The organism is Marinobacterium sedimentorum (assembly GCF_024267675.1).
GTDB classification, from domain to species: domain Bacteria; phylum Pseudomonadota; class Gammaproteobacteria; order Pseudomonadales; family Balneatricaceae; genus Marinobacterium_A; species Marinobacterium_A sedimentorum.
In genome coordinates this window covers 1-54,033 of sequence record NZ_JALDYX010000032.1, presented here as the reverse complement: position 1 = coordinate 54,033, position 54,033 = coordinate 1, and the positions used below count along the sequence as shown (strand labels likewise).

Below are 54,033 nucleotides of genomic sequence, written 5' to 3'. Positions count from 1 at the left end.
TTCGGACTTGTAACTTGCACGCCTGGGCGTACTCGTTACCGTCGTCGCAAGCTCCAACGTTACTTCTTTTTCTCAACAGCACCGAGGGCTTTGCTTGCGCTCCGTAACGTTGAGGCCGCGTAATTTAATAGATAAGGTTATGAATTGCAAACTTTTTATCTAACTTTTTCAGAAAAAGCCAGGCACTGCGAACATGGGCGGCGCATCGGGTCTATTTCAGCTCCACCAGGCCCTGCTCGATCGCGAAACGGGTCAGGCCGGCGGCGGTCTGGATGTTGAGCTTGGTCTTGATATTCTGCCGGTGGGTTTCCACGGTACGCACCGAAATATCCAGCGTGCGGGCGATGTCCTTGTTGCTGCCACCTTCGGCCAGCAGGCGCAGTACGGTTTCCTCCCGCGGTGTCAGCGGCTGCGAGTCGGGGTCGGGCGTCGACGGGGTCATTGGAGCGGCAGAGGCCTCGTCCAGGCTGAACAGGGACTGAGACGCGCTGGCGCTGAAGTAGGTGCCGCCCTGGTGCACGGTTTCAATGGCCTTTATCAGCTCATCGGAGGACACATCCTTGAGGATATAGCCCGAGGCACCGGCGCGGATCAGCTGCAGAATGTACTCGCGGTTGTCGTGCATGCTGAGAATCAGCACCCGTACCGACGGGAAACGCTGCTGGAATATCTGGGTCGCTTCAAGCCCGTTCATCACCGGCATGGAGACATCCATCATCACCACATCCGGCCGCAGCTGTGCAGCCAGCTCCAGTGCCTCCTGGCCATTGTGCGCCAGCCCGACAACCTCCAGATGGGCTTCTGTGCCGAGCCTCGATGAAATGCCCTCCAGCACCAGCGGATGGTCGTCCGCCAGCAGCACACGAATAGGTACAGACTCTGTCATGCGGTAATACTCCACTGGGAGGCTGTCCGACAATACTCAACCTACTGCGAACCACCTGACTCCTTAACAATGAGAGGGGCTGTTTTTTGTGCTGTCTTGCGTTAAATAGAACCACTATTCGCCTTAAAACACCGCAAAAACCCGCTCAAATCAGCTGGCTCTCGCTACGATCAGCATTCTCGGACAGCCTCCTATGCGCCACAACTGTTCAGGATGGCAAGCCTATGCATAGCCGCGTCCCCTCCCCCGGTGCCGACTCAAGCGCAAGCTCGCCGCCAAGCAGCTCCAGCCGGTCACAGATATTGCGCAGCCCAATGCCGGCCTGGGGAGAAAGATCATCGGGGTCAAAGCCACAGCCGTTGTCTTTCAGCTCGAGCCACAGGAGCCCGTTGCTATACCAGCTGCGCACCAGCAGATGGCTGGCGTCGGCGTGTTTCTCGATATTGGTCAGGGCCTCCTGCACCACCCGATACAGGGTGGTTTCAATATCATCGTTCAGGCGTGCCGCCGGCAGCGAGAGTCGCAGATCCACCAGGATGCCGGTGCGCAGCTTGAATTCATCCAGCAGATTGCGCAGCGCAGGCTCCAGCCCCAGGTCATCGAGAATACTGGGGCGCAGATCGTGGGACACACGGCGCACTTCCTGTATCGCCTCGTTGAGCACCACCATGGCGTGGTGCAGATCGGCCTCGGCCATTGTGCTGTCATTGGCCTTGGCCAGCTTGCTCAGGGCCGATTCTATTCGAAACTTTACCGACACCATCAGCTGGTTGATGCCGTCATGCAGCTCTCTGGCAAAACCGCGGCGCTGGCTCACCTGCAGCTGGATTGACTTGTGGGCCAGGGAGCGCAGCCGCCCATCGGCGAGGCGACTTTCATGCAGATTCAGCGCAATGCCAATGACGATAATCAAAGCCACCGCCGCCGCCACTATCAGCAGTACGGTAAAGAAGGTATTGCGGATATTGCGCGTCACTTCACTGCGGATCTTTGCCACTTCCCCGGTGATGTCGTCTATGTAGAGCCCGGTACCCAGCATCCAGTCCCACTTGGGCAGGCTCACTACATAGCCGAGCTTTTCCTCGGATTCGCCGCGGGACGGTTTTTGCCACAGGTAGCGGTGAAAGCCACCGCCTTCACGGGCGCGCTGCAGCAGACTGCGAATCACATAGTCGCCCCGCGCATCCTGCATGTCGTACAGATCCTGCCCCACCAGCTCGGTAAGAATCGGGTGCACCAGCACCTTGCCGGTGCGGTCATAGACAAAAAAGTAGCCGTCGTCACCGAAGGTCAGGTCACTCAGAATGCGCATGACCTCGGCTTTCGCGGCCTCGTCGTGCACATCGGCATTGGCCACTATATGGTCAATGGAGGTCAGCGCCAGACTGACGTAATGCTGCAGCTCGCGCTGCTTTGCGCTCAGCAGATTGTCCTCGAAAATGCGGATTTCCTGCTCCGACAGGTTTCGTGCCTGCTGCAGGCTGACCATGGTCACCAGACTGCTCACCAGCAGCAGCGGCAGAATCGCCAGCAGCAACAGCTTGGCCTTTAAAGACATACCCGAGACACCCCTGGTGAAAAATCCGTATCGCCGCGCGACAGGGATCATGATAACAGCAAAAAACGGCGCCCCCGACAGAAGTCGACGCCGCCGTAGCTGGCGATAGCTGTATAAACCTGCGCCGGTATCACCGGCGTCAGGCGATACTGGCTCAGGTCAGGCCATAGAGGCCCGGGAACGCCAGAATGGTGACCAGCACCACCAGCTGCAACAGGATAAAGGGCACGACACCCTTATAGATGTGGGTGGTGCGTATCGAGTCCGGCGCCACCCCCTTGAGGTAAAAGAGTGCAAATCCAAAGGGCGGCGTGAGGAAGCTGGCCTGCAGGTTCATGGCGATCAGGATCGCAAACCAGATGGGCGCAATACCCAGCGCATCGGCCACCGGCGCCAGAATCGGCACTATGATAAAGCTGATCTCAACAAAGTCGATAAAGAAGCCCAGCACCAGTATGGCCAGCATCGACAGCAGCAGGAAGCCCATCTGGCCGCCGGGCAGCTGCGTCAGCACTTCCTCAACGATGTAATCGCCACCGGTATAGCTGAAGGCCATCGAAAAAGCGGTGGCGCCCAGCAGAATGGCAAACACCATGGCGGTGACTTTTACCGTTTCCAGCGATGCCTCATAGAGCATCTTAAAGCTGAACTGGCGATAGACCAGCGCCAGCACCAGGGCACCAACACCCCCCAGGGCCGAAGACTCGGTGGGCGTGGCGATACCGGCAAAGATAGAGCCCAGCACCACCAGAATCAGTGCCAGCGGCGGCAGAATCGCTTTCAGCGCCTGACCATAGTAGCTGCCACGACTGATGGTCGGATCCATAGGCAGGGCCGGTGCCGACTCCGGATTCCTGAAGGCGTAGATAAGGATATAAAGGATATAGGCGCCAATCAGAATCAGGCCAGGCCAGAGCGCCGCCTTGAACAGATCTCCCACCGGGATACCCAGCACATCACCCAGAATGATCAGGATAATGGAGGGCGGAATGATCTGCCCCAGGGTGCCGGATGCGCAGATAGTGCCGCAGGCCAGGGACTTGTCGTAGTTGTATTTCAGCATCACGGGCAGGGAAATCAGGCCCATGGCGACGACTGAGGCGCCCACTACACCGGTGGATGCCGCCAGCAGCGCGCCCACCAGCACGGTGGAAATCGCCAGGCCCCCACGCACGCCACCAAAGAGTTTTGCCATGGCTTCGAGCAACTGCTCGGCCAGACGGGTTTTCTGCAGCACCAGGCCCATAAAGATAAACAGCGGCACCGCCATCATGGTGGTACTTTCCATGATGCTCTGAATTCGAAACGGCATGAAGGCAAAAATATCCGGCCCTTCAGCAAAGACACCAAACAGCAGCGCTACGCCGCCAAAGATAAAGGCCACCGGGAAACCGCTGAGCAGCAGTGCCAGGGCGGCGAAAAACATTACAATCCCGATCATGTGCGATCACCTTGAATGTCAGCCACGGACTGTCCCCGCAGGGTATTGACTGATTTCAGCGCCAGCCCGAAACCACTCAGGGCGGTAGCAAAGAATGCGAAGGGTATGGCCGCCTTGATCAGCCAGCGATACGCCAGGCCACCCGGGTCACCCGAACTCTCACCCAGCAGGAAGGACTCATGCGCAAAGCCCACACCATACCAGCCCACCAGCAGACAGAACGGCAGTAGCAGACAGAGGGTGCCGGCCAGGTCGATCCAGGCGCGCTTGCGCAGACTCAGGCGGTCGTAAATGATATCCACGCGCACATGGGCATCGGCGCGCAGGGTAAAGGGCACCCCCAGCAGAAACATCAGCGCAAACAGGTGCCACTCCATCTCCTGCATGGCGATGGACACGTCGTTGAACGCATAGCGGCTCAGGACGTCGTAGAAAACGTTAAACAGCAGTAATACAAACAGCACGGCAGCGGCCTTGCCAAACAGGTCCGAAACCCGGTTGACCGCACGCTCCAGTTTCAATAGCAGCATGGAAACACCTCGGCATCTTTCTCGAAACGCGCGCCCGGTATGGAACCAGACCCCTGATACAGGAACGGGAGCCACAAGGGGCTCCCGTCAGGCAGCCTGTCGGACTTACCACTGATCTACTGCGGAAAAGCCGATTCTCTATAGTAAAGAGGGGGCATTCTTTGCACTCTTTTTTACTCGTCGCAGGCTCCTCGGTCTGCGACCCCGCTAAAGCGGTTCTTTCCACTTCGTTTCAAGTGTTAAATAGAACCACTATTCGCCGCAAAAGAGCTCAAAAACTGCCACAAATCGGTCTTTCCCTCGCTACGATCGACCAAGCCCGACAGGCTGCTAGCGCCAACGGATCAGTCGGACAGACTGTTCAGATAGGCGCGGTCGGAAATGTTGGTCCAGACCCGTACCTTTGCCTGATACGCCTGCTGCGATTCGATGATCTTCTTCGCCAGCGGATCGGCGGCGGAGGCCTCTTTCAGCAGTTCGTCATTGGCACCCTTGAGCGCGCTCATGACATCGCTCGGGAAGGTCTTGATCTGAATTTCCGGGAACTCGGTTTTCATTTCAGCCCAGGCGGTGGCGGACGCATCGTAGTTCTGGATATACATGTCGTAGGAGGCGGTACGCATGGAGACGCGCAGGATTTCCTGCAGATCCGCCGGCAGCTTTTCCCAGCTGCGCTTGTTGATCAGGAACTGCAGCTCGGTGGCAGGCTCGTGCCAGCCGGTGTAGTAGTAAGGCGCGATCTTGTGAAAGCCCATGCGCAGGTCAAGCCCTGGGCCTACCCACTCCAGCGCATCGATGGTACGACGCTCCAGTGCGGTGTAAAGCTCGCCCGGCGGGATATTGGTCGGGTTGGCACCCAGTTTCGCCAGCACTTCACCGGCAAAGCCAGGAATGCGCATTTTCAGACCCTGGATATCCTCCAGCGAGTTGATTTCCTTCTGGAACCAGCCGCCCATCTGGTTGCCGGTATTGCCACCGGGGAAGGACAGCAGGTTAAAAGGCTCGTACACCTCCTGCATCAGATCCATGCCTTCACCCTGGTAGAACCAGGCGTACTGCTCAGGGGTGGTCATGCCAAAGGGCATGGTAGTGAAGTACAGGGTATTGGGGACCTTGCCTTTCCAGTAGTAGGAGGCCGAGTGGCCCATGTCGTACTGGCCGGCGCGAACCATGTCGAACACACCCAGCGGCGCCTTGTGCTTGTTGGCGGAATCGATGGTGATCTTCAGGCGACCGTTGGACATCTTTTCGGCCATGGCGGCCATGTTGCGCGGTGCATCGCCAAAGATCGGGAAGTTGGTCTGCCAGGTTTCGGCCATTTTCAGGCGATACACCTTTTCGTCGGCCTGGGCCGGATTGAACAGCGTGGCCACGCAAGCCGCCGCCGCAATCAGAGTGCGTGCAACAGGGAGTTTAAACATTGTTATTGTCACCTTTTGACTGACTGCCCCCAGTAGGGGCTTCAAGTGCGCGCACAGCCTGTTTGGCCCTGCACACCCGCATCAGGCCCATGTCGGAGCCGTTGCGCTATGGTGACAATTCACTGCCGGTACCGCCATTCGCACTAATGCGCAGCAGGCCCGTAACCGCAGGGGGATTTCTACTGACTGATCTACGTAGTACTACCTAGCAGCAACGACGAAGCCGGGCCCAAAGCCAATGGCAACCACAAGAAGACAATAAGAACACTATAGGAAAGCTATAAGAAAAAAGGCCACCCCAGACGGGGCAGCCTCAAAAGATCAAGCAAGAAGGGTAGCGGCGCTATTGCACAAGCAAGACCGCAACTGGCAGCCGGATCAGTCGGCCTGGCGACGCAGGAACGCCGGAATATCCAGGAAATCCATATCGTCGGTGCCGGTACGCTGCAACGCCTGGGCCGGTGCTTCGGTCGCAGGCGCCGTGCGGGCGGCACGTTCCTCGGCCCGGTTGCGCAGCACGGTCGGCAGCTCCAGCTGACTATAGTCGGTGGTCGGTTTGCCGGGGCGTGATGGCACGCTGGCGGTGCCGCCATTTGCCACCCGCACTTCCTGCTGCTGAGCCTGTCCAAGCCCGGTCGCAACCACGGTGATGCGAATTTCGTCACTCATTTCCGGATCAATAACGGTACCCACCACTATGGTGGCGTTGTCAGACGCGTACTGCTCGACAATATTGCCGACTTCGGAGAACTCGCCGAGGCTCAGATCAAGCCCTGCGGTAATGTTCACCAGCACACCACGCGCGCCCTTGAGATCGACATCCTCCAGCAGCGGGCTGTTGATGGCCGCCTCCGTGGCTTCCTGTGCGCGGCCTTCGCCACGGGCACTGCCGGTACCCATCATCGCCATGCCCATTTCGGACATCACGGTGCGCACGTCAGCGAAATCGACGTTAATCATGCCGGGTCGGATAATCAGGTCGGCAATACCCTGCACAGCGCCCCTGAGTACATCATTGGCGGCATTGAAGGCATTGATCAGGCTGCAGTTTCTGCCCAGTACCGGCAACAGCTTTTCATTGGGAATAATAATCAGCGAATCAACACAGTCCTTCAGCTCGCGAATCCCCTCTTCCGCGATTTTGAGGCGTTTCTTGCCTTCAAACGGGAAAGGCCGCGTGACTACTGCCACGGTCAGGATACCCAGTTCGCGGGCCACTTCGGCGACTATGGGTGCAGCCCCGGTACCGGTACCGCCGCCCATGCCGGCGGTAATGAAGACCATATCGGCACCGCTGAGCATCTGCGCGATACGTTCGCGGTCTTCCAGCGCCGCCTGACGGCCGATCTCGGGATTAGCCCCGGCGCCCAGCCCCTTGGTCAGATCGCCACCGAGCTGAATGACACTGCGGGCAGCAAGCCCGGACAGCGCCTGTGCATCGGTATTGGCACAGATAAAATCGACACCCTCAACATCGGCGCTGACCATGTGCTGCACGGCATTACCGCCGCCGCCGCCCACGCCTATCACCTTGATGACGGCATTTTGCGCAATGCTATCAGCCAGTTCGAACATTTGGATCCCCTCCTTGCAAGGTGCCAGCTTCTTCGTCTGAACACCTGCCCTGTTTTACGTTATGGACTTCTGTGCAACGAACAAAAACTAAAAATTACCCTGAAACCAGGATTTCATGCGTTCCATCATGCCCGGCTGTTCGGTGACTGCAATCGGCTGTGGCTCGCGCCTTGACGCTTCACCCTGGCCTGAATAGGCACCGTTATAATTCTGTCTGGCATAAAGCAGCAATCCCTGGACGGTGGCATACACCGGGTTACCCAGAATGTCTTCCATGCCATGAACACCGGTGGGGCTGGCGAGCCGCACCGGAATATGGAAAATCTCCTCCGCCAGCTCAACCGCCCCTTCCATCTTGGCGGTACCACCGGTCAGCACTATGCCCGCGGCCACCAGATCCTCGAAACCGCATCGACGCAGCTCCGCCTGAATCAGTGAAAACAACTCTTCGTAGCGCGGCTCCACCACCTCGGCCAGAGACTGGCGAGACAGGCTGCGCGGCGGCCGCTCGCCGACACTGGGAACCTTGATGGTCTCATCGGCACCGGCCAGTTGCGCCAGGGCACAGGCATATTTGACCTTCAGCTCTTCCGCGTTCTGAGTCGGTGTGCGCAGCGCCATGGCGATATCATTGGTAACCTGATCACCGGCCACCGGAATCGACGCCGTATGCCGAATGGCACCGCCGGTAAAGACCGCAATGTCGGTCGTGCCGCCACCGATATCCACCAGGCAGACGCCCAGATCCTTTTCATCGTCGGTCAGCACCGAATAGCTCGATGCCAGCGGCTGCAGCACTATGCCGTCGACATCCAGGCCACAGCGGCGCACGCATTTTTCGATGTTCTGCACTGCATTGATCGAACCGGTCACCAGATGCACCTTGGCTTCCAGACGCACACCCGACATCCCGAGAGGCTCCTTGATGCCCTCCTGGTTATCGATCAGGTATTCCTGCGGCAATATATGAATGATTTTCTGATCAGCCGGAATGGCCACGGCCCGAGCGGCATCAATCACCCGCTCCAGGTCCTGCTCGGTCACTTCCCGGTCGCGCACAGCAACAATGCCGTGGGAGTTAAGACTGCGGATATGACTGCCGGCGATACCCACAGTCACGGAGTGAATCTTGCAGCCAGCCATCAGCTCGGCCTCTTCCACCGCCCGCTGAATGGAACTCACGGTGGACTCAATATTGACGACCACACCGCGTTTCAAACCACGCGAAGGCTGGGCCCCTATTCCGACCAGTTCAATACGCCCGTTCGGATCCATCTCGCCCACCATGCAGACTACCTTGGAGGTGCCGATGTCGAGTCCGACAATCATATTGTTAGGGGTTACCATCTTGCCATCATCCGCTGTAGATTAAGTGCGTATAGAAAGGCGTTTTGATTAAATATCGCAAGAACCACGCCAACTTCAATCGACCTTTTGCTAACTGCAGTCATAGCAAGAGATTGAAACAAAATGTACAAAAAAACAACAGTACTTACCACCTTTATATCGGCAATGTTTTACCGAGGTTTAGCAAAATTCTTTGTTTTTCAGTCGTCTAGTTTTTTTCAACGGCAAAGTTTTGCCGCCCCCGCGACTAATTAACTCACCAGTTTTTGAGGAATGATTAAAATAAAAATCAAGAATCAATATTGATAAATAAAATAAATATCAATACTGTGTTTTGATTAACCACAAATAAATCAAAATCAATTTTTGATTTATCGAGCAATGTATCAAAAACCGATTTTGATTATATAAGCCACAAGATTTGGCTAAAAACTTATTGAGCCGCGGCGCTCAGCGCGCCCGATAACTGTAAACGTCCCCGTTCCCCTGCCATTGCAGCGGTGGTTCAAGGGTACTCAGGTATTGGCGAATACTGGTGCAACCATCTGCCAGAAAACTGCAGTCCAAAAAGTTATCCAGCACCGCCTGCCCCTGGGTGGCTGCCGCCTCAAGACAGAAAACGAGGTAACGTGGAAAGGGCAGAATATCATCGCGCCACAGCGGGCCGCTGTAATACTGCCCCACGCGGCGATAATACTCCGCCGGCGTCACGCACTTGTTGAGGCGGTAATCGATGTCCGTGCTGCTGGTACAGATACGCCCCTGAACGGGCATACCGGCCTCATCCAGCGCCCTGACATCGGCCCAGCGATAACGGTGTTCGCGCTCGTAGAGGGCGGGGAAATCCGCCTCGGGCACGTCAAAGGCCGAACAGATAATCTCGCTACCCGGCATCATTTCGGTGGAGCAGGAGGCAATCTCCAGGCTTGCAGGATCAGCGCCGTGACGGCTGAAAAACACCACCCCGACCTTGTTGAAAATGCGCCTGTAACCGGGAAGACGCACCCGCCTGAAGCCGGTGAGACGCGGTACCGTTTCCAGCGCCGAGCGCTGCGACAGCAAGGAGCCGTATCCCAGTACCGTGATCAAGCCTTCGCTTCGCGCCACAATACCCATCGGTCACTACCAGTACATGTAGAGCGTTGCGATTGATGCCAGCACCAGCGGTGCCATCACAAAGAGTGTGCGCACATTGCCGAGCAGTGGCTGCAGCAGCACCAGATGCAGCACCGGGAAGGTCAGGAAAATGCACAGCAGCGGAATCCACCAGTCCAGCAGGCGAAAACCATAGGCCATGGCCCCCAGCAAGGTCAGCGCGGCGAAGTTACCGATCATCACCACCCATAGCGCGCCGTTGCGCTGCAGCGCGAACTGCGGTTTCTGCTCATCGGGCAGCTTGTTAATGGCCCCGGCACTGAGGGCCGCCGACATGGAAACAAAACCGCTGAGCAAGAATAATACGAGGGGTTCCAAAGGCTAGGCTCCTGTGAGGTCATGGACGGCCGCATTGTACGGGATTTGCCGCTTTATCCCCAGTCCTTGAGCTGCATGACACAAAGCCCGCTTTTGCACCCCAGGCGCCCTCCCGCGCCCTCCCCTGCCTCCCCCGGCATCGACCTCGCAAGCCTGGGTTGTTACCTGGCTGGCAAATAGAGCGCCTATCATTGGAGAAAGGGCATCATGGGCATGAAGGCACTGAACCTGAACGAACATATCCTGGTCATCGGCTGGGACCCGCACCTCGAGAACCCGTTGCCGGGTGAAATCGAATTCGTGCCCGTGTCGGCCTACAACGACCCCGCCGACAGGCAACGCTGCTGCATTGCCTATTTTCGCGACCAGTCCCTGAGCCAGTTGCTGCAGCACCACTGCCCCAATATAGAGTGCACCCCCTCGGTAGCGGTGGAGCTGATGCTCAAGGCCGACGGCGAGCCGGAGGTAAATCCGCCGCTGGAAATGGAGCTGCACCCCGGCGCGCTGATCTACTAGATTGCACCCCGGCGCATCCGCGACTTTAACTGGACGGCGCTGACACAGCCTTGAGTGAAAGGGAGGCAGCCCTGCGTGGGACAAGGGCCTTGAGCGGGAGGCAGCCCTGAGCCGCAACTACCTGCGCCCCCAGGCGCAGCATCGCTGTGCCGACATACCGGGAGCCCTGCAGGACGGCAAAAAACAAGCTAGAATAACGCCCCCTTGCAAATGACAGTGCGCGCCTTGCCATGACCGACTTTCTTGTCCACGAAGCCATTGAAGACTACGCCTTTATCAGCACAGGCGCAGAGCCTGCATTACTGCAGGAACTGATCGATGCCACCAACGAAAACATGGGCTGGCCGCAGAAACTGTCGGGCCGGCTGGTGGGACGCACGCTGAAAATGCTGGTGGCGCTGGCGCAACCCAAAGTTGCGCTGGAAATCGGCATGTTCACCGGCTATTCGGCACTGTCGATCGCAGAGGGCATGCCCGACGATGGCCGCCTGATCTGCTGTGAAACCAACCCGCGGGCCATTGAATTTGCCCAGGGCTTTTTTGATCGCAGCGAGCACGGCCACAAGATCGAGGTGATCTTCGGCCGTGCGCTCGATACTCTGGAAACCCTGGATCTGGAGCTGGATTTCAGCTTTATCGACGCCGACAAGCGCAGCTATCTTGAGTACTACGAACGCGTCAAGGCCATGACCCGCCCGGGCGGGCTCATCGTGCTGGACAACATGCTCTGGTCCGGCAAGGTCATTCAGCCGGAGTCCGATATCGACGATACCCTGGTGGAACTCAACCGCCGTATCGCCGCCGACCCCGATGTGGAAAACATCTTCCTGACGGTACGCGATGGCGTCAACGTGGTGCGCAAGCTGCGTTAATCAAAAACACCTGGCTGCGCCATCAATGCCGCGGCGCCAGATCCCCCTGCAGCGCGCGCTGCAGTCCGCGCTCAATCAGCTGGCCGGCAATGCTGCAGGCCGGATGATCGACACCGGCATGCAGCGCCCGGCCCCGCGTGGCGGCGCTACGCATCGCAGGCGTTAACTCGAAACGCAGAAAGTGCACACTGGAAGTCTTCTCGTCGTTGCTGCGCTCCATATCCTCATCGGCAATGGCAAATACCGGCTCCAGCGTGCCCACCTGTATCCAGACGCGGTGTTCGACACCCACCATCGCCTGCAGACGCCGACGCCGCTCCGGCACATCGGCAATTTCGATCATCAGCGTCGCCTTCCAGTTCGAGCCATCGGGAATCAGCGGATTATAGGCCTCGAGCTCATCCCGAATCTCGGCCTCCTCAAACAGTTTTTCGATGCGCAGCATTTCCTGAACCTGATACTGCACCGTGGTGCGATCCTCGAACAGCAGGCGCAGATGCTCACCGAGCTGCAGCTCACGATCGCGTTTGTGGGCCATCACCCGGGCGCGAAAATCACCGCGCATGCGGGCATAGGTTTCCAGTGGCCAGAGATCCTGCGGGGTCAGTTTGTCCATGGTGGGACTCCAGTCTGTACAAAGAGATAAAAGAGCAGCATCAGATGCCGTAGGCCTTGCGCAACAGGCTGATGGGGTGTTCGGCATGATCGACCCCGGCGCTCAGGTGGGCAATGTGGGTCGCGGCCATGGGACAGTCACTGGCAAAGTGATCCGCCTGCTGCTGCTCCACCTTGCGCACCACCGGGCGGGCAATTTTTACCGACTTGTCGCGGGTCTCGGTGCGCACGGCATAGGTGCCGTCATGGCCGGAACAGCGCTCAATCGCATGGACCTGGGTGCCCGGCACCAGACTCAGCACATCGCGGGTTTTAAGGCCGATATTCTGCACCCGCAGATGACAGGCCACCTGGTAGCTGATGTCTCCCAGCCCCTGGGTGAAGTCCAGCTTCAGCCCGCCCTCGCGGTGCCGCAGCCACAGATACTCAAACGGGTCAAAGAAGGCGGCCCGCACCTTCGCTACCTCCGCATCATCGGGAAACAGCAGTGGCAGCTCCTGCTTGAACATCAGTACACAGGAAGGAATGGGCGCGATCAGATCAAAGCCCTCGTCCACCAGCCGGGCCAGCAATGGAATATTGAAGTCCCGCGCCCGGGCAACCGACTCAAGATCGCCCAGTTCCATCTTCGGCATGCCGCAGCATTTTTCCCGCGGCACCATCTCGATATGGATATCGTTGTGCTGATACACCCGGAACAGATCCTCCCCCAGTTCAGGGCTATTGTAATTGCCATAACAAGTGGCAAAGAGTGCCACCTTGCCGGTTGTACCATTGATCTCCTGAGGGCTCAGCGTCTGCCGCAGCGGCGCAACGCGCTTGCGCAGGGTCTTGCTGTGATATTTGGGCAAGGGCGCTGCATGGTGTACGCCCAGAGATTTCTCCAGCAGGCTGCGAAAACCCGCGTTGGCGTTCATGGCATTGACGGTCACATCAAGCAGCGGAATCGACGCCAGCGCACCGACAGAGTCGGTACTGGTCAGCGTCAGATCCCGCCAGGACGCCCCCGCCTGCTGAAAATGCACCGCCTTGGCACGCAGCATCAGGTGCGGGAAATCCACATTCCATTCGTGGGGCGGTACATAGGGGCACTTGGTCATGTAGCACAGGTCACAGAGGTAGCACTGATCCGCCACCTTCATGTAATCCGCCTTGTCGACGCCGTCCACCTCCATGGTGTCGGACTCGTCCACCAGATCAAACAGGGTCGGGAAGGCATCACAGAGGCTGACGCAGCGCCTGCAGCCGTGGCAGATATCGAACACCCGCTCCAGCTCCTGGTTCAGCGCCGCGCTGTCGTAAAAAGCCGGCGACTGCCAGTCGATCGGGTGGCGGGTGGGCGCCTCCAGGCTGCCCTCGCGCGATTTCTTGCTCTGGCTCATGGCTCAGTTTCCTGAAAGTTAGCCGCGATCTGCTTATGCCAGCACTTGCTGGTGTGCCACTGATGGGAGCACTGATGGAGAGCACCCACAAAGAATGGCCGTCCTTCTCTCATGGACCGGGAGAGCACCCGACGGCACTCTTCCCTTCTGCGCTGCCCCGCTCAGCCATCCAGGCCGTCGAGGGCTTTCTGGAAGCGGTTGGCGTGGCTGCGTTCAGCCTTGGCCAGGGTTTCGAACCAGTCGGCGACTTCCTCGAAACCTTCCTCACGGGCGGTTTTGGCCATGCCCGGATACATGTCGGTATATTCGTGGGTTTCACCGGCAATGGCGGACTTGAGATTCAGCCCGGTGGCACCGATCGGCAAGCCGGTGGCAGGGTCCCCCACTTCTTCCAGATATTCCAGGTGACCATGGGCGTGGCCGGTTTCACCTTCTGCGGTGGAACGGAACACAGCGGAAACATCGTTGTAGCCTTCAACATCCGCCTTGGCGGCGAAATACAGATAGCGGCGGTTGGCCTGGGACTCACCGGCAAAGGCGTCCTTGAGGTTTTGTTCGGTCTGGGAACCTTTGAGCGACATGACGCACCTCCTGACAGGGATAGGAAAACGCTGACTCAGGGGACGCATGGCTCTTGCTGCCGCACGCCCTGGTTAAAAAGTAGGCGGCGAACTAGAATCTGTACAATAGATAAATTCTCATACAATGATCGAAAATTCCGATGGCCCACCCGCCGACCCTGAAGCAACTCAAATACCTCTGCGCCGTGGCCGAGCAGCTGCACTTTGGTCGCGCCGCCCGTGCCTGCCATGTGTCGCAATCCAGCCTCAGTGCCGGTATTGCCGAGCTGGAAGCGCACCTGGGCGTGGTGCTGCTGGAACGCAACAACAAGCGCGTGCTACTCACCGACGTGGGCGCGGCGGCGGTGGCCCGCAGCCATCAGGTCCTTAATGCCGTGGATGATCTGGCCGCCCTGTGCGAACAGGCGGTGCCGCCCCTGAGTGGCCGCATGCGTCTGGGGGTTATCCCCACCATCGCTCCCTTTCTGCTGCCCGGCCTGCTCAACCGCCTGCGCGCCGCGCATCCACAGTTTCAGCTCTATATCCGCGAGGACCTGAGTCAGCATCTGGTGGATGCGCTGCACCAGGGCGATCTGGATCTGTTGCTGCTGGCCATTCCCTTCCCGGCCGATGCGGTCCAGTGCATGCATCTGTTTTACGATGGCTTTGTGCTGGCCTGCCCGTCGCAGCATCCGCTGAACCGGGTTGAGCGGCTGTACACCCGGGATCTGGCCGGGCAGGATTTGCTGCTGCTGGAAGAAGGCCACTGCCTGCGCGGACACGCCCTCGCCGCCTGCCAGCTCACCAGCGCAACCCTGTCGGTGCCCTACCAGGCCACCAGCCTGAATACCCTGGTACAGATGGTGGCAAACGGCATCGGTATTACCCTGCTCCCCCGCATGGCACTGGAAACACCCATACTCGCCGGCACCGATGTGCAGACCCGTGAATTTGCAGAAGCAGGCGTGCAGCGCTCCATCGGCCTGATGTGGCGCCGCCAGGCTGCCCGGGCTGATGAATTCCGCCTGCTGGGTGAATTTATCCAGCAATATAGAGTCCCTGCTATCAGCCCCACCCTGCCCTGAGGGCACCCGACTTCGGAGATTCAATGCGCCCTGCAATCTGGCTTCTGACTCCCCTGCTGCTGCTCGCACTGCTGTACGCGCTGCTGCCCAGGCTCGCCAGTTACAGCATCGAGCGCTGGCTGCAGGCCCATGGCATAGAGCAATCGCATATCGAATTGGACTACCCGGGCTGGAACCAGCTGCAGGTTCGCAGCCTCAGCCTTAGCCAGCAGCAGAACGGCCAGCGCATCACGCTCGACTCAGGCCCCGTGCTGATCGACTACGACCCGCTGGATCTGATCGGCCAGCTGCACCTGAACAGCCTGCGCATCTCCAGCCTCAAGCTGCAGCTGCAAACGCAGCCTGGCACCACTCCTGACTCAGCCCCGCTGGATCTGCGCCCGCTGCTGCCCGCGGTCTGGCTCGCGTTGACACCGGCTGACCGGCTGCAGATCGGCCAGCTTGATTTCAGCCTGCAGGCCCAGGGCCAACCCAGTCGCGGCCTGCGCGGCAACATCGACCTGCACCAGGGCCAACTGCACAGCCGCATGCAACTATTTGAAAACGACAGTGCCCTGGGCTGGCTCGATCTGGCACTGGACCAGGACAACCGCTTTGAACTGCGCCTGCTGCAGCATAACGATGCCCTGTACCAGGCCCATGGCGAACTGCGACTCGGTGCCGGGCAACTGGAGATTCAGCTGCAGCAGTCGCTTGAACTGGCCGGAGCCCTGCGCTGGCTGCAACAGCTGCCCAGCCCCCTTTTACTGGGCGAGCAGTTCTCCGCGCAGCTGTTATCCGACGAGCTGCCCGCCATAGAGGGCCGTATCGAGTCCAAGGGGCTGCTGCGCCTGCCCCTGGTACTTGAAAGCGACCTCTGGCTGCAGCAGATAACGCTTGAGCAAAGCCTGGGCGGCGCACTGCTGCTTGACCTGAACCGGCCTGAAGTGCAGCGAGTGCAACTGCCACTGGACGCCAATCTGAGCCTCGCTGCAGGCACACTGAGTCTCGGCCTGGCCGCCGGCAGCCGCGCCGAACTCAGTGGTCTGAGCCTTCCCGGGTTCGCACCCGTGCGAGCCAGCGCGCAGCTGCAGGGCCCGCTGCAATTGTCCAGGCGCCTGGACGAGCCCGATCCTGCGCCACTGCAACTACCCGCCTTTGAGCTGCTACTGCAAAGCCCTGCGCTACAGCACGCCCGCGGCACACTCAAGCTCAGCCCGGCCAGGCTCGATATCAGCCAGCTAGACCTGCAAGAGTACAGCGCCGCTGGCCGACTGCGTATCGCCGAGATCAACTGGCAGATGCCAGGGCAGCCCCTCCCCTCGGTGGCACTGGACAGCCGCTTTGAACTGAAAGACTCGGTGCTCAGCAACCGCTTTACGCTGAACCTGGCCGACCCGGCACTGAGCCTGGAGGGCCACGCCAGCACCCATCTGTCACCCTTTGTCAGCGATATCCACTGGCAGGCCAGCCCGCTGGCACTGCGACAGGCCGAACGCCTGTGGAGCCGCTACTATCCCCCGGCGCCACCGGAACTCAGTGTCAGCGCAGGTATACTGCACCATAACGGCAGCGCCAATCTCAGCAGTCGCGGGCTCGCACTGCGCCTGGAACAGCACAGCGACCAGGTCGCCGCGCGCTGGGGCGCCATTGAACTGCAGGGCCTCAATTGGCAGTCCAGTACCGAGCTGCGCCACAACGGCCTGCTGCTCCACCGCGGGCAGGTGCAGGTCGAGCAGCTGGATACCGGCTTCCCGCTGCAGGCCATTGCGCTGGACTACAACTATCAGCAAACGCCGGCACAGACACCCGTGCTGCAGCTGAACAGCCTCACCGCGCAGCTGCTCGGCGGCGCCCTGGCGCTTGATTCAGTTGCGATAAATCCCCTGTCCCCCACACTGAGCACAGAACTGAGACTGCAGCACCTGCAACTGGCAAAGGTGCTTGAGCTGCAGCAGCAGAAAGGTCTCAGTGGCGAAGGTCTGCTGTCCGGTCAACTGCCGCTGACCTTTGATGCCAGCGGGTTGCAGGTACGGGATGGCCAGATCGCCAGCGAAGGCCCGGGACAGATTCGCTTTGCCCCCGATGCCAAGGTCGCCGCCCTGGGCCAGGCCCACCAGGGCATGGCCATGGCGCTAAAAGTGCTGAAAAACTTTCAGTACGAAGCGCTGTCGGTCAAGCTGCAATACGATGCCAGCGGCGCGGCCCTGATGAATACTCGGCTACAGGGCAGAAACCCGGACTGGAATAATGGCAGACCGGTTGATTTCAGCATCAATATCGAACAGAACCTGCTTAAACTGCTGCAGACGCTGCAATTTACGGACAAATTGACGGAATCGATCGAGAAGCGCTACCGTTGATAGCTGACTCGCAGTCACAGTATTGGCGAGCCCTGGAGGAGAGACGCACATGTACCTATACCGATTAATGCCCGGGGCCTCGCTGCTTACGGCCAGCCTTCTGCTCGGCGCATGCACGCCAACCGTGCAGGTCGCCTTGCCCACTGAGCCGATCACCATCAACCTGAACGTCAAGATTGAACATGAAATCCTGGTCAAGGTTGATAGGGAAATCGATTCCCTGCTCAAAGAAAACAGCAATCTCTTCTAAGGACGTTGCCATGAACAACACGCTTAAATCACTGCTGTCACTGATTGCTCTTACCGCCAGTCTGCTGGCGACATCTGCCTGGGCCCTGTCACTGGATGATGCCAAAAGTCAGGGGCTGGTGGGCGAGCGCAGCAACGGCTATCTGGGCATAGTCGTGAACAATCCGTCCGGTGACGTCAAGGCACTGGTGGCAGACATCAACAGCAAGCGCAAGCAGGCCTACCAGGAAAGCGCCAGCAGTGCGGGCGTTGAACTGCAGATCATTGAGCTGCGCATCGGCCAGCGTCTGCAGCAAAAAACCAGCGGCGGGCAGTATATTCAGACCGAGGGTGGCGCCTGGCAGCGCAAGTGAGCCGCACAACCGTTGAACTGAAACGAAAGGACAGCGCGTGATTCCCAAGTCTGACACCTCCGGCATGTCATATCGTCTGAGCAACTTTATCGGTTTAAGCATCTGCGCCGCTGCGCTGGTCTTTGCCCTGCTCTACCTGCAGCGGGAACTGGGGCTGGAGTCCTGCCCGCTGTGCACCCTGACAAGGTTCATTTTCCTCTGTCTGGCGCTGCTGTTTGGCATAGGCTGGATACTGAATCCCAGGCCCTGGCTGCAGCGTCTGCTGTCGGGGCTGAACCTGCTGCTGCTCATCGCAGGTCTGGCCACCAGCCTGAAACATGCCTGGATCAACGCCACCGCCACGCCGGACTGCACAGCAGACACCCCGCCTGATGCCCTCTCAGCACTGCAATCCATCACCCAGGCCCTGGGGGATACCTGCGCCAGCGGCACGGACTGGAGCCTGCTCGGCCTGCAGGTGCCGCACCTGTCCCTGTTGCTCTTCGTCGTTCTGCTGGTGCTGGTGTGGCAGCAACTGCGCAAGAAAAGCCGCCGCAGCTATTTTAACTGAGTCGACCCCATGCGAATCAAAGCCTTACTCGCAGGCCTGTTGTCATTACTGCTGCCTTGGTCCGTGCAGGCCGCAGACGATGATGCACCCTGGACCTACAACTTCTACCTGGAAAACGACCTGTTCGCTCAAACCGATCAGAACTACACCAACGGAATCCGCTTTTCCGCCGTTTCACCGGATATCGACAACTTCCTCTATGACCCGCGCCTGCCCAACTGGGTACGGGAGGTCAACGACTGGTTCGAGCCCTTCTATCCAGTACCGGAATCGCGCATTGACGAGGTTCGGCGCAATATTGTGCTGACGCTGGGTCAGCAGATTTTCACTCCCGAGGATAGTACTAGTACCGCCCTCGACCTCAACGACCGCCCCTATGCCGCCTGGCTCTACGGGGGCGTGGGTTATCACGCCAAGACCCGCAACAAGCTCAACTCGGTAGAACTGAACCTGGGGGTCGTAGGCCCGGCCGCATTAGGCCAGCAAGCGCAGGATTTTATCCACGACCTGCGCGGCTTCGACAAATTCCAGGGCTGGGACAACCAAATCAAGAATGAGCCCGGCCTGCAGCTGGTCTACGAACACAAGGAACGCAGCCAGACCAAAAAACACCCCTCGGGGCTCGGCCTCGATTTCATCTGGCACGGCGGCGCCAGCCTTGGCAACGTCGCCACTTATGCCAACGTCGGCGCAGAGCTGCGCGCCGGCTGGCATCTGCCCGATGACTTTGGCACGTCCGCACTGCGCCCCGGTGGCGACAACAGTGCACCGGGGCGCCGCGACCCGCGCCACTACGGTAGCTGGGGCCTGCACGGTTTTATTTCCGTCGATGGCCGCTGGGTACTGCGGGATATTTTTCTGGATGGCAACAGCTGGCGCAACAGCCATTCAGTCAGCAAGGAGCGGCTGGTGGGTGAAGCGGCCATCGGCGTATCCGCCATCTTCGAGCGCTGGAAACTATCCTTTGCGCGGGTACACCGCAGTCGCGAATTCGACGGCCAGCCCAGCGGCCACAGTTACGGATCCCTGTCAGCGTCCTATAACTACTGATAAAGCCCGGCGCCAACTCCTTTTTACTTGCCGGCCTAATAACAACAGGGAGTCGGATCATGAATATTCTGTTCTACGGCCAGGGACTTGCGAACGATGGCTGGCTAGAGGCGATGCGCACCACCTGGCCCGACTCTGATATTCAACTCTGGTCAGCGCAGCTGGATACACGCTGGCAGGCTGACTATGCCCTGCTGTGGCACCCACCGGTCGAACTCTTCGCCAGCCAGCACCAGCTGAAAGCCATTTTCAACCTGGGTGCCGGCGTCGATGCCCTGCTACGCCTGCCGGGGCGCCCCACCGAAGTACCCATAATAAAACTGCGCAATGCCGGAATGGATCCCTGGATGTTCGACTATATCCACTACGGCGTGCTGCATTTTGGCCGCAACTTCGACCACTACCGGCGCCAGCAGCAGCAAAAACTGTGGCAACCCCATGCCAGCCAGGCGCCCAACACCCGCTGCATAGGTGTGCTGGGGCTGGGTGCCCTGGGCCAGACAGTGGCACAGCGCTTTCGGCAGCTGGGTTATCGGGTGCAGGGCTGGAGCCGTGGCCCCAAGAGCATTGAGGGCATCGATACCTACTCGGGGCTCGAACATCTGGGTGCTTTTCTCGGGCGCTGCGATGTGCTGGTCAACCTGCTGCCGGGCACAGAGGAAACCTGCAACCTGCTCAACGCCAGCCGCCTGGCACAGTTACGCCAGGGGACTGTACTCATCAACGCAGGACGTGGCACGACGCTAGACCCAGACGCGCTGAATCATGCGCTGGACAGCGGGCACCTGCGTGGCGCCTTGCTGGATGTGTTTCACGCCGAACCACTGCCAAGCGATCATCCGCTCTGGGCAAGATCCGATGTCATCATCACACCCCATATAGCCGCACCGACGCTGATTGACGAGGCGCTGCAGCAGATCGCCACGGATATGCAATCGCTGGAGCAGGGCCTATTCGTACCCCATGTCGATAGCGCCCAGGGATATTGATCAGCCCCCTGCCCGCCGCGCACGCCACCGCACACCTGGGGGGGCGCCGGGCCAGATCCACATCAATCGGGTAAATTATCCCTAAAGCACCCGCCCGCGCCTAACGTTCTCGACTACAGTGTCTCAATAGGGATCTATAATGACCCGCCGAGGCAGCAGTGCTATGGAGTTTAAAGACTATTACAAGGTTCTCGGTGTCGCTGCAGACGCCGACAAGCCCACCATCAAGAACGCCTACCGCAAGCTGGCACGCAAATATCATCCCGATGTCAGCAGCGAATCCAATGCCGAAGCCCAGTTCAAGGAGGTCGCCGAGGCCTACGAGGTCCTGAAGGATGCCCAGAAACGGGCGGAATATGACGAACTGAAACGCTATGGCCGCCATGGCAAGACGTTCGAGCCTCCGCCAGACTGGCAACCATCAAGCGGATTCGGCGACAGCGGTCACACCACCTTTTCCGGCGACTTCTCGGACTTTTTTGAATCGATATTTGGTGGTGCGCAGCAACGTCAGCAGCCGTATAGCGGGACAGAACGCGGTTTTGAGCGCCGTGGCCATGACATAGAACTCGACCTGCCCGTCTTTCTTGAGGACACCCTCTCGGAAGAATCCATGCCCGTATCCTTCGAGGTGACCGAGCCCGGCGCCAATGGCCAGCTGACCCGGCGGAAAAAGCACCTGAACGTGAAAATTCCGGCCGGTGTCGGCGATGGCGAGCGCATTCGCCTCAAGGGTCAGGGAGCCCCCGGAACGGGCGGAGGACCCGGCGGTGATCTGTATCTGCGGATCCGTCTTGTACCTCACCCACTGTTCGATGTCGAGGGACACAACCTGGTTATCACAGTGCCGCTTGCCCCCTGGGAAGCCGCTCTGGGCGCCAAGATCGAGGTACCGACGCTCACCGGCAGAATCCACCTGACCATTCCCGCCCAGAGTCAGACCGGCCAGCGCCTGCGGGTCAAGGGAAAAGGCCTGGTTGGCAAGGGACACAAGGGCGATCTCTTTGCGGTGTTGAAAGTCATGATGCCGCCCGGCAGCGATGACAAGATTCGCCAGCAGTGGCAGCAACTGGCCGAATCGGCGTCCTTTGACCCCAGAGCCGAATGGAGCAAGCGATGACCCCGCAAATGATTGAAATGACCCTGGACGAGTTCATACACGCCTCTCACCTGCCCAGCGATACCCTGCGGCGAATGATTGAGGCCGGCATCCTTGACCCGCACGCGGATACAGCCGGTGACTGGCGTTTCGAATTTCAGATGGTGTTTACTGCCCGGCGGGCATTACGCCTGCACCGTGAGCTTGAGATTGACTGGTCCGGCATTGCACTGGCACTCGATCTGCTGGACGAACTTGAGCAGCTCAGGTACGAAAACCGCATGCTCAGGCAACGCCTGGGGCGGTTTACGGATGGCTGAAAATCGCACCTGAAAACGGGCTGATCCTGACACCACTGTTGCCGGCACGCTACGCAGCTTCAGTTCATGCCTCCGACTGTCCGCCAGCGCCCTCAGTGCATTCAGATGGTTCTGCGCTCCGGACACTAACGCCAGAGGCAGACTCCCAGCATCCAGCAGGCTTCGGTCTGTAACTCAAGCCTATGGCACCGCGGTGCCCACCTGCGCACTGCGAGCGACAGCCCTGAGGTTTTCCTTCATTTCGTACATGCGGCTATCCGCCAGCGCCATCAGCGCATCCAGGCTGTCGGCCTCGCGCGGATAGAGCGCCCAGCCCATGCTGGCCCCCACGACAATACTCTGACTTTTATAGCGCACCGGCACCCGCAGGGCGACCGATAGCTTTTGCAGTACCGCATCCACATTCGCTGCCAACTCGATGCCCGGCAGCAGCAATACGAACTCGTCGCCGCCGGTACGCGCCACCGTATCCACCGCTCGCAACGCCAGGCGCAAGCGCGAAGCGGTCTCCTGTAGCACCTGATCGCCGGCATGATGGCCATAATGATCATTCACCGGTTTGAAACCATTGAGGTCGACGTAGCAGAGGGCAAAACCACTGTCATTGCGCCTGGCCTGGGCGATCAGCTGATTGGCGCGTTCAAGCAAAATGCGCCGGTTGGGGAGCCCGGTGAGGGAATCGACCGAGGCCTGGTGACGGGCACGACAAAATACCCGAATAAGCTGCAGCAATAGCGCCACTATGGCCAGCAGCAGTCCGTACAGCAACCCCCTCACCCGCATGCTGGAATGACCCTGCCCGCTGTAGTCAGGCACAACCGCGATTTCCCACTGGCTGTGACGAAAATTAACGGGCTGCGTCAGCACCGCGGGATTTTGAAACACGCCCGCCGGGCCGAAAAACTGCTCACCCCCGGCCCCCTGACCATCGGTTCCGCGCAACGCGATACCTCTGGGGTTGTCATTCAGACCCGCGGCGCCCAGCAGGGAATCCATGTCGATTACAATCGACACCATTCCCCAATAACGGCTGTCCTTGCCTTCATCGATAAATATCGGGCTGCGCGCAATCAGGCCACTGCCGCCCTGAATAAGCGGCAGTGGCCCGCTCACCAGCATGTCACCGTGCTCCATCGCGCGTTGAATGGCCGGCCACTGTTTGGAATCCTGGGTGTAATCAAGTCCGAGGGCGGCTTCATTGCCGGTGAGCGGATAGACAAAGCGAATGATATTGTCCGGCGCCAAACCAATATTGCGAATATGATCACTGCCACGCACGATGTAGGGCGCTACCACGGCCAGCTCCGCCGGCGTCGCATTCGGGCGCGCCACCAAATAAGCCGTCAGGCCCCGGGTCAGATAGAGCACCGAATTGATTTCGCTTTCGAGCCAGGCACGCAGCTCCGACAACTGTATCTGGGTTTCCAGCTGCGCCGACTCACGATCACGCTCGGCGGCCAGACGCGCCACGTATTCTGTTCCCAGTATGCCGCTGAGCACCACCATCAGCACTCCTAGATACGGCAACAGCAACCCACCGAACGCCTCCCTGGCCTTGCGAATGATCATGCGTACTGGTGCTCCCTGTCACAACGATTTTGCCCGATCTAAACTGCTGCGAGCCGCACAGCGGCCCGCAGCAGTTCAGCCAGAGCACTTTTTTATTTCAGTATACCCAGCAAGAGTCGGAATAGTATTCAGAAAAATCAGCAATTAGCGTAACTCTAGTACAAGCTGCCACTGCGCGGCGCTGACCGGCTGCACCGAAAGCCGCCCCTGGCGCAAAAGCGTCATATCGGCCAGCGCCGCAGTCGCCTTGAGCTGGCGCAGCGGTATGACCCGGCTGAAGCTCTCACGCAACCGAATATCCACACAGAACCAGCGCGGTGATCCCGGGGCCGCTTTCACATCGAACAGGGCATGGGAGGGCTCAAACTGACTGGGGTCCGGATAGGCTGCGCGTACCACTTCGGCAACACCGGCAATACCGACCTGCTTGCAGCTGCTGTGGTAAATAAACACCTGATCACCGACACGCACCTCATCACGCAGAAAATTGCGCGCCTGATAGTTGCGTATTTCATCCCAGCGCGCCGTCTGATCAGGCGACTGGGCCAGATCATCAATGCCAAACACATCCGGTTCAGACTTGAACAACCAGTATTGCATCCCGCTCAGCTCCCGTTGTTACACCGGACAATAGTATACCGCAGCCATCCATCGACGGCCGCCATGAAGCACGGCATCACCCCAACTGGCGGCGACACCACTGAGCCGCACCTTAAAGAGCCCGTCACAGGAGGGCTTGACTTCGGCATTTAATCGATTAAACTCCAATTTAAACGATTAAACGGCGATTATAATGACGACAATAACCGACCCGAAAAAACGTGCGACCATCAAGGATGTTGCCCGTGTCTCTGGTACCTCTTCGGCAACCGTCTCGATGGCGCTGCGCAAAGATCCCCGTATCAGCGAAGAAACACGCAGGCGCGTCGAGACAGCCGCAGTTGAAGTCGGATATGTCTATAACCGCAGTGCCGCCAACCTGCGTAATCAATCTTCAGACATCATCGGCCTGGTGATCGGCGATATCGCCAACCCGTTCTTTGCCCAGTTGTCCGCCGGGGTCAATGAAGTGTTGACCGAAGCCGGCAAGATGCTGTTCCTGGCCAGTTATAACGAGGACCCGGAACGCCAGGCATCGTTACTTTCACGCCTGAGCGAACAGAGTGTCGATGGAATTCTGCTGTGCCCGGCCTTCGGTACTGACCCTGCCATGGTCAACACCCTGCAGCAGTGGCAGATTCCCTGTGTTCAGCTGCTGCGCACCCTGCCGGATTCGCCCTTTGACTATGTCAGCACCGATTACCGCAGCGGGATCGACCAGATCTGCGAGCACCTGATTGCCCTGGGTCACCGTCATATTGCCTTTGTCGGCGGTGACCGGCTGCACTCGGCAACCCTGGAACGACACCAGGGCTTTATTGATGCCCTGCAACGGCATGAGCAGGACGCCAGCCTGATTTTTCACATCGAGCCCAGTCGCCGCAGTGGCAGGAGTTTCGTCGAAACCTTGCGCCGCGAACATCCCGAGGTCAGCGCGGCGGTCTGTTTCAACGACGTTACCGCCTTTGGCATGATGGCCGGCCTGCGGCGCCTTGGACTGGTGCCCGGCAGGGATTTCGCGATCACCGGATTCGACAATGTGGAAGAAGCCGAAGATCGCATACCGGCCCTGACCACCATCGACTCCCATGCGTTTGAAATGGGTCGCAGGGCGGCGCACATGTTGCTGGCCCGCATGGAATTTCCAGATCAACCCAGGCAGCAGCATATTCTGCCGGCGGAACTGATCATACGCGGCTCCTGCGGCAATAGCGGCGCCCTCCCCAGCCCCGAGCTGCCTGGCGATAGGCGCTAACCCAGAGCGCTTCACCCAATAACCTGAATTGCCACACCCGATAAGCCGGCGCCAGCCGTTATCGGGGCAATACCCCTGTGCCTGAAACACTCTTGAACCAATGGAGAAGATAAAAATTATGAAAACCTTCATTAAAACACTCTCGGCCAGCCTGGTCGTCGGTGCGACCGCCCTTACACTGACAACCGCCGTCTCTGCAGCCTCCGTAACGCTGCGCTTTGGTCACCTTGGAGCCGAAGATACGGCCTATCAGGAGGGCGCGGTCAAATTCCAGCAACTGGTAAGACAGTTTTCCGATAACGACATAGACGTGCAGATATTTCCCAACGGCGTGCTTGGTGACGAGGGAGAGCTGTTCGAGCAGCAAATGGCCGGTGTACTGGATGTATCCATTATCAACCCCGGAAAAATCACCGATTTTTCCGAAACCGCCAACATCTTCAGCTTTCCGTTTCTGTACCGCGATGCCGCTCACTGGAACAACGTACTGAGCGGCGACCTAGGCCAGGAAATCAGTCAACGCATCCATGCGGAGTCCGGCGTGACGGTGATCGGTTACTTCGGCGGCGGCAAGCGGCAGATCGTCAGTAACAAGCCGCTGAACAGCCTGGATGACCTGCAGGGCATGAAGATTCGAGTGAACCCGACAGACCCGCTGATCGAAGCCTGGAGCGCACTGGGCGCACAACCGACCACCTTTGCCTGGAAGGAAATCTATACCGGTCTGCAACTGGGGGCCATCGACGGCCTGCTCAACGAGCCCGAATGGATTTACCGCATGCGTTTTCATGAGGTCGCTCCCCATATCGGCCTGTCTGAGCACGACATCACCGTGCGCCTGATGACGCTGTCCGGCAAGACCCTGGACAAGCTGTCAGCAACGCAGCAAACGGCTGTCAACCGGGCCGCCGCCGAGGCTTCGGCCTATGCCCGCCAGATACAGCTGAAACTGGATGCCAAATCCGAGGCGGACCTGGTTGCCGAAGGCGCCATTCTGTATCCACTGGATCGGGTCGAGATGAAACGCCGGGTACAGGCGCCGCTGCTGGCCGTGGCGAAGAAAATGGAGCTGGACGATCTGTATCTGCGTATTCAGCAGGCCGAATAAGCCGCTGCCGGGGCGGCAGCTTGCGTTGTGGCCCCGTTTCCAGTCTCACAGACTCACAAGGTAACTGGCATGATTTTTACTGATAACCTGAACGTCAGACGCGCAGGTTCGTTACGCCCTGCGCTGATCACACTGGAAGGCGTCAACCGGCACCTCGAACACGGACTGGAGCGGCTGCTGCAGGTGCTGCTGTTCGCCTTTGTCGGCCTGATCGCCTACCAGATCCTGAGCCGCAACCTGCCGGCCCTGCCGGTGATTTACTGGAGCGAAGAACTGGCACGCTTCAGCTTTCAATGGTCTATCGCCTTTGGCACGGCGCTGGGTGTACTGCACGCGGATCATTTTGTGCTGCACGCTTTCAAGCCCGGCCGGCGCGCCGACCGGGCCTGCCGCCTGATCGCCGAACTGGCCATGCTGGCACTGGCGCTCTACCTGATGATCTACGGCTACGAATTTGCGGACTCCGGCTGGCATCGCAAATCCACCGCAGCGCGCCTGCCCATGTTCTGGATGTACATCACCTTCACCACCTGCGGCAGCATCATGCTGCTGTTCTCGCTGCAGCGCCTGCTGGGACTCTGGCTGTACGGCTTTGCCTACCTGGAACGCCTTGGCGACACCAGCGCACTGAATCCGGACGGCGCCAGCGACTTCGACAACAAAAACCATAACGACGCCCGCAGAGACAGCTTACAGGAGCCAAAATCATGATCGAAGCCGACTTCTTCTGGCTCTTGCCCTGGGCCCTGTTCCTGCTGCTGGGACTCTTCATCACCATCGGCATCCCCATCGCCTTTGCGCTGATCGCCAGCGCCGTTGCCATCACCGTGCTGGACCCGCGCCTGACAAACTGGATCGTCTTCCAGCGCATGTACAACGGCATGGATTCCTTCGTGCTTCTGGCAGTCCCTATCTTTCTGCTGGCCGGCAACCTGATCAACCAGGCGGAGGTCACCGACAAGCTGATCCGTTTCGCCATGAACCTGCTGGGTCGCTTCAAGGGCGCCCTGGCCCATGTCAATGTGGCGGTAAGCATGATGTTCGCCGGTGTGTCGGGCTCATCCACCGCCGACAGCGCCGGGGTGGGGTCCATCCTGATACCCTCAATGAAACGCGAGGGCTATCCCACGGAGTTCGCCGTAGCCGTTACGGCAGCCTCGTCGGTAATCGGCATCATCATTCCGCCCAGCATCAACATGATCGTCTGGGGCGCGCTCACCAATACGTCCATCGGCGGCATGTTTCTGGCCGGGATTGTACCCGGCATCATGATCGGTCTGTCACAGCTGCTCACCAACACCTGGTTCGTGCGCAAACTGAAGATCCCGGTACAGGCGCCGGCCAGTCGCCGGGCACTGTTGATCTCCTCCAAGGATGGGCTCCTGGCAGCCGCTATTCCGGTACTGATTATCGGTGGCATTCGCTTTGGCTGGTTTACGCCCACGGAAGCTGCGGTCATTGCCGTGATCTATGCCCTTTTTCTGGGCTTTGTTATCTACCGCACCCTGAACCTGAGCAAGGTCATGCAGGCCAGCACCTCAACCATTCGCCTGTCTGCGCTTTCACTATTCAGTCTGGTGGCGGCATCCATCTTCGGCTATCTGATCTCGTTCTATGAGGTGCCCAACACCCTGATGGGCGGTATCACCCTGACCGATCCGGTCACCCTGATGCTGGTCATGACCCTGGTGATGCTGCTGATTGGCACCTTTATGGACTCACTGCCGGCCATGGCCATCATAGCGCCGCTGTTCCTGCCATTGGCGCTGCAGGCCGGCATACACCCGGTGCAATTCGGCATCGTCGGCGTCATGGCGCTGGGCTTTGGCCTGATCACTCCGCCCTACGGCCTGTGCCTGATGATCGCCTCCAAGATTGGCGGCATCAACCTGCTCAAATGCCTGGTACCGACCCTGATTTATCTCGGCGCCATGACCGCCGTCCTGCTGCTGATCATTGTTTTCCCGGAGTTGACCCTGGGACTGCCAGAACTGATGGCACCCGAACTCATTGGCATTCGTTCCTGACAGGAGAAACAGACCGTGAAACCTAGCATCGTAACACTCGCACAGCTGGCGCCCGCCGCCATCATGGAAGAACTGCAGGCCCGCTACGAAGTGCGGCACTTTGGGCCCGGCGGCGACCCGGCCGACCTCAGCGCGCTTGCCGGCGACTGCGAAATACTGGTCACTAATGGCGCCATCGGTGCCAGCACCGAGCTCATGGCGGCCATGCCGGCGTTGAAGCTGATCACTATCTATGGCGTTGGTCTGGACGCGATTGATCTGGAGTACTGCCGCTCACGGGGCATCGCCGTCACCTCGACACCGGGTGTGCTGACCGAAAGCGTGGCGGATCTGGCACTGGGACTGCTGCTCAGTGCCAGCCGTCGCATCGCCGAAGGCGACCGCTTTGTGCGCGCAGGCTGCTGGTCAGACGGCAAGCTTGGACTCGGCTGGAGCCTGCGCCACCGCAAGCTCGGTATTCTGGGCTACGGTCAGATTGGCCAGGAGATCGCCCGCCTAGCCCGGGCGTTTTCCATGGATATTTACTACAGCGACCGCGCTCCCAGGCCGGACCTGCCGGGTACCTTCATCGCCGATCCGGTCGAACTGGCGCAGACCGTGGATGCGCTGGTGGTCGCCTGTGCCGGCGGCCCGTCCACCGCCGGCCTGGTGAGTCGGGATGTCATGCGGGCACTGGGGCCAAACGGCCTTCTGGTCAATGTTGCCCGCGGCACTGTGGTGGATGAAAGTGCCCTGCTGCAGGCACTGCAGGCCCAAGAGCTGGGCGCCGCCGCCCTGGATGTGTTCGCCGATGAGCCCCGCGTGCCGCGAGCGCTGCTGGAGCATCCACAGTTGGTATTAACGCCCCACATCGCCAGTGCCACCGATCAGGCCCGCATGGCCATGGGGCGTCTGGTGCTGGACAACATCGCGGCCCATGTGGCGAATCACCCCCTCCCTACCCCGGTTCCAGGAGTCTGAGCATGTTACGTATAGCTTCAATCGGCGAATGCATGATCGAAATTCAGGACATGGCCGATGGCACTACCCGCCGCACCTTTGGTGGCGACACTCTTAACGTCGCCGTCTATGCCAAACGTGCACTGGGTGATCAGGCCGCTTGTGTCAGTTATGTCTCCGCCCTGGGCGATGACCCCTTCAGCCTCGAAATGCGCGACTTTATCGCCACTGAAGCCATCGATACCTCCACCGTGCTCAGCCTGCCCGGGCAACTGCCAGGGCTCTATGCCATTACGCTGGAGAACGGCGAGCGCAAACCCTGGTTCTGGCGCTCACAAGCCGCCGCAAGGCAGCTGGTGCAGGCACCGGCTTTCACCGAGCTCTGTGCGCGGCTGGAGGACTACGATGCGCTCTACTTCTCAGGCATTACCCTGGGCATCCTGGATCCGGACAGCCGTACCCGCTTGCTGACCTTTTTGGGACGCATGCGCCACGCGGGAAAAACCATCATTTTTGATACCAACTACCGCCCGCGACTGTGGCAGAGCCTGGCGGAGGCACAGCAGGCGGTGACCGATGCGCTGCAGGTATGCACCCTGGCACTGCCAACATTCGAGGATGAACAGGCGTTGTTCGGCGATGCCTGCGCCAGCGACACCATTGTCCGCATTCAGCGCAGTGGCGTTGGGGAAGTCGTCGTCAAACAGGGTGCCGAGCCATGCCTGGGCCGCTGGGCAGAATCCGACTTCGAGGTTGCACCCATGCAGGTATCACAGCCGGTGGATACCACGGCGGCGGGCGATTCCTTCAATGGAGCTTATATAGCTGCGCGCTTGAACGGCAAGAGCGCGGAACAGGCTGCCGCAGACGGGCATCGCATGGCGAGTCATGTTATTGGCTATCGCGGTGCCATAGTGCCAAAACTGCAACACTGATTCCGCCCGTAAAACCCAATAGGGTGAGGCCGACTTCTCACCCCGTCGATACAAGGACACACCATGTCTCTGACTGCACAACAAATTGAACAGGCCGCCGCACCGCTGCTTTCTGCGAGGCTGGAGCATACCCAGCTGAGCGAGCTGCCCTCTGGCTGCACGCCCGACTCCTATCAGGACGCCTATGCGATACAGGATGCGGTCTGTCACGCACTCTGGCTAAACCGCGGCCTGCGAATAAACGCCTGGAAAGCCGGGGCTGCCAATGCCAGCGTCACGCCCTTTGTGGCGCCCATCCCCCCCGATCGGGTATTCGACAACCACAGTACCCTGGCGGCTGCGGATTTCCATGAAATCGGCGCCGAGGCAGAGCTGGCCTATCGACTGGGGCGGGACCTGCCCGCACGAGATGCGCCCTACAGCGAAGCCGAGGTCCGCAGTGCCATCGACGGCATACAGGTCACCATCGAGATTATCGACAGTCGCATGCGACACTGGCGGGAACAGACGGCGTTCTGGCAGCTGGCCGACAGCCAGATGAACGGTGCCCTGATTGTGGGAGATCTGTATGCCGACTGGCAGAACATTGACCACAGCCAGCAGCAGGCTCTGTTACTGGTCGACGGCTCTGAGCACGTCAGCGCCACCGCCAGCAATACGGTGGGAGATCCGTTCAACATCATGACAGCGGCCATCAACGCCACGGTACAGCGTTTTGGCGGGCTCAGAGCCGGCGATCTGTTCAGTGCCGGCAGCTGGACCGGTACCTGTTTCGTTGAACCCGGTTGTGAAATCATCGCCCGCTTCCCGGGGATCGGGGATGCCAGGGTCAGCATCAGCTGATGCTGCTCAAACCCCGGCAGAGTCGATTAAGCCCGGTTCACGACCTGTTCAGATGAAAGTGGCAAGATGAGTGTATAGCGCTTGTTAACTGGTCAGGGAGATATGAATGAGCACGACACAGCGTAGCAGCGCACTGCTGCTGGGACTCTGCATTCTGCTGGGGCTTGCTGCCCTGGGGTATCTGCTGGGCGAGAGCGCACTGCGGGTGAAGGCACTCGAACGCTCGGTCACCGTAAAGGGCCTGTCGGAGCGGGAGTACCCGGCCGATATAGTGCTCTGGCCGATCCAGTTCAGTGTCGTGGATAACGACCTGACCGCCCTCTACGCCCGCCAGCAGCGCCATGCTGAACAGATTCGCGCCTTTCTGCTGCTACGCGGCATTGAACCCGCTGAAATCAGCCTGTCGCCACCGGCGGTGATCGACAAGCAGGTACAGCAGTATGGCGAGGGCAACTACAGCCAGCGCTACAGCGGCACTCAAACCGTTACTCTGTATTCCACCCGCGTTGATCAGGTGCGCCTGGTCATGCAGGATCTGGCGGAACTGGGGCAAAGTGGCATAGCCCTGACAGGTGATCAGTACGGCAACAGTACCGAGTACCTGTTCAATCGCCTGAACGACGTCAAGCCCGCCATGGTCGAGGAGGCGACTCGCGAGGCGCGTGCGGTGGCAGAAAAATTCGCCGCCGATTCCGACAGCCGGCTCGGCAAGATTCGCTCGGCACAGCAGGGCCAGTTCTCGATCTCGGATCGAGACCGCAACAACCCTCACATCAAAAAGCTGCGGGTGGTAACCACCGTCGAGTATTACCTGTCGGACTGACTCGCAGAGCCCCCCGCAGGACCCTCCGGCGAATCAGGGCTGTTGCCCCCTTTTAGCCGGCTCATCTGCAACCAGGGCATCCAGATCCATCATCCGGATCGCGCTGATCGCCGCCTCCCAGGCGCCTTCGTGACAGAGCCCGCTGATGGCCGCGTTTTCATAGCCCTGCAGCGCCGCAACGATAGCGGCATCCTGTACCGCCAGGGCCAGTTCAAGTGCATTCTTGTGGGGCATGTTCGCCTCCGCTGTCTGGATGACTCAACCACAAGGATAGCCCGCCGGCACCGCCAGGCGCGGCCAGCTAAAAAACTCTGCCGGCACGCTAAAAAAACATTGGTTTTTTAATGTGAATTGTTCATATTCGGCATTCAAATCAGGCGCTTTTGTGCACCGGCGCCGATTGCTGGCGCCAGCCGTTCCGCCAGCCATTCTCACTTTACACCCGGGGAACCGACTGGATGAAAAGCACAACCTGTATACTCAAGACGCTAGTCACCGGCCTGGTGTTCGGAGCCTCGCTGCAGGCCTTTGCGCAGCAGGAACTGCACATTTACAACTGGTCGGACTATATCGCCGAGGACACCATCGAGCGCTTCCAGCAGGAAAGCGGCATCAAGGTACTATACGACGTTTATGACTCCAACGAGGTGCTGGAAGCCAAGCTACTGGCCGGCCACAGCGGCTACGATCTGGTATTCCCCACCGCCAGACCCTTTGCCGACCGCCAGATCAAGGCTGGTATTTTCCAGCCGCTGGATAAGGCCAAGCTGAGCAATTACGCCAACCTGGATCCGGTTATTCTGAACTCGCTGTCAGATATCGACACCGACAGCGCGCACCTGGCGCCCTACATGTGGGGCACCACCGGGCTTGGCATCAACCTGACCCGCGTGCGCGAAGTGCTGGGGGCTGATATGCCGCTGGACAGCTGGAGTCTGGTGTTTGACCCCGCCGTCACCGCCAAGCTCGCCAGCTGCGGTATCTCGCTGATGGATGACCCCACCGAAGTACTGGTGGCTGCCAGGGCCTATATCGGGAAGGCACCGAACGACTACAGCAGCGCCGCCCTGGATGAGGCCGCCGTGGTGCTGAACGCGGTACGGCCGAATATCCGCTACTACCACAGCTCGCAGTACATCAACGATCTGGCCAACGGTGACCTCTGTGTTGCCCACGGCTACAGCGGCGATGTACTCCAGGCCAAGGCCCGCGCCGAAGAATCGGGCAATGGCGTCGAGATCGCATACCTGGTGCCGCGCGAAGGCGCCGTAGTCTGGACCGATGTCATGGCGATTCCGGCGGACGCCCCCAACAGTGATGCCGCACACCGCTTTATCGACTTTATACTGCGCCCGGATGTCATTGCACCGATCAGCAACTATGTCGCCTACGCCAACGCCAATGCGGCGGCCACTGATCTGGTGGATGAAGCGGTGCGTCAGGACCCCGGCATTTACCCGCCCCAGGCCACCCGCGAGCGCTTCATCACGCTGAAAACACCCAGCAACCGCGAAACCAAGGCGATCAACCGCCTCTGGACACGGATAAAAACCGGCCAGTAAGGCCAATCTCCAGCCTCAACAATGCCCCCTCGGGGGCATTTCTGATTCAGGAACCAGATAGCAGCAATGACACAAACCCCGATTTCACCGGCGCCCGCCGCTGCAGCCACCGCATCCATGACAGCGTCGGTGCGGCTGGAGGGCATCACCAAATCCTTCGGCACCACCTATGCGGTAAACAATGTCAGCCTGGACATCCAGCAGGGTGAATTCTTTTCGCTGCTGGGTCCTTCAGGCTGCGGCAAGACCACGCTGCTGCGCATGCTGGCCGGTTTTGAAACGCCCGATCGCGGCCGCGTTCTGATTGATGGCCAGGACATGACCCGGGTGCCGCCCTATGAACGGCCGGTCAACATGATGTTTCAGTCATATGCCCTGTTCCCCCACATGAGCGTGGCGGACAACATCGCCTTTGGCCTGAAGCAGACGCCCATGGCCCGCCAGCAGCGCACTGAGCGGGTACAGGATATGATGGACCTGGTGCAGATAAGCCCGCTGGCAAAACGCAAGCCCCACCAGCTCTCGGGCGGGCAGCGCCAGCGCGTCGCCCTGGCCCGCGCCCTGGCACGGCATCCGCGCATTCTGCTGCTGGACGAACCCCTGGGCGCGCTGGACAAAAAGCTGCGCGAGAAAACCCAGTTCGAGCTGGTCAATATTCAGGAACGCCTGGGCACCACCTTTATCGTCGTCACCCATGATCAGGAAGAGGCCATGACCATGTCCTCACGCATCGCCCTGATGCGTGACGGCCAGATCGAGCAGCTGGACGCACCCAGGCGCCTGTACGAGTTCCCCGCCACCCGCTATGCCGCCTCCTTTATCGGGTCTATCAACCTGTTCGAGGCCCGCGTACTGCAGCACAGCGGCGACGAAATCCGCCTGGCCTGCGACGAGGCCGGCGCCGAGCTGCGGGTACGCAGCAGCGAAAAAATGCTGCCCGGCATGGCGCTGACCCTGGCCGTGCGGCCGGAAAAGGTGCGCCTGCTGGCCCCCGGCGAACAGAGCCTCAACCAGGTGCGCGGGCGCATCAAGGAAATCGCCTACCTGGGCGGCAATTCGATCTATCATGCCGAACTGCCCAGCGGCAAGCGGGTACAGTTTACCCAGTCCAACGTACAGGCACTGGCCGAGCAGCCCCTGACCTGGGAGCAGGACGTCAGCCTCGGCTGGCAGCCCGACAGCTGTTCGGTACTGACCGAATGAGCGCCAACCTATCCCGAGCGCTGACAGGCCGGCGCCTCATCATAGGTCTGCCCTGGCTGTGGCTCGGGCTGTTCTTTGCGCTGCCCTTCCTGTTCGTGCTCAAGCTCAGCCTGTCTGAGTCGGTACTGGCACAGCCGCCCTATCTCGACCTGCTGCGCGAATTCCAGGACGGCGTGCTGGTGCTCGCCATTAACCTGGGCAACTATCAGCTGCTGCTGGAAGACAGCCTGTATCTCAAGGCCCTGATCAGTTCGCTGCAGATCGCCGCCCTCTCGACCCTGCTGACGCTGTTGCTGGGCTACCCGATGGCCTACGCCATCGCCCGGGCGCCGCGCCACTGGCGCCTGCCGCTGATGATGCTGATCATCCTGCCGTTCTGGACCTCGTTCCTGATACGGGTATACGCCTGGATCGGCATTCTGAAAAACAACGGCCTGATCAATCAGCTGCTGCTGGGGCTGGGCATCATCGACAGTCCGCTGGAAATGCTGCACACCCCGGTGGCTGTTTATATCGGCATCGTCTACAGCTACCTGCCCTTCATGGTGCTGCCGCTTTATGCCACCCTGGTGCGACTGGATATAACGCTGCTGGAGGCCGCGGCTGACCTGGGCTGCCGGCCCTGGAAACAGTTCCTGCGCATCACCCTGCCACTGTCCATGCCCGGTGTACTGGCCGGTGCCATGCTGGTGTTTATCCCCGTAATGGGTGAATTCGTTATCCCGGACCTGCTCGGCGGCCCCGATACCCTGATGCTCGGCAAGCTGATGTGGACCGAATTTTTCAGCAACAAGGACTGGCCACTGGCCTCGGCACTGGCCGCGGTACTGCTGGTGGTGCTGATCATCCCGTTCATGTTGCTGCGCCATTACGAACAGCGTAATCAGGAGGCGGCTGCATGACAAAGCGCTCACCCCTGTTGCTCACGGTGCTGCTGTTCGGCTACGCCTTCCTCTACGGTCCCATTCTCAGCCTGATCGTCTACTCATTTAACGAAAGCCGCCTGGTCACTGTCTGGGGTGGCTTCAGCACAAAATGGTACGGCGAACTGCTGCACAACCAGCAGATACTCGGCGCCGCCTGGCTCAGCATCAAGATCGCCGCCATCAACGCCAGCGCCGCCGTGGTGCTGGGCACCCTGGCGGCAATGGCACTGGTGCGCTACCGACGCTTTCGCTGTCGCACCAGCCTGGAAATCATGGTGACGGCCCCGATGGTAATGCCGGACGTCATTATCGGGCTCTCGCTGCTGCTGCTGTTTGTCTCCATGCAAAACCTGATCGGCTGGCCCGCCGGCCGTGGCCAGACCACCATCACCCTGGCCCACATTACCTGTTCGATGGCCTACGTCACTGTAGTAGTACGCAGCCGCCTGGCACATATGGACATGTCGCTGGAGGAAGCGGCGCTCGATCTGGGCGCCCGGCCGCTGAAGGTGTTTTCCGCCATCACCCTCCCCATCATTGCGCCGGCCCTGGTGGCAGGCTGGCTGCTGGCCTTTACGCTGTCAATGGATGACCTTGTGATTGCCAGTTTCGTATCCGGTCCCGGCGCCACGACCCTGCCCATGGTGGTGTATTCCAGTGTGCGCCTTGGCGTCAGCCCGCAGATCAATGCATTGGCAACGCTGATAGTGGTCATCGTCAGTATTGCCGTGATGATCGCCGGGGTGCTGCTGTACCGGCAGGAGAAAAACAGCGCCAGGCGCGATGAATAGAATCGCAGGGGTATTCGGAACCCGGGCGATCCTGGCGCCCCTGTACGCCGATAAATAGAGTTATACTGCTGGGCGGACTTTCAATATAGCGCCGACAGGACAGCATTAAGGATGATGGACGCGACCCAGCACACACGTGGCCTGCAACTGGTCAAGCGTATCTACCCTCCCCGCAGCGTTGGATTTTTTCTGGGTGCCATCAGCGTCGCCTCGGTGCTGTACGAACAGCATGCCAGCCCAGGCAGCTGGTTAATGATCGCCTTCAGTGGCCTTGTCTGGCCTCACCTGGCGTACTGGCGAGCCTGTCGCAGCAGCAATCCCTACGCCGCCGAGAAACAAAACCAGCATCTGGATGCCGCCCAGTGCGGTTTCTGGATCGTCATGATAGGTTTCAATCTGCTGCCGGCGACCATGGGTATTGCCATGCTGGGCATGGTGCTGCTGTCCCTGGGTGGTAAAGACCGCTGCCTGATAGGCATGCTGACCTATACGCTGACCGCTGTCGTCACCTGGCTGCTGAGCGACATTCCGCTGCAACTGCAATCCTCCCTCGAGACCCAGCTCGCCAGTGTCCCGGTGCTGCTGTTCTATCCACTGCTCATCGGCTACAGCGCCTATCGCTTTGCCCTTGCCTCCAATGAGCAGCGCAAGCAGCTTGAAGTGGTCAGTCGAACCGATGGCTTGTCAGGGCTTTATAATCGCCAGCACTGGGAGCAGCACGTCGCCGAAGCCTATACCCGAGGTCAAGGCGAGCAGCATGCATACAGCCTGATTATGCTGGATATTGATTATTTCAAGCAGGTAAACGACCGCTTTGGCCACAGTGCCGGCGATGATGTGATTCGCCAGGTGGCCCGCCTGCTGGAAGAATGTTTTCAGCCCGACGCTTGTCTGGGCCGCTATGGCGGTGATGAATTCGGCATACTGTTACCGAACTGCAACGCGGCCGAGGCGCTGATGCGCGCCGAGGCAGCACGCCAGCATGTATTTACCCACTTTCACTCCCAAAGCCCTGCGACAATCAGCTTAGGCATTGCCGAGCTCGATACAGACACCACTAGCGAGGACCACTCCGACTGGATTCTGCATGCCGATCTTGCGCTCTATCAGGCCAAGCGCCAGGGTCGCAACTGCGCGGTATGCTACTCCCAGATGGCCGATGCCCCCTTGCCGCCGGGGCCTGAGATAAGGCTGCAAAACACCCGTCCGGCGCCCAGAGGACAGATAGCTGGGTAGAGTCCACGCAAAAGGGTCAGTCAAATACGTTTTTCACCGCAATGGGCAAACTGAAGGTGACACGCCCCTGGGCCATATCCCCGCGCATGCGCAGGTGACCACCATGACGCTCAATCACGGCACAGGCATCCGGACTGTGCATGACAGGCGCGCGCCAGACTGTATCGGCGCTCAGTCGAGTCATGCGTGGCAACTGCAGATCGCCAATATCCTGCACGGTAATCAGCAGTTCGCTTTCGATCTGATGCAAACGCGCCAGCAGGCGACTGCTACGATGCTGACTGACCAACTCCACCACCAGTGAACGCAAAGCCGACGCCAGCAACTCAGTCTCGCCGCAGATGGTTCCAAGTGCGCTGGGTGCCTGCACAAAGAACTCATCAACGCCTTCCAGAGCCGGGCCGAACGCCCGCTCAATCAGAACCAATGGATCCACCGCAGAGCCCTTGAGATCCGCCGCCAGCACCTCAGACTCGTCAGGCTCGACGTCCTGTTGCAGCAGTCGCTGCAACTGTTTTAGCTGCTGTGGTTCAAGACACGCCTGCACGGCCGGGCTGGAACAGAACTCGATCAACCCCCGCTGGGAATCGGGCAGCGCTGTCGCTTGCACATCCAGGGCCGCATCGGGCTGATGCTGAAATAGCAGGAACTCCAGCTTGAGCCAGCGAATGGCCTGAGCTGAATGAAGTTGCTGGGTAATCGGTTGGCGTATCAGGACGCGGTCACCCTCACGGTGCAGTACGTCAACCTGCAGACCGGCCGTGAGGGCAAACTGACGTTCAGCCAGTTCGCTTACCAGCAACAGGGTACCGGCCTGATTAATGATGGCGACCCTGCTGTGGAGCTGATCGAGCAGGCGCTGGAAAAAGTTCAATCGCATGACGCATGAATCCGGAAAAATCAGAATATTAGCATATTACTATATTTTCCGAATTTGTCGTTCAATAACCTGACCCTTATACACAAAGTCATCCACAAAAGCAGGCCATGCGCGTCCAGACCAACTTTACACTTACACAAAAAAAACCGGGGTACTGGAACAGGGGGGTACACAGAACAGAAGCAGAGGTATCACAGACGACCCGCCGGGGCAAAGCTGACAGGATCCAGCGCCTGCTTTAGCGGGCAAAGACTATTCAGGCAGGACGAAAAAAGTGGCTCAATCAGACGATTGAGCCTGAGACTAACGGCTGCGCTGGCGTTCAAGTATCTGTTCAACACGCCGCTTTATTTCTTCAAACGGTATGGGTTTTGGCAGCACCTGGCAGTCGACCCCGACTGGCATGCGCGCAAGCACCTCATCAGGTTCCAGTGCAGAAATAACCATCAGCTCCATGCGCTCCAGCAATCCGCTGTGCTTGAGCGCAGCAATGATACTGAAACCATCAATATTCGGCAGATTCAGATCAAGCACCAGCAGTTGCGGTTCAACCTGCCCCACACTCAGCAAGCCACTATAGCCATTGTCCGACAGATGCAGCTCCAGCGGCAGCTGCCAGCTTTTCAGCGTCAGCTCATAGAGTCGCAACAGCACCTTTTCATCATCGATCACCAGCACCCGCACCGGAGCCGTGCTGGATGCGTCCGCCCCAGCCTGCGCCTCAGACAAAATCGGCCCCTTGCCGTCCTGCAGCTCGCGCACCAGCTTTTCCACCTGCAGCAGACTGAAACGACGGTGCCCGCCGGGCGTTTTCCAGCTTTCAATAACTTCGGCATCCGCCCACAGCTGCACCGTGCGCGCAGATACGCCCAACATTTCAGCCGCCTTGCGACTGGTACAAATATCATCCGGTTTGAATTTCATGGGCATTCTTTGCTATGTGATCCTTGACGGCGGCATTCTACACCTTTTTAAGTACCCCGCGATTATGCACGGGAATTCCCCGATTCAGCTTAACAGCCTGCGGGTAAGATTGCGCTACAACTTATCCCCCGACAGGGCTTTCCTTCCCCACAGGCGCCTGTCGCCAGGCATCACATAACGGCAGGAAAATAGCCACAGTTGCCTAATGGTTTTCGCCAGAGCATTCAATTCTGCTTAACAAACCGTACAATACGTCTAGATGCTATTTAAAGCAGCAAGTCATTAGCATCTATTGCTCTTTTCGCCCGCTTTGTTGAGATCCGATTGATGTTTAATGCCTTCAGAATCGCCACCCGCCAGGTGCCGACCCCCTTGGCCGGACTCGCCCTGGCGATTGCCGCACTCGGCGCCTGCTGGGAACTGTACAACCCGCATCAGGGGCAGGCCCAACTGACGGGAGCCCTGCTGGCGAGCGTCCTGCTGCTGGCCATTCTGTGCAAGTTTGTGCTCAATCCGCTCTTGCTGTGGCGCGACCTGGCCCATCCGGTCGTTGGCGGCGTGGTACCCACCTTCAGCATGGCCACCATGGTCATCAGCGATGCGCTGCACCCCCTGGTGCCGACATTTGCCGGCGGCATCTGGTTGCTGGCCGTAGCATTGCACCTAACCTTTCTGCTGCTTTTCGCACTGCACCGCATTCGCAAATTCGAACTGCACCATATGGCACCAAGCTGGTTTGTACCGCCCGTCGGCATCGTCAGCGCGGCCCTGACCTGCCCGCCTGAAGCCGTCGAACTGGCCCGTAATCTGATGTGGTTTGGCCTGATCAGCTACAGTCTGCTACTGCCATTAATGCTATACCGGCTGATTTTCGCCAAGCGCCTGCCGCGGGCGGCCCGCCCCATCCTCGCCATCCTGGCGGCACCTGCCAACCTCTGCCTGGCAGGCTATATCAGCATTATCGATGAACCGTCCATTCTGCTGATTGCCGTGCTGGGTACTGTGGCCCAGCTGATGACGCTGATCATATACATGGCATTTTTTCAGCTTGTGCGACTGCCGTTCAGCGCCTCCCACGCCGCCTTTGCGTTTCCGGTCGTGGTCAGCGCACTGGCAATGCTGGAGCTGACCCATGTGCTGCAGACACTGGGGGCCCCTGCAGATGTGGTGGGTCAGATAGACGCGCTGGCAAAAGCACAACTGGGCCTTGCCAGCCTGATGGTGCTCTATGTGTCAGGGCGCCTGCTACTGCAGTACGCCACCAGCATTCGTGCAACCGCGGCCCAGCCCACCGGTACCGACTGACAGCCCTAGTGTACTGTTGCACGCTATATGAAGATTATAACGGCCCCTTTTTCCGCCATCCTGCGTTGTTCGTTGTCGCCGTAGCCCCACTATGACTCCGCCTCACGCCTTGACTGGCGAAAAAATGAGCGCGTTCTAAAGCACCATCAAGAGTGCACCAGTACACTAGCAGCCTGTCGGGCTTGGCCGGTCGTAGCGAGGGAAAGTCCGTTTTGAGGCAGTTTTTGAGCTCTTTTGAGGCGAAAAATCGGCAGGATAGCCGATTTACACAGCGCTAGCTGCCCGCAGGGCAAGCTACAGGGATGTAGCTTGTGCATAGTGGCTCTATAAAGAGTAAACAAAAATGACCCCTCTTTACCGAAAAGAGTCGGCTTTCCCGCAGTAGATCAGTGTTAAGTCCGACAGGCTGCTAGAGTACGGCCAGACTTAGCTCTGCGGACTCTCGTCGACGCCGTGGTGTACCTTCATCAGGGTGTGGTTGCGCCCTTCCACCAGTTCGTCACCGAACCAGGACAGGCTTTCATGCATTTTCACCACCTCGCCCACAATCACCAGCGCAGGTGCCGCAAGCTTCGCCTTGCGCTGCAGTTCGGCGATGCTATCCAGGGTGCCGGTGAGTACCTTCTGATCAGCAGAAGTGCCTTTTGAAATGATGGCAACCGGCGTACTACCGGGCTTGCCGTGGGCCACCAGCTTGGCGCTCAGCTCAGGCAGCGTATGCAGCCCCATGTAAAACACGATGGTCTGATTGGGGTGCACCAGTTCTGAAAAATTGAGGTCCGTGGTGCGGTTTTTAAGCTGTCCGGTGACAAACTTCACCGACTGCGCATGCTCCCGGTGCGTCAGCGGTATGCCCGCGTAGGTGGCACAGGCACTGGCGGCGGTAATTCCCGGCACCACCTGAAACGGGATACCGTGGGGTTTGAGCGACTGCAGCTCCTCGGCCCCACGGCCGAAAATAAACGGATCACCGCCCTTAAGGCGGCATACGCGCTTGCCCTCCAGGGCGTACTTCACCAGCAGCTCGTTGATGCCCTCCTGCGGCACGGCGTGATTGTCCCGCTGCTTGCCGACATACACCATATCCGCATCACGCCGGCACAGATCCAGCACGGCCTCTGAAACCAGTGCATCGTAGAGCACCACATCGGCCTGCTGCATCAGGCGCAGCGCCTTGAAAGTCAGCAGCTCAGGGTCGCCAGGGCCGGCCCCCACCAGATAGACCTCGCCCACCTGGTGTTCGGGATCACCTTCATCGAGTTTGGATTGCAGCAGCTTTTCCGCCGCCTGCATGCGTCCGGCGAAAGCCTGCTCGGCAACCTGCCCCTGCAACACGGACTCCCAGAATTTGCGGCGCTGATTGACACCGCCAAAGCGTGCCTTGACCTGATCGCGGAAACGCCCGGCCAGGGCCCCGAGCTGGCTATAGCCATTGGGAATAAGGGTCTCGAGCCGGGCCCGCAACATGCGCGCCAGCACCGGCGAAGCGCCGCCGGATGAAATGCCAATAACGATGGGCGAACGATCAACGATGGCTGGAAAGACGAAGGTACAGAGCGCCGGGCAGTCCACCACGTTAATCGGCAAGCGGCGCTGAACCGCATCGTAGTGAATACGCTGGTGCAGCCCCTCGTCATCCGTCGCTGCCACCACCAGAACACAGCCATCCAGCAGAGCGGCATGATATTCGCCAATCACCTGCTGACCGCCCTGCACCTCGACCATTTCGGCCAGCTGCGTACAGATTTCCCGTGCCACCACCGTCAAACGGGCACCGGCACGCAACAGCAGCTTGGCCTTGCGCATGGCAATCTGCCCACCGCCCACCAGCAACACCGGCTGGTCCTTTAGACGGAAAAAAAGAGGAAGGTACTCCACGATCCGAACTCCTGCTGCCTGATGACAATCTGTAGTGTATCTCAATTCGCCGCGCTCTCGGCGCACGCACTCATACGCCTGTAGCAAGATCGTTGCCAAGACGTGAAAACGCGTCACAGTGGCAATTTGGGGCCTATTGGGCAAACAGCCTGTGATTCAAGCCGATTCAGCAGCGAGCCGCGCACCACTGCAGCTCTAGCGCCCCATTAAAGGGCAGGCTGGCGCACCAAAAACAGGCATTCAGCCATATTCCCGAATGCAGAAACAAAAACGCCGCGGCGGTAATCCGCAGCGGCGCCTGAGCACAATATCCGACCTTACTTGAATTTCAGCGGTGTCGCCGGGTGCAGACCGCACTCGCGGTTGTCCGGATTTTCCCACCACCAGCGGCCTGAACGCACATCCTCACCCACGGAAATGGCACGGGTACAGGGCGCACAGCCGATGCTCGGATAGTGCTGATCGTGCAGCGCGTTGTAGGGCACATCCAGCGCACGAATATAGGCCCAGACATCCTTCTCGCTCCAGTCGGCCAGCGGGTTCAGCTTCTGCAGGCCGTTGCCCTTATCCCACTCGCTGAAGGCGATTTCATCGCGGGTAACCGACTGTTCACGACGCAGCCCGGTTATCCAGGCTTTCTGACCGGACAGCGCACGCTTGAGCGGCTTGATCTTGCGCACGAAGCAGCAGCCCTTGCGCAGGTCCTGTGACTCATAGAAGGCATTGATGCCATGATCAGCGACAAAGGCCTCCACATCAGCGGCTTCCGGGTAATACACTTTGAAGCTCACCTGCGAATAGCGGGCTTTGGCATCAGCCAGCAGCTTCAGGGTTTCCTCCGGCAGACGCCCGGTATCGAGCACGAAAATGCCGATACCTGGGGCGTGCCTGCTGATCAGATCGGTTAGCACCATGTCTTCGGCGCCAAGGCTGTTGGCAAAGACGATGCCGGCGCTATAGTCGTCAGCCGCCTGCTTCAACAGGCCTGCTACATGCTCAACCCGGGCATTCAGCTCGGCGCTCAACTGCTCACTCATGCAAAGTATCCTCTATAAAAAACGGCTGTCAGCCGTGCCGCCGTATGCCCGACGAGCACGGCAACAGCCGTTCTGGCGACAAGATGTCTAACCCTGGGCTAGCGGCCCCACTTAACCCTGACGGTAGATCGGGCGCGGATCGTCGGCACCGGCCTGGTAGTGCACGCTCACTTCGCCGAAGGCATTCAGCACTTCAGGCTTGAAGCGATCTTCCGGCACGGCCAGGGCATCAAACCCGCAGCGCTGCATATGATCCAGCCGATCACGGGTGACATCGCCCACGGCGCGCAGCTGACCTGCAAAACCGGCACGACGCACCAACCGCGCCTGGCTGAAACCGCGACCGTCGCGGAATACCGGGAACTCGATGGCAACCAGTGCCAGCGATGACAGATCGGCCAGCAGCGGCTCTATATTGTCATCACCGTTGAACTGCACACCCAGACGACCGGCACGGCCATTCAGGCTGTCACGGTTTTCCAGATAAAGCGCCAGCGGCACAACGATATCACCGTCCTGGGGGACCTGCTCCAGAGTCGCTTCCACATCCAGAAACTGCCAGCTGTCCTGGGCTACAACTTCGCGATTAATGAGCAGGGGCATAGACTTTCTCCTTGAACGGGGCAACACCGATGCGACGCACCGTATCGATAAACAATTCACCTTCCTCACGGGATTCGACGTAGGTCAGCAGCAGCTTTTCAAGCGTGCCGGCAACCTCATCAGCCTCCACAGAGCGACCCAGCACCTTGCCCAGAGACGCATCTTCCTTGTCGGAACCGCCGATGGTGATCTGATACCAGTCCTCACCGCCCTTGTCGACACCGAGGATGCCGATATGGCCGACGTGGTGGTGACCACAGGCGTTGATGCAGCCAGACATGTTGAGGCGAATCTCACCCAGCTCGTACTGATAATCCAGATCTTCAAACTTCTGATTGATCTGATCAGCAATCCCCAGGGTCTTGGCGTTGGCCAGGGCACAGAAATCGCCACCCGGGCACACGATCATGTCGCTCAGCATGTTGATGTTCGGCCGCGCCATGTTGTGCTCGGCCAGAACCTTCCAGAGTGCATACAGATCGGCATTCTTCACATCCGCCAGCACCAGGTTCTGGGTGTGCGTCACGCGGATTTCGCCGCCACAGTACTGATCGGCCAGATCAGCCACGACATCCATCTGCAGATCGGTGGCATCGCCCGCCGGTGCCAGCATGGGCTTGAGCGAAACGACCACGGCACGGTAGCCGTTCACCTTGTGCACAACGGTGTTTCTCTCGTACCAGACACGGAAATCCGTATCGGCTTCGAGCTGTGCGTTCAGGCTGACATCTTCAGCCGCCGCCGCGTCATATTCGAAGGTGTTGAAGAAGTTTTCCACACGGGTGAATTCTTCGGCGGTGATTTCGAGTTCAGGCTGCTCGGCCTTGATCAGCTCCCATTCGGCCTCAACCAGACGGGCAAACTCTTCAGCACCCAGCGCCTGCACCAAAATCTTGATACGGGCCTTGTACTTGTTGTCGCGACGACCATTAAGGTTGTACACGCGCAGGATAGCTTCAAGGTAGGACAGCAGATCGGCCTTGGGCAGGAAGCTGCGGATCGACTTGCCGATCATGGGTGTACGGCCAAGGCCACCACCGACCAGCACTTCAAAGCCGACTTCACCGGCGGCGTTCTGTACCAGGTGCAGGCCAATATCATGTACCTGGGATGCGGCGCGGTCTTGCGGACCACCGGTCACGGCGATCTTGAACTTGCGCGGCAGGTAGGCAAATTCCGGGTGCAGCGTGGACCACTGGCGAATCAGCTCGCAGTACGGCCGCGGATCTTCGATCTCGTTGGCGTTCACGCCGGCGAAATGGTCCGTGGTGGTATTGCGGATACAGTTGCCGGAAGTCTGAATGGCGTGCATCTGTACCTGTGCCAGTTCCGCCAGTATATCAGGCACTTCTTCCAGCTTGGGCCAGTTGAACTGCACGTTGGTACGGGTGGTGAAATGCGCATAGTTCTTGTCGTACGTGCGGGCGATGTGCCCGAGCTTGCGCATCTGCACGGACGACAGCAGACCGTAGGGAATCGCGACACGCAGCATCGGAGCCTGACGCTGAATGTAGAGACCATTCATCAGTCGCAGCGGCAAAAACTCTTCGTCCGGCAGTTCACCCGCCAGGAAGCGTCGGGTCTGGTCACGGAACTGCGCCACACGCGCATCCACCAGTCTCTGGTCTACTTCAGTATATTGATACATGCTAACTACACCTTGCCTGACGGGGAGGCCCGCCACTCATCTCAAAGCCCGTGGAAAGATTCAATCAGCCTGCCAGCACAAAGCGCAGACCAATCGCGAATAGAATCGACCCCATGATCGGCTGCATCACCCGCGGCGACAGCCGGACGCCTACATGACTGCCCAGAAACACGCCGGGCAGGGAACCGATCAGCAAGTATACCAGCAATGTCAAATCGACATTACCCATCGAATAGTGCCCGGCACCGGCGACGCTGGTCAGCACCACGGCGTGAACCAGATCGGTACCCACGATGGCCGGCATGCTCAGGCGCGGATACAACAGAATCAGCATGGCCGTCCCCAGAGCTCCGGCGCCGACCGACGACAGCGTGACCAGCGCCCCCAGCAGCAGACCCATCAGGGTGGTTACCAGCGGACGCCAGCGCCGTGCATGGGCGGCCAGGGGATGCCCCTCAAGGCGCATGGCACGCTCGCGAATCTGGTTGCGCAGGAATACGGCGATCGAGGTCAGTACCAGCGATACACCGAGGGTCATGTTCATCAGGCCCTCAATGCTTTCCAGCGCATCGAGCCCTTTCAGGTAATGCAGCGTCAGCAGGCTGCCCGGTACGCTGCCCAGCAACAGCAGCCCGACCACCTTCCAGTGCACCATCTTGCGCCGCGCATAGGACCACATGCCACCGAACTTGGTGACCGCTGCATAGAGCAGATCGGTGCTCACGGCCACGACCGGCGCTATGCCAAACACCACAATCAAAATCGGGGTCATCAGGGCACCACCACCGATACCGGTCAGCCCGACGATAAAACCGACCACAAGGCCTGCAAAACTGTATGCGAATTCCATGCTGCCCAACCACTCATGCAGGCGAACTGCTGCTATTAATTGCGGCCATCATACTGGCCGCCACTTATAACTCTAAATACTTATTTGAAATTTTGTTATAACCAAAACTGCGCAGACTATCCAGCACTATAACAATGCCACTTATTCCATTGAGATCTAAATGAAGTCGAATATATTCTTTTTGATTGTATGCGTAATGCTGCAATAATGCGCCGCATCATCGGTTAATAGTCGTTTGGTGCCCATCGGGCAGCAAACAGTCTACTCATTACAGGTAAGGAAGGGCTCGATCCATGAATCAGTTGCCGGAACACCGTCTGACACATCTAAGACAGCTGGAAGCCGAGAGCATCCACATCATCCGGGAAGTGGCCGCGAGCTTTGACAACCCCGTCATGCTGTACTCCGTCGGCAAGGACTCCTCCGTCATGCTGCACCTGGCACGCAAGGCGTTCTACCCGGGCAAACCGCCCTTCCCGCTGATGCACGTGGACACCACGTGGAAATTCCGCGAAATGATCGCCTTTCGCGACAAGATGGCGGAACAGGCCGGCATGGATCTGATCGTGCACATCAACCCCGAGGGTGTTGAGATGAACATCAGTCCCTTCGTGCACGGCTCCAAAACCCATACGGATATCATGAAAACCCAGGGCCTGAAGCAGGCACTGGACAAGTACAAGTTCGATGCAGCCTTCGGCGGCGCCCGTCGCGATGAAGAAAAGTCCCGCGCCAAGGAGCGTGTCTTCTCGTTCCGCGACAAGCATCACCGCTGGGATCCGAAGAACCAGCGCCCGGAACTCTGGAACACCTTCAACACCCGTATCGACAAGGGTGAGAGCATCCGCGTATTCCCGCTGTCCAACTGGACGGAACTGGATATCTGGCAGTACATCTACCTCGAGCAGATCGAGATAGTGCCGCTGTACTACTCCGCACTGCGCCCGGTTGTCGAACGTGACGGCATGCAGATCATGGTGGATGACGACCGCCTGCCGCTGCAGCCCGGCGAAGAGCCGATGATGAAAAAGGTACGCTTCCGCACCCTGGGCTGCTACCCGCTGACCGGTGCCGTTGAGTCTGAAGCAGACACCCTGCCTGAAATCATCCAGGAAATGCTGCTGACCACGACGTCCGAGCGCCAGGGGCGAGCCATCGACCACGACGGCGCAGGCTCCATGGAACAGAAGAAGATCGAAGGCTACTTCTGATCAGCGTCCGGGCCCCTGCCACCACTTGCCTATAAGGCAGGCCGGTTCCGGACAAAACATCCCACACGATTAAAAGACGCTGGTGCCGCGGCCCCGCCGCCGGCAGCGTCAAGCCTGGAGCTTACACATGAGTCACCAAAGCGACCTGATCGCCACTGATATCCAGCAATACCTGTCCCAGCACGAAAACAAGGAACTGTTGCGCTTCCTGACCTGCGGCAGTGTGGACGACGGCAAATCCACCCTGATTGGCCGCCTGCTGCACGACTCCAAGATGATCTACGAAGATCAGCTGGCCGCCATCACCGCCGACAGCAAGAAATCCGGCACCACCGGGGACGAAATCGACCTGGCGCTGCTGGTCGACGGCCTGCAGGCCGAGCGCGAACAGGGCATCACCATTGATGTGGCCTACCGCTATTTTTCAACCTCCAGGCGCAAGTTCATCATCGCCGACACCCCGGGACATGAGCAGTACACCCGCAACATGGCCACCGGCGCCTCCACCTGCGACCTGGCCATTATCCTGGTCGATGCCCGCCACGGTGTGCAGGTTCAGACCAAGCGCCACAGCTTTATCGTGTCCCTGCTGGGCATCAAGCACACCATCGTCGCCATCAACAAGATGGACCTGGTGGGCTTTAGCGAAGAGCGCTTTGAAGAGATCAAGGCAGAGTACCTGGCATTCGCCAAAGAACTGGATCTGCCGGATCTGCAGTTCATACCGCTGTCAGCCCTCAAGGGTGACAATGTGGTCACCGCCTCGGAGCGGTCCCCCTGGTACAAGGGCGAGCCGCTGATGGGCCTGCTGGAATCGGTTGAGCTTGCCAACGACGCCAACTTCGACGACCTGCGCTTCCCGGTGCAGTACGTCAACCGCCCGCATCTGGATTTCCGCGGCTATTGCGGCACCCTCAGCTCCGGCATAGTGCGCCCCGGCGATGCCGTCACCGTGCTGCCGTCCGGCAAGTCGAGCCGGGTCAAATCCATCGTCACCTTCGATGGCGAGCTGGCCGAGGCCTACCCGCCGATGTCCGTTACCCTGACGCTGGAAGATGAGATCGACATCTCCCGCGGCGACATCCTGGTACACAGCGACAAACTGCCCGACGTCACCAGCCGTTTCGACGCCATGGTGGTATGGATGGCCGAAGCCGAACTGGTGCCGGGCCGCACTTACGACGTCAAGCTCGCGACCCAGACCGTGGCCGGCAGCATCAGCCATATCCGTCACCGCATCGACGTCAACACCCACGAACAGATTCCGGCCTCCAGCCTGAGCCTGAACGAAATCGCCCGTTGCGAACTCAATATCGAGCGCTCCATCATCGCCGATGACTACCGCGACCACCGCGGCACTGGCTCCTTCATCATTGTCGATCGCCTGAGCAACGCCACCGTGGCCGCCGGCATGATCATCAATGAAGGCGACCAGGCCCAGCAGGACGATATCGACACCATCAGCGCCGAGTCCCGGGTGAGCCGCAGCGACAAGGAACGCCGTTATGGCCAGCGTGCCGGCATTATCAGCGTAACTGGCGGCACTGAAGCGGCCCGCGACCAGCTGCTGTACAGCACCGAGAAGCGCCTGTTTGACGCCGGACGCGCCGTGGCCGTACTGACGCCCCGCAACCTGCCGACAGCATTGCAGGCCAATCTTGCCGCCACCGCAGCGGTACTGGCCGACAATGGCCTGGTGGTACTGGTTGAAAGCGACAGTGCCCTGCCCGGCACCCTGAGTGTCAATCTGGATGGCCAGGCCGGTGATCTGCGCCTGAACGGCGAAGCCCAGAGCCCGCAGGAACAGGTCAAGGCATTGCTGGCGCTGCTCAAGGCCCACGCCCTGGCGTAACTTCCGCCAGCGCCGACCTGCCGTAATGGTACCCTCGGGCCCGGCACAGATCTCTGTGACCGGGCCCGATACGTTATTGATCCGACGAATGGGTATAGCAAGCACGGGCAATAACGGTGCAATAACGGCCACAGACCTGAGCTGCGGCTTAATAAGACCCGTTAAAGCTGACGCAAGCCTGTACCGAGGCGGGGTCAATCCGGTAAAATCCTGCGCTCGATTTCCAGCGGACCCGGGCTATCCGCATAAACCCCGGTAGATTTTTGGCGGGTGCGCAGCGACAATCGCACCCCTTGAGCGGTGAAAATACCGCGCCCCCTGCAACTTGGGCATCGCGATGACGGAATTTCTGCTTATTCTGATCAGCACCGTGCTGGTGAATAACTTTGTACTGGTGCAGTTTCTTGGCCTGTGCCCCTTCATGGGTGTTTCCAACAAACTGGAAACAGCCATGGGCATGTCCCTGGCGACCACCTTTGTACTGACGCTGTCATCCCTGTGCAGCTATCTGGTCTACACCTACCTGCTGGCACCGCTGGAGATGGCTTTCCTGAAAACCATCGCCTTCATTCTGGTGATTGCCGTGGTGGTGCAGTTCACCGAAATGGTGGTGCGCAAGACCAGCCCCCTGCTGTACCGGGTGCTGGGCATCTTCCTGCCCCTGATCACCACTAACTGTGCTGTCCTCGGCGTAGCGCTGCTGAACATCAAAAAGATGAACGGCTTCATGGAGTCCATTGTCTACGGCTTTGGTGCCGCGGTGGGCTTTTCCCTGGCCCTGATTCTGTTTTCAGCGATTCGCGAGCGTGTCGCCGTCGCTGATGTGCCGACACCCTTTCGCGGTGCGGCCATTGGCATGGTCACCGCCGGATTGATGTCACTGGCTTTCATGGGCTTCACCGGCCTGGTGTCATTCTGAGCGGAGACTCCCCATGAGCGCAGTAATCATCGCCATCCTGGTCCTGCTCGGACTCGCCATCGTATTCGGTATAGTGCTGGGGTTTGCCTCGGTGCGCTTCAAGGTTGAAGGCAATCCCATCGTCGACCAGATCGACGCCCTGCTGCCCCAGACGCAGTGCGGCCAGTGCGGCTACCCTGGCTGTCGCCCCTATGCCGAGGCCATCGCCGGCGGCGACACCATCAACAAGTGCCCACCCGGCGGCCAGTCCACCATCGAGGCGCTGGCCGATCTGCTGGACGTCGAAGCCATTCCGCTGGACGACGAGCACGGTGAGGAAAAACCCCGTTCTATCGCCTATATCCGCGAAGACGAATGCATCGGCTGCACCAAGTGCATCCAGGCCTGCCCGGTTGACGCCATTCTCGGCGCCGCCAAGCAGATGCATACCGTGATCATATCCGAGTGCACCGGCTGCGATCTCTGTGTTGAACCCTGCCCGGTTGACTGTATCGACATGATCCCGATCGAAACCACTCTCAATACCTGGAAATGGCCGGCCCCAAAACCCGGTATCGAACTGATCGCCACCGACGCCGGACGCGGCAGCGTCCAGCAGGGAGGCCTCGCCTGATGGGTCATGTATTTGCCTTCCACGGTGGCGTCCACCCGCCGGAAAACAAGCGCCAGTCGACCCGCACGCCGATTCGCAAGGCGCCGCTGCCCGATCAGCTGATACTGCCGCTGTCGCAGCACATAGGGGCCCCGGCGGAGCCCCTGGTCAAGGTGGGCGACAAGGTCCTCAAGGGACAGCGTATCGCTGAGCCCGTGGGCCGCATCAGCGCCGCGCTGCACGCACCGACCTCCGGCACCGTAAGCGCCATAGGCCCGCACCCGATTCCCCATGCGTCGGGCATGCAGGCCAACTGCATCATTATCGACAGCGACGGTGAAGACCGCTGGATCGAGCACGCGGGCCTCACGGATTACCGCAGCCTCGGCAAGGGCGCACTGACCGACTACATTCGCAACAGTGGCATTACCGGCATGGGCGGCGCAGGCTTTCCGACCGACGTGAAGCTGCACTTGGGCGATGATCACATCGTCAACACCCTGATCATCAATGCCGCCGAATGCGAACCCTATATCACCGCCGATGACATGCTGATGCGCGAGCGTGCCGACGATATCGTCGCCGGCATCGAAATCATCGATCACCTGCTCAAGCCCAGCCATATTCTGATCGGTATCGAGGACAACAAGCCCCAGGCCCTGCGTGCGCTGGAAAAGGCTCTGGCCAGCTGCAGCCTGAATATCGATCTGCGTGTCGTGCCGACCAAATACCCCTCCGGCGGCGAAAAACAGCTGATCAAGCTGCTGACCAATGTCGAGGTTCCCAGTGGCCACATCCCCGCCGATGTGGGCATCGTCTGTCAGAATGTCGGCACCGCCTACGCCACCGCCCGTGCGGTGCACCAGGGCGAACCCCTGATATCCCGCATAGTTACCCTGACCGGGGAAGCCGTGGCCCAGCCACAGAATTTTGACACCCTGATCGGCACACCCTACGCGCTGCTGCTGCGCGCGGCGCGTGTCAGCGCCAATGATCTGCACCGCCTGGTTGTCGGCGGCCCCATGATGGGCTTTACCGTTGATGACGATCAGATCCCGGTCATCAAGACCACCAACTGTCTGATTGCCGCCAGCCCCGACGAGATGCCGCCCGCGCCGCCGGCACAGGAATGTATCCGTTGCGGCCTGTGCGAACAGGTCTGCCCGGCCGAGCTGCTGCCGCAGCAGCTGTACTGGTTCGCCAAGGGCCGGGAGCTGGACAAGGCCAAACACCACAACCTGTTCGACTGCATCGAATGTGGCGCCTGTTCCTATGTCTGCTCCAGCGCCATTCCGCTGGTCCAGTACTACCGCAACGCCAAGGCGGAAATCCGCAGCGACGAAGCCGAACAGCGCAAGGCCGAACATGCCCGCGTGCGTTTCGAAGCACGCCAGGCGCGCCTCGAAGCCGAGCAGGCTGAAAAGGAAGCACGCCGCAAGGCCCGCGCCGAAGAGGCCGCACGCAACCAGGCCGCCCGCAAGGACAAGCCCCAGGCAGCCGCCTCCGTCAGCAGCACCGCAGTGGCGACAGCGCCGGCGGCAGAGCCCGACCTGAAACAGCTGAAGACCGCCGCGTCCGTAGCGCGCACCAAGCTCAAGCAGGCTCAGAAAGCACTCAAGCATAGCGAAGACAAGGGGCTTGATGGCGCCGATACCCTGCGCATCACGGTCAGCGAGCTGACCGTCAAGGCCGATGCGGCCCGGCAGGCCTACGATCAGGCCCTGAATGCCGACAGTGCGGCCAGCGCCGCGCCCGATGCCAAACAGCTCAAGACCAACGCCGCCGTCGCCCGCACCAAGCTCAAGCAGGCCGAAAAGGCCCTGGCGAGCGCCCGCGACAACGGCAGCGCTGATATAGCCGCACTGGAATCCCGGGTACGCGAACTCGAACTGCGAGCCAACGATGCGCAAAAGGCCCATGAGGCCGCCGATGCCGGCGCCACTCCGGCAGCGGACCCTGCGAAGCTGGCCGAGCTGAAGGCCGACATGGACGCAGCCAAAGCCAAGGTCGACAAGGCCCAGGCCGCACTGGAAGGCGCCATCGCCTCGGGAAGCCCGGCGGTAGAGAAAATGACCGCCGGCGTCGAGAAACTGCGAGGCAAGTACCTCGAAGCGAAAGCGGCCTTTGAAGGAGCCAGCGCGCCGGCTGCAGCCCAGGTTTCCAGCCCTGCGACCGATCCCGCCAAGCGTGCCGAGCTGAAGGCCGACATGGACGCAGCCAAGGCCAAGGTCGACAAGGCCCAGGCGGCGCTGGAAGGCGCCATCGCCTCGGGAAGCCCGGCGGTAGAGAAAATGACCGCCGGCG

At 59.6% G+C, this 54,033-nt stretch carries 52 protein-coding genes; 30 read left to right on the top strand and 22 right to left on the bottom strand.

The features are described from left to right. Positions 1–211: 211 nt before the first annotated feature. The 9 genes from MRS74_RS19775 to MRS74_RS19735 all read right to left on the bottom strand — a co-directional run bounded on the left by MRS74_RS19775 (position 212) and on the right by MRS74_RS19735 (position 10,231). Complete coding sequence (locus MRS74_RS19775; RefSeq protein WP_254582000.1) at positions 212–886, bottom strand: response regulator transcription factor; 675 nt, start codon at positions 884–886, stop codon at positions 212–214. 208 nt (positions 887–1,094) lie between these two features. After that, positions 1,095–2,444: a cache domain-containing protein gene (locus tag MRS74_RS19770; RefSeq protein WP_254581999.1), complete on the bottom strand. Its 1,350-nt coding sequence runs from the start codon at positions 2,442–2,444 to the stop codon at positions 1,095–1,097. A gap of 154 nt (positions 2,445–2,598) precedes the next feature. Beyond that, positions 2,599–3,885, bottom strand: coding sequence for a TRAP transporter large permease (locus tag MRS74_RS19765; protein ID WP_254581998.1), 1,287 nt, complete (start codon positions 3,883–3,885; stop codon positions 2,599–2,601). Further along, positions 3,882–4,415 (bottom strand): TRAP transporter small permease subunit, encoded by a 534-nt coding sequence (locus MRS74_RS19760; protein WP_254581997.1) that lies wholly within the window; start codon positions 4,413–4,415, stop codon positions 3,882–3,884. The genes MRS74_RS19765 and MRS74_RS19760 overlap by 4 nt, the downstream gene beginning before the upstream one ends. Before the next feature lie 344 nt (positions 4,416–4,759). Continuing rightward, a complete protein-coding gene (locus MRS74_RS19755; protein ID WP_254581996.1) occupies positions 4,760–5,836 on the bottom strand; it encodes a TRAP transporter substrate-binding protein in 1,077 nt (358 codons plus the stop codon). Between the two features lie 378 nt (positions 5,837–6,214). Further along, entirely contained in the window at positions 6,215–7,411 is a 1,197-nt protein-coding gene (gene ftsZ, locus MRS74_RS19750) for a cell division protein FtsZ (RefSeq protein WP_254581995.1), read from the bottom strand. Positions 7,412–7,498: 87 nt separating this feature from the next. Next, complete coding sequence (ftsA, locus tag MRS74_RS19745; protein ID WP_254581994.1) at positions 7,499–8,758, bottom strand: cell division protein FtsA; 1,260 nt, start codon at positions 8,756–8,758, stop codon at positions 7,499–7,501. A 450-nt stretch (positions 8,759–9,208) separates the two neighbouring features. Next, the gene (locus MRS74_RS19740; RefSeq protein ID WP_254581993.1) at positions 9,209–9,874 is read right to left on the bottom strand and encodes a gamma-glutamylcyclotransferase family protein; all 666 of its coding nucleotides are present in this window, start codon (positions 9,872–9,874) and stop codon (positions 9,209–9,211) included. A gap of 6 nt (positions 9,875–9,880) precedes the next feature. Continuing rightward, the gene (locus tag MRS74_RS19735) at positions 9,881–10,231 is read right to left on the bottom strand and encodes a hypothetical protein (protein ID WP_254581992.1); all 351 of its coding nucleotides are present in this window, start codon (positions 10,229–10,231) and stop codon (positions 9,881–9,883) included. Between the two features lie 207 nt (positions 10,232–10,438). Here MRS74_RS19735 and MRS74_RS19730 point away from each other — a divergent pair, with 207 nt between their 5' ends. Then, complete coding sequence (locus MRS74_RS19730) at positions 10,439–10,747, top strand: hypothetical protein (RefSeq protein ID WP_254581991.1); 309 nt, start codon at positions 10,439–10,441, stop codon at positions 10,745–10,747. Positions 10,748–10,977: 230 nt separating this feature from the next. Beyond that, positions 10,978–11,619, top strand: a complete 642-nt coding sequence (locus MRS74_RS19725; protein WP_254581990.1) for an O-methyltransferase — start codon at positions 10,978–10,980, stop codon at positions 11,617–11,619. A gap of 22 nt (positions 11,620–11,641) precedes the next feature. Here the strand turns inward: MRS74_RS19725 and MRS74_RS19720 are convergent, their stop codons facing one another. The 3 genes from MRS74_RS19720 to MRS74_RS19710 all read right to left on the bottom strand — a co-directional run bounded on the left by MRS74_RS19720 (position 11,642) and on the right by MRS74_RS19710 (position 14,197). Next, positions 11,642–12,235 carry a DUF3501 family protein gene (locus tag MRS74_RS19720; protein ID WP_254581989.1) on the bottom strand — a complete coding sequence of 198 codons (594 nt, stop codon included), beginning with the start codon at positions 12,233–12,235 and terminating at the stop codon, positions 11,642–11,644. A 40-nt stretch (positions 12,236–12,275) separates the two neighbouring features. Beyond that, positions 12,276–13,616 carry a heterodisulfide reductase-related iron-sulfur binding cluster gene (locus MRS74_RS19715; RefSeq protein WP_254581988.1) on the bottom strand — a complete coding sequence of 447 codons (1,341 nt, stop codon included), beginning with the start codon at positions 13,614–13,616 and terminating at the stop codon, positions 12,276–12,278. A gap of 161 nt (positions 13,617–13,777) precedes the next feature. Then, entirely contained in the window at positions 13,778–14,197 is a 420-nt protein-coding gene (locus tag MRS74_RS19710) for a rubrerythrin family protein (RefSeq protein ID WP_254581987.1), read from the bottom strand. Positions 14,198–14,337: 140 nt separating this feature from the next. Here MRS74_RS19710 and MRS74_RS19705 point away from each other — a divergent pair, with 140 nt between their 5' ends. The 9 genes from MRS74_RS19705 (at position 14,338) to MRS74_RS19665 (ending at position 22,213) form a co-directional block, all read left to right on the top strand. After that, positions 14,338–15,261 (top strand): hydrogen peroxide-inducible genes activator, encoded by a 924-nt coding sequence (locus MRS74_RS19705; protein ID WP_254581986.1) that lies wholly within the window; start codon positions 14,338–14,340, stop codon positions 15,259–15,261. Between the two features lie 23 nt (positions 15,262–15,284). Beyond that, the gene (locus MRS74_RS19700) at positions 15,285–17,603 is read left to right on the top strand and encodes an intermembrane phospholipid transport YdbH family protein (RefSeq protein WP_254581985.1); all 2,319 of its coding nucleotides are present in this window, start codon (positions 15,285–15,287) and stop codon (positions 17,601–17,603) included. A 49-nt stretch (positions 17,604–17,652) separates the two neighbouring features. After that, the gene (locus MRS74_RS19695) at positions 17,653–17,853 is read left to right on the top strand and encodes a YnbE family lipoprotein (protein WP_254581984.1); all 201 of its coding nucleotides are present in this window, start codon (positions 17,653–17,655) and stop codon (positions 17,851–17,853) included. 10 nt (positions 17,854–17,863) lie between these two features. Further along, entirely contained in the window at positions 17,864–18,205 is a 342-nt protein-coding gene (locus tag MRS74_RS19690) for a YdbL family probable chaperone protein (RefSeq protein ID WP_254581983.1), read from the top strand. A gap of 37 nt (positions 18,206–18,242) precedes the next feature. Further along, a complete protein-coding gene (locus MRS74_RS19685; protein ID WP_254581982.1) occupies positions 18,243–18,755 on the top strand; it encodes a disulfide bond formation protein B in 513 nt (170 codons plus the stop codon). Between the two features lie 9 nt (positions 18,756–18,764). After that, the gene (locus MRS74_RS19680) at positions 18,765–19,805 is read left to right on the top strand and encodes a lipid A deacylase LpxR family protein (RefSeq protein ID WP_254581981.1); all 1,041 of its coding nucleotides are present in this window, start codon (positions 18,765–18,767) and stop codon (positions 19,803–19,805) included. A 59-nt stretch (positions 19,806–19,864) separates the two neighbouring features. Further along, a complete protein-coding gene (locus MRS74_RS19675) occupies positions 19,865–20,794 on the top strand; it encodes a 2-hydroxyacid dehydrogenase (protein ID WP_306422016.1) in 930 nt (309 codons plus the stop codon). Between the two features lie 163 nt (positions 20,795–20,957). Further along, a complete protein-coding gene (gene cbpA / locus MRS74_RS19670) occupies positions 20,958–21,914 on the top strand; it encodes a curved DNA-binding protein (RefSeq protein WP_254581980.1) in 957 nt (318 codons plus the stop codon). Then, complete coding sequence (locus MRS74_RS19665) at positions 21,911–22,213, top strand: chaperone modulator CbpM (RefSeq protein WP_306422015.1); 303 nt, start codon at positions 21,911–21,913, stop codon at positions 22,211–22,213. Before cbpA ends, MRS74_RS19665 begins: the two co-directional genes overlap by 4 nt. Positions 22,214–22,393: 180 nt before the next feature. Here the strand turns inward: MRS74_RS19665 and MRS74_RS19660 are convergent, their stop codons facing one another. Together MRS74_RS19660 and MRS74_RS19655 are read right to left on the bottom strand one after the other, a co-directional pair. Then, positions 22,394–23,782: a diguanylate cyclase domain-containing protein gene (locus MRS74_RS19660; protein ID WP_254581979.1), complete on the bottom strand. Its 1,389-nt coding sequence runs from the start codon at positions 23,780–23,782 to the stop codon at positions 22,394–22,396. A 144-nt stretch (positions 23,783–23,926) separates the two neighbouring features. Continuing rightward, complete coding sequence (locus MRS74_RS19655; RefSeq protein ID WP_254581978.1) at positions 23,927–24,382, bottom strand: EVE domain-containing protein; 456 nt, start codon at positions 24,380–24,382, stop codon at positions 23,927–23,929. Positions 24,383–24,575: 193 nt separating this feature from the next. On the opposite strand from MRS74_RS19655, the gene MRS74_RS19650 reads away from it, so the two are divergent. From MRS74_RS19650 to MRS74_RS19615, 8 genes are all read left to right on the top strand, one after another. Continuing rightward, positions 24,576–25,637: a LacI family DNA-binding transcriptional regulator gene (locus MRS74_RS19650; protein WP_254581977.1), complete on the top strand. Its 1,062-nt coding sequence runs from the start codon at positions 24,576–24,578 to the stop codon at positions 25,635–25,637. A 118-nt stretch (positions 25,638–25,755) separates the two neighbouring features. Next, positions 25,756–26,745: a TRAP transporter substrate-binding protein gene (locus MRS74_RS19645; protein WP_254581976.1), complete on the top strand. Its 990-nt coding sequence runs from the start codon at positions 25,756–25,758 to the stop codon at positions 26,743–26,745. Between the two features lie 69 nt (positions 26,746–26,814). Further along, positions 26,815–27,456, top strand: coding sequence for a TRAP transporter small permease (locus tag MRS74_RS19640; RefSeq protein WP_084783800.1), 642 nt, complete (start codon positions 26,815–26,817; stop codon positions 27,454–27,456). Beyond that, a complete protein-coding gene (locus tag MRS74_RS19635) occupies positions 27,453–28,772 on the top strand; it encodes a TRAP transporter large permease (RefSeq protein WP_254581975.1) in 1,320 nt (439 codons plus the stop codon). The genes MRS74_RS19640 and MRS74_RS19635 overlap by 4 nt, the downstream gene beginning before the upstream one ends. Before the next feature lie 15 nt (positions 28,773–28,787). Beyond that, positions 28,788–29,732, top strand: a complete 945-nt coding sequence (locus tag MRS74_RS19630) for a 2-hydroxyacid dehydrogenase (protein ID WP_254581974.1) — start codon at positions 28,788–28,790, stop codon at positions 29,730–29,732. A gap of 2 nt (positions 29,733–29,734) precedes the next feature. After that, the gene (locus tag MRS74_RS19625; RefSeq protein WP_254581973.1) at positions 29,735–30,646 is read left to right on the top strand and encodes a sugar kinase; all 912 of its coding nucleotides are present in this window, start codon (positions 29,735–29,737) and stop codon (positions 30,644–30,646) included. Between the two features lie 63 nt (positions 30,647–30,709). After that, positions 30,710–31,489 (top strand): 2-keto-4-pentenoate hydratase, encoded by a 780-nt coding sequence (locus MRS74_RS19620; RefSeq protein WP_254581972.1) that lies wholly within the window; start codon positions 30,710–30,712, stop codon positions 31,487–31,489. 106 nt (positions 31,490–31,595) lie between these two features. After that, the gene (locus tag MRS74_RS19615) at positions 31,596–32,312 is read left to right on the top strand and encodes an SIMPL domain-containing protein (RefSeq protein WP_254581971.1); all 717 of its coding nucleotides are present in this window, start codon (positions 31,596–31,598) and stop codon (positions 32,310–32,312) included. Between the two features lie 33 nt (positions 32,313–32,345). On the opposite strand, the gene MRS74_RS19610 is transcribed toward MRS74_RS19615, so the two are convergent. Further along, positions 32,346–32,546 carry a hypothetical protein gene (locus MRS74_RS19610; protein WP_254581970.1) on the bottom strand — a complete coding sequence of 67 codons (201 nt, stop codon included), beginning with the start codon at positions 32,544–32,546 and terminating at the stop codon, positions 32,346–32,348. Positions 32,547–32,770: 224 nt separating this feature from the next. Between MRS74_RS19610 and MRS74_RS19605 the strand changes: the two genes are divergently transcribed. From MRS74_RS19605 to MRS74_RS19585, 5 genes are all read left to right on the top strand, one after another. After that, the gene (locus MRS74_RS19605) at positions 32,771–33,874 is read left to right on the top strand and encodes a polyamine ABC transporter substrate-binding protein (RefSeq protein WP_254581969.1); all 1,104 of its coding nucleotides are present in this window, start codon (positions 32,771–32,773) and stop codon (positions 33,872–33,874) included. A gap of 66 nt (positions 33,875–33,940) precedes the next feature. Next, on the top strand, positions 33,941–35,077 hold the full coding sequence (locus MRS74_RS19600) for an ABC transporter ATP-binding protein (RefSeq protein ID WP_254581968.1): 1,137 nt from the start codon (positions 33,941–33,943) through the stop codon (positions 35,075–35,077). Further along, a complete protein-coding gene (locus MRS74_RS19595; RefSeq protein ID WP_254581967.1) occupies positions 35,074–35,979 on the top strand; it encodes an ABC transporter permease subunit in 906 nt (301 codons plus the stop codon). The genes MRS74_RS19600 and MRS74_RS19595 overlap by 4 nt, the downstream gene beginning before the upstream one ends. Next, positions 35,976–36,794 carry an ABC transporter permease subunit gene (locus MRS74_RS19590; protein WP_254581966.1) on the top strand — a complete coding sequence of 273 codons (819 nt, stop codon included), beginning with the start codon at positions 35,976–35,978 and terminating at the stop codon, positions 36,792–36,794. Before MRS74_RS19595 ends, MRS74_RS19590 begins: the two co-directional genes overlap by 4 nt. A 111-nt stretch (positions 36,795–36,905) precedes the next feature. Then, positions 36,906–38,030: a diguanylate cyclase domain-containing protein gene (locus tag MRS74_RS19585; RefSeq protein WP_254581965.1), complete on the top strand. Its 1,125-nt coding sequence runs from the start codon at positions 36,906–36,908 to the stop codon at positions 38,028–38,030. Positions 38,031–38,046: 16 nt separating this feature from the next. Here MRS74_RS19585 and MRS74_RS19580 read toward each other — a convergent pair whose 3' ends face one another. Further along, positions 38,047–38,910, bottom strand: coding sequence for a hypothetical protein (locus MRS74_RS19580; protein ID WP_254581964.1), 864 nt, complete (start codon positions 38,908–38,910; stop codon positions 38,047–38,049). A gap of 303 nt (positions 38,911–39,213) precedes the next feature. Next, entirely contained in the window at positions 39,214–39,834 is a 621-nt protein-coding gene (locus MRS74_RS19575; protein WP_254581963.1) for a response regulator, read from the bottom strand. Positions 39,835–40,161: 327 nt separating this feature from the next. Here MRS74_RS19575 and MRS74_RS19570 point away from each other — a divergent pair, with 327 nt between their 5' ends. Further along, complete coding sequence (locus MRS74_RS19570; RefSeq protein ID WP_254581962.1) at positions 40,162–41,139, top strand: TDT family transporter; 978 nt, start codon at positions 40,162–40,164, stop codon at positions 41,137–41,139. Between the two features lie 426 nt (positions 41,140–41,565). Here MRS74_RS19570 and cysG read toward each other — a convergent pair whose 3' ends face one another. The 5 genes from cysG to MRS74_RS19545 all read right to left on the bottom strand — a co-directional run bounded on the left by cysG (position 41,566) and on the right by MRS74_RS19545 (position 47,155). Beyond that, on the bottom strand, positions 41,566–43,017 hold the full coding sequence (gene cysG / locus MRS74_RS19565; RefSeq protein ID WP_254581961.1) for a siroheme synthase CysG: 1,452 nt from the start codon (positions 43,015–43,017) through the stop codon (positions 41,566–41,568). Positions 43,018–43,334: 317 nt separating this feature from the next. After that, a complete protein-coding gene (locus MRS74_RS19560; RefSeq protein ID WP_254581960.1) occupies positions 43,335–44,054 on the bottom strand; it encodes a phosphoadenylyl-sulfate reductase in 720 nt (239 codons plus the stop codon). A gap of 111 nt (positions 44,055–44,165) precedes the next feature. After that, positions 44,166–44,657 carry a DUF934 domain-containing protein gene (locus tag MRS74_RS19555; protein WP_254581959.1) on the bottom strand — a complete coding sequence of 164 codons (492 nt, stop codon included), beginning with the start codon at positions 44,655–44,657 and terminating at the stop codon, positions 44,166–44,168. Further along, entirely contained in the window at positions 44,641–46,305 is a 1,665-nt protein-coding gene (locus MRS74_RS19550) for a nitrite/sulfite reductase (RefSeq protein ID WP_254581958.1), read from the bottom strand. Before MRS74_RS19550 ends, MRS74_RS19555 begins: the two co-directional genes overlap by 17 nt. 64 nt (positions 46,306–46,369) lie before the next feature. Further along, on the bottom strand, positions 46,370–47,155 hold the full coding sequence (locus tag MRS74_RS19545; RefSeq protein WP_254581957.1) for a sulfite exporter TauE/SafE family protein: 786 nt from the start codon (positions 47,153–47,155) through the stop codon (positions 46,370–46,372). Between the two features lie 293 nt (positions 47,156–47,448). Here MRS74_RS19545 and cysD point away from each other — a divergent pair, with 293 nt between their 5' ends. The 5 genes from cysD to rsxC all read left to right on the top strand — a co-directional run. Further along, the gene (gene cysD / locus MRS74_RS19540) at positions 47,449–48,366 is read left to right on the top strand and encodes a sulfate adenylyltransferase subunit CysD (RefSeq protein ID WP_438362349.1); all 918 of its coding nucleotides are present in this window, start codon (positions 47,449–47,451) and stop codon (positions 48,364–48,366) included. Positions 48,367–48,493: 127 nt separating this feature from the next. After that, positions 48,494–50,218 carry a sulfate adenylyltransferase subunit CysN gene (gene cysN, locus MRS74_RS19535; protein WP_254581956.1) on the top strand — a complete coding sequence of 575 codons (1,725 nt, stop codon included), beginning with the start codon at positions 48,494–48,496 and terminating at the stop codon, positions 50,216–50,218. Positions 50,219–50,555: 337 nt separating this feature from the next. Further along, positions 50,556–51,137 carry an electron transport complex subunit RsxA gene (gene rsxA, locus MRS74_RS19530; RefSeq protein ID WP_067298561.1) on the top strand — a complete coding sequence of 194 codons (582 nt, stop codon included), beginning with the start codon at positions 50,556–50,558 and terminating at the stop codon, positions 51,135–51,137. A 13-nt stretch (positions 51,138–51,150) separates the two neighbouring features. Further along, a complete protein-coding gene (gene rsxB, locus MRS74_RS19525) occupies positions 51,151–51,750 on the top strand; it encodes an electron transport complex subunit RsxB (protein ID WP_254581955.1) in 600 nt (199 codons plus the stop codon). Continuing rightward, positions 51,750–54,033 (top strand): electron transport complex subunit RsxC (rsxC, locus tag MRS74_RS19520; RefSeq protein WP_254581954.1); only part of this gene is annotated, 2,284 nt, incomplete at its 3' end. The genes rsxB and rsxC, both read left to right, overlap by 1 nt.

Bases quoted from the DNA above. Each gene is read 5' to 3' on its own strand.
- MRS74_RS19715 (WP_254581988.1), bottom strand. From the start codon at position 13,616: ATGAGCCAGAGCAAGAAATCGCGCGAGGGCAGCCTGGAGGCGCCCACC.
- ftsA (WP_254581994.1), bottom strand. From the start codon at position 8,758: ATGGTAACCCCTAACAATATGATTGTCGGACTCGACATCGGCACCTCC.
- MRS74_RS19550 (WP_254581958.1), bottom strand. From the start codon at position 46,305: ATGTATCAATATACTGAAGTAGACCAGAGACTGGTGGATGCGCGTGTG.
- MRS74_RS19585 (WP_254581965.1), top strand. From the start codon at position 36,906: ATGATGGACGCGACCCAGCACACACGTGGCCTGCAACTGGTCAAGCGT.
- MRS74_RS19555 (WP_254581959.1), bottom strand. From the start codon at position 44,657: ATGCCCCTGCTCATTAATCGCGAAGTTGTAGCCCAGGACAGCTGGCAG.
- MRS74_RS19660 (WP_254581979.1), bottom strand. From the start codon at position 23,782: ATGATCATTCGCAAGGCCAGGGAGGCGTTCGGTGGGTTGCTGTTGCCG.
- cbpA (WP_254581980.1), top strand. From the start codon at position 20,958: ATGGAGTTTAAAGACTATTACAAGGTTCTCGGTGTCGCTGCAGACGCC.
- MRS74_RS19610 (WP_254581970.1), bottom strand. From the start codon at position 32,546: ATGCCCCACAAGAATGCACTTGAACTGGCCCTGGCGGTACAGGATGCC.
- MRS74_RS19625 (WP_254581973.1), top strand. From the start codon at position 29,735: ATGTTACGTATAGCTTCAATCGGCGAATGCATGATCGAAATTCAGGAC.
- MRS74_RS19765 (WP_254581998.1), bottom strand. From the start codon at position 3,885: ATGATCGGGATTGTAATGTTTTTCGCCGCCCTGGCACTGCTGCTCAGC.
- MRS74_RS19620 (WP_254581972.1), top strand. From the start codon at position 30,710: ATGTCTCTGACTGCACAACAAATTGAACAGGCCGCCGCACCGCTGCTT.
- MRS74_RS19740 (WP_254581993.1), bottom strand. From the start codon at position 9,874: ATGGGTATTGTGGCGCGAAGCGAAGGCTTGATCACGGTACTGGGATAC.
- MRS74_RS19580 (WP_254581964.1), bottom strand. From the start codon at position 38,910: ATGCGATTGAACTTTTTCCAGCGCCTGCTCGATCAGCTCCACAGCAGG.
- MRS74_RS19560 (WP_254581960.1), bottom strand. From the start codon at position 44,054: ATGAGTGAGCAGTTGAGCGCCGAGCTGAATGCCCGGGTTGAGCATGTA.
- MRS74_RS19675 (WP_306422016.1), top strand. From the start codon at position 19,865: ATGAATATTCTGTTCTACGGCCAGGGACTTGCGAACGATGGCTGGCTA.
- MRS74_RS19730 (WP_254581991.1), top strand. From the start codon at position 10,439: ATGGGCATGAAGGCACTGAACCTGAACGAACATATCCTGGTCATCGGC.
- MRS74_RS19695 (WP_254581984.1), top strand. From the start codon at position 17,653: ATGTACCTATACCGATTAATGCCCGGGGCCTCGCTGCTTACGGCCAGC.
- MRS74_RS19545 (WP_254581957.1), bottom strand. From the start codon at position 47,155: ATGGAATTCGCATACAGTTTTGCAGGCCTTGTGGTCGGTTTTATCGTC.
- MRS74_RS19650 (WP_254581977.1), top strand. From the start codon at position 24,576: ATGACGACAATAACCGACCCGAAAAAACGTGCGACCATCAAGGATGTT.
- MRS74_RS19680 (WP_254581981.1), top strand. From the start codon at position 18,765: ATGCGAATCAAAGCCTTACTCGCAGGCCTGTTGTCATTACTGCTGCCT.
- MRS74_RS19690 (WP_254581983.1), top strand. From the start codon at position 17,864: ATGAACAACACGCTTAAATCACTGCTGTCACTGATTGCTCTTACCGCC.
- MRS74_RS19655 (WP_254581978.1), bottom strand. From the start codon at position 24,382: ATGCAATACTGGTTGTTCAAGTCTGAACCGGATGTGTTTGGCATTGAT.
- MRS74_RS19635 (WP_254581975.1), top strand. From the start codon at position 27,453: ATGATCGAAGCCGACTTCTTCTGGCTCTTGCCCTGGGCCCTGTTCCTG.
- MRS74_RS19770 (WP_254581999.1), bottom strand. From the start codon at position 2,444: ATGTCTTTAAAGGCCAAGCTGTTGCTGCTGGCGATTCTGCCGCTGCTG.
- MRS74_RS19700 (WP_254581985.1), top strand. From the start codon at position 15,285: ATGCGCCCTGCAATCTGGCTTCTGACTCCCCTGCTGCTGCTCGCACTG.
- rsxB (WP_254581955.1), top strand. From the start codon at position 51,151: ATGAGCGCAGTAATCATCGCCATCCTGGTCCTGCTCGGACTCGCCATC.
- ftsZ (WP_254581995.1), bottom strand. From the start codon at position 7,411: ATGTTCGAACTGGCTGATAGCATTGCGCAAAATGCCGTCATCAAGGTG.
- MRS74_RS19760 (WP_254581997.1), bottom strand. From the start codon at position 4,415: ATGCTGCTATTGAAACTGGAGCGTGCGGTCAACCGGGTTTCGGACCTG.
- MRS74_RS19725 (WP_254581990.1), top strand. From the start codon at position 10,978: ATGACCGACTTTCTTGTCCACGAAGCCATTGAAGACTACGCCTTTATC.
- MRS74_RS19605 (WP_254581969.1), top strand. From the start codon at position 32,771: ATGAAAAGCACAACCTGTATACTCAAGACGCTAGTCACCGGCCTGGTG.
- MRS74_RS19575 (WP_254581963.1), bottom strand. From the start codon at position 39,834: ATGAAATTCAAACCGGATGATATTTGTACCAGTCGCAAGGCGGCTGAA.
- MRS74_RS19775 (WP_254582000.1), bottom strand. From the start codon at position 886: ATGACAGAGTCTGTACCTATTCGTGTGCTGCTGGCGGACGACCATCCG.
- rsxA (WP_067298561.1), top strand. From the start codon at position 50,556: ATGACGGAATTTCTGCTTATTCTGATCAGCACCGTGCTGGTGAATAAC.
- MRS74_RS19755 (WP_254581996.1), bottom strand. From the start codon at position 5,836: ATGTTTAAACTCCCTGTTGCACGCACTCTGATTGCGGCGGCGGCTTGC.
- MRS74_RS19665 (WP_306422015.1), top strand. From the start codon at position 21,911: ATGACCCCGCAAATGATTGAAATGACCCTGGACGAGTTCATACACGCC.
- cysD (WP_438362349.1), top strand. From the start codon at position 47,449: ATGAATCAGTTGCCGGAACACCGTCTGACACATCTAAGACAGCTGGAA.
- MRS74_RS19595 (WP_254581967.1), top strand. From the start codon at position 35,074: ATGAGCGCCAACCTATCCCGAGCGCTGACAGGCCGGCGCCTCATCATA.
- MRS74_RS19590 (WP_254581966.1), top strand. From the start codon at position 35,976: ATGACAAAGCGCTCACCCCTGTTGCTCACGGTGCTGCTGTTCGGCTAC.
- MRS74_RS19705 (WP_254581986.1), top strand. From the start codon at position 14,338: ATGGCCCACCCGCCGACCCTGAAGCAACTCAAATACCTCTGCGCCGTG.
- MRS74_RS19640 (WP_084783800.1), top strand. From the start codon at position 26,815: ATGATTTTTACTGATAACCTGAACGTCAGACGCGCAGGTTCGTTACGC.
- MRS74_RS19600 (WP_254581968.1), top strand. From the start codon at position 33,941: ATGACACAAACCCCGATTTCACCGGCGCCCGCCGCTGCAGCCACCGCA.
- MRS74_RS19710 (WP_254581987.1), bottom strand. From the start codon at position 14,197: ATGTCGCTCAAAGGTTCCCAGACCGAACAAAACCTCAAGGACGCCTTT.
- MRS74_RS19720 (WP_254581989.1), bottom strand. From the start codon at position 12,235: ATGGACAAACTGACCCCGCAGGATCTCTGGCCACTGGAAACCTATGCC.
- MRS74_RS19615 (WP_254581971.1), top strand. From the start codon at position 31,596: ATGAGCACGACACAGCGTAGCAGCGCACTGCTGCTGGGACTCTGCATT.
- MRS74_RS19645 (WP_254581976.1), top strand. From the start codon at position 25,756: ATGAAAACCTTCATTAAAACACTCTCGGCCAGCCTGGTCGTCGGTGCG.
- MRS74_RS19570 (WP_254581962.1), top strand. From the start codon at position 40,162: ATGTTTAATGCCTTCAGAATCGCCACCCGCCAGGTGCCGACCCCCTTG.
- cysN (WP_254581956.1), top strand. From the start codon at position 48,494: ATGAGTCACCAAAGCGACCTGATCGCCACTGATATCCAGCAATACCTG.